Raw genomic sequence first — 42,829 nt, 5'->3', positions numbered from 1 at the left:
CCCTCTCCCCACCCCTAACCCCGCGGATACCGCTCCAACCACCCCGGCGCCGAGTTCCCCGGCCCATGCAGTGCCGGGCCCTGCGTCATCTCCATGGCGAAATCGTCGGCGAGTTGGAGGATCGTGGGGCGGCCTTCCAGCTCGGCCAGCCACAGGGGCGGCAGTGCCGTTTCTCCGTGCAGGGTGCCGAGGAGGTTGCCGCAGATCGCGCCGGTGGAATCGCTGTCGCCGCTGTGGTTGACCGCCAGCAGCAGCCCGTGCCGGACGTCCTCGGCGACCAGCGCGCAGTACACCGCGATGGCCAGGGCTTCTTCCGCGGTCCAGCCCTCGCCCAGCGACTCCACGCGCGCGGCCGTGGGCATTCCCTGCCGTACGGCGCCGAGCGCCTGCTTCAAGGCCTCGGTGGTCTCCTCGTGGCCGGGCCGGGTGGCCAGGTGGGCGAGGGATTTCTGCACGGCGCCGTCCAGGTCCTCGCCCCGGGCCAGGCAGTGGGTGATCACCGCGAACGCGCCGGCCGCGAGGTAGCCGGTCGGGTGCCCGTGTGTCTGGGCCGCGCACTCGACGGCCAGCTGGAAGACCAGCTGCGGTTCCCAGCCCACCAGCAGCCCGAACGGCGCCGACCGCATCACCGCGCCGCAGCCCTTGGATTCCGGGTTCTTCGGCTGCTCCAGCGTCCCCATCGTGTCATCGCCGAGCCCGGACAGGCAGGCCCGGCCGGGCGCCCGCTGCGCGTACAGCCACTCCTCGCGCGCGAGCCACCCGTCGTCCTTCCTGCGCTCGTCGGGGCCCCAGTCGCGCTGGGTGGCGGCCCAGCGCAGGTACGCGCGGTGCACGTCGGTGGGCGGGTGCCAGGCGCCGGTGTCGCGGCGTACCTGGGCACGGATCAGGCCGTCGACGGTGAACAGCGTCATCTGGGTGTCGTCGGTGACGGTGCCGCGCCTCCCGAAGGCGGGCACGTAATCCGTGACTCCCTCCTGGCCGTACGCCTCGCGGATCGCGTCCAGCGAGTCGAACTCGATGCCCGCACCGAGCGCGTCGCCGATCGCCCCGCCCAGCAGGCAGCCCCGCACCCGGGCGCGGAAGTCCTGCTGTTCGGCCCGGCCCCAGATGGCCGCGCCGCCTGCCACTGCGCTCACGTTCGTTCCCTCCCCGTAGCCCGCCCATTCCCTTACGGGGCCCTTACGCTCCCCCTGCCGCAGCACTGTAATCGACCAAGAAAGGCCAAAACCGGGCGAGGAACGGTATGCGAACAGTCACCCTCACGGAGGCTTTTGATCGCTACGGTCCCGATCAGCACAGACGTGCCCCCTGCGTACCGAGGTCATGCGACCGGCGCGCGATGGGCATGCTCCCTGCATGCCCGAGTTCGAATGGGACCGCACCGCCATGGCCGTCGTCGCCTGTGCCCTGGCCGGTGACAGCGACGGCGCCGTGGAACTGCTCCGTCCGCTCTCCCAGCGCGACGTGTGCCAGATCACCGTCCGGCTCGCCGCGATGGCCGCCGACGCGCTCATCTCGGCCGCCGAGGACACCGGCGGCGACCGCGCGGAGGCACTGGCGCAGTGGCAGCAGTGCATCCTTCAGCATGAGGCGGAGTCGGGGGATGGGTGAGGGGCCGGCGGGCCGGTCAGAGTGAAGTGGGCGCGGCTTCGGCCATCCGGTGCAGGAGTACGCGACGGACCGCTTCCAACCGGCCGGTGGTCGTGGCGTCGCGGTCCGGCCACAGCGCTGCGAGGTCGCGCAGCCCGAACTCCACCTCGGCCATCCGTTCCCAGGGGGTGCCGTCGCCGAGCAGGCCGGCGAGCGAGGTCTGCGCGCCCGCCCAGTCGGCCAGGGCGCAACAGCTGACGATCGGGACGACGGCGGGCCCCGTCAGAAGGTCGCCGTCCGGCAGCCCGATCTGCGCATCCCGTAGCGCCTCCCAGGCGGGCGCGGATGCCCGTACCCCGCTCGCTGCGGTGGCCAGCAGTGCCGACTCGTACCGGACCGGCAGTTCGTCAGGAGCGAGGGCCGAGGCCGCCTCAACGGCCTCACGTGCCGCGTCCAGCCACCCCGCCCGGCGCAGGCACCCGGCCCGAGCGGCCAGGAAGACGGCCCGGAGCACCTCCGGTACGGCGGTCCGGTCGGCCTCGGCCAGAGCCCTGTCGTAGTCGGCGAGCGCTTCCGCCTCCGCCCCCCGCAACTGTTGTGCCTTGGCGCGACGGGCGAACAGCCAGGGACTGGGCGTCCCGAGATCGACCACCCGGCCGAAGTCCGACACCGCCTCCGCAAGCCGCCCCGCGAGGAGGGCGCCCCGCCCCCGGGCCCCGGCGGCCCAGGCGTACGCCGGGTTGACGGCCAGCGCCCGGTCGAACTCCGCGAGCGCCTCCTCGTAACGGCCCATGGCGCGGTAGGTCATGCCGCGCTCGGCCATCGCCCAGGCGTAGTCCGGGTGGAGCTCGATGGCGTGTTCCAGCACCACCAGCGCCTCTTCGCAGCGCCCCAGGTGACGCATGCAGACAGCACGGCTCCCGTGGGCGGGGGCATGCCGCGGGTCCAGGTCCAGCGTGCGGTCGAAACTGGTCAGTGCCTCCTCGTACCGGCCCATGAGGCGGTTGGCCTCCCCCAGGTGGAAGGCCGCCGAGACCGAGCGCGGGTCGAGTTCCAGGGCGCGGGTGAAGTCCCGGACAGCGGGTTCGAAGTCACGCATGTACCGGTATGTCAGCCCCCGCCCCACCCACGCACGCGCGTCGTCCGGCGCCATTTCCAGGCACCGGTCGAAGTCGGCGAGCGCCTGAGGCCAGGACTCGGCCTTACGGTGTTCGCGGCCGCGGAGACGGTGGATCAGCGCCTGCTCCGGTACGTCGAGGCCGGGCCGGGCGAGCACCACGGTAAGGGCCTGCGCCAGGCCGTCCGGCCCATCGAGCGCGGCCAGCAGCCGTGCTCCCCAGTCGCGGACCTCCGGCGCGTCCGCGTCCTCCCCCGCCTTCCGTACGGTCTCTGCGGCCAGGCGTACGGCGGGCGGCTCGTACTGAGCCACGGCCGTCACCTCGGACAGCGCCTCGGGCAGAATCTCCCGCGGATCGGCGCACAGCCCGTGATAGATCTCCCCCAGCCGCAGTGCCCGCCACCGAGCGTCCTGGCGGCATGCGCCCGCGTCCCTGCCACCCGCGCACTCCGCCTGCCACCGCCGCGCCGCCTCCGCCAGCCGGTCGTGCCGCTCCGCCCAGGCCCGCGGCGACCGTCGGCGCTGGAGCCGCAGCATCGCCGTACGCACCACCTCGTGGTACCGCCACCGGCCGCCGCGCTCGGAGACGAACGGCAGCCCGCACAGCCACCCGAAATGGTCGGCGGCCTCGGCGTCCACCACTTCCCGGTACACGTCTTCGTCCACATCGCACGGCAGGGCGGCGGCCAGCGCCGCCTCCCGCCGTACCGGATCCGTCTCCCACTTCAGAAAGCGTTCCACGGCCGTGTCACTGGGATCGCCGACGGCTTCCGCCGCCCCCGGCCGGCTCCCGGCGAGGGTGGAGACGAGCACCGGGAGGCCCCCGGAGAGCCGCAGGATGGCGTCGACGGTGTCCGGGTCGGTGATGTCCTTGGCCGCCAGATACTGCCGCGCCTCCGCCTCCGTGAACGCATCCACCGGTACGTCAGTGACATGCTCCAGGTGATCGGCCCAGCACCGCCGGTCCAGCTCGTCGCGCCCGGCCAGGACCACCATGACATTCGGCGCCAGCGGCCCGTAGCGGTCGCTGAAGAGGATGTCGCGCAGCCAGGTGTCCAGGAGCGGCCCGGTCGCCTCGTACGTGTCGAAGAACAGCGCCAGTACGGGTACGGCGTCGGCCGCGTCGCCCAGCTCCCGTACGAAGACCGGCGTCAACACCTCCACCGGGGACAGCACCAGCTGTACCTCGTCGTGGTTGCGCAGCCGCGCGCCGATGCGGCCGCGCAGCCGGTCGGTGCCCCGGGCGAGCTGGGTGGTGTCCACCGCGCCGGCGAAGGGCCCTACGCCGGGGATCAGGCCGATGCCCGTCACCCCCGCCCTGGCGATGAGCATGCTGCCGGGCGACGGCGGTGCCTCGCCACCCGGTTCGTCCGGCCCGGCGAGCGCCGCCTCCGCCTCCTGCCGCCGCTCCCGGTAGGTGGCCAGCAGCTTGTCGAAGGACTTCAGCGGGTGGCCCTGCCGGCCCAGCCGGGCGCTGATCTCGGCCATCGCCTCGGGGACGCCGTGCACCGACTCGTCCGCGTACACGGTGAGCGCGCCCAGCTCGCGCGCCATCTGCTCGAACCGCTGCACCAGGGAGGTCTTTCCGACGCCTCCCTGGCCGTGCAGATGATGCAGGAACCGGAATTCCGGGTCGGCGGGGTCCCGGGCGAGGTTGGCCCGGAACGCGGCCAGTTCGCCCTCGCGGCCGACGAATTCGTCCCCGCGCCGGGCGCGGATCAGCTCCTGCCGCGAAAGCCTCCTGCGGTCCACCGCCCACCTCCCGGCCCGCATCCCCCGGCGGGCTCTGGGCCGTAACCGTAGCGCCACGCGGCACGCCGCGCGGCGCCCCGGCCGCGGCTACTCCACCACCGGCAACAACTCCGGCAGATGCCCGTCCGAAGCCAGCGCCGCCGCCTCCCGCTCCGCCGCCACCGGCCCGTACGTCGTGGTGCGGGCGCGCGACGGGCGCCCCGCCGCGTCCGCGATGGCGACCAGGTCCTGGATGGAGCGGTACGAGCCGTAACTGGAGCCCGCCATACGGGAGATGGTCTCCTCCATCAGCGTGCCGCCGAGGTCGTTGGCGCCGGAGCGGAGCATCTCGGCGGCGCCTTCCGTGCCCAGCTTGACCCAGCTCGTCTGGATGTTGGTGATGTGCGGGTGGAGCAGAACGCGGGCCATGGCCGTGACGGCGCGGTTGTCGCGGGTGGTGGGGCCGGGGCGGGCGATGCCGGCCAGGTAGACGGGCGCGTTGGTGTGGATGAACGGCAGCGTCACGAACTCCGTGAACCCGCCGGTCTCCTGCTGGATCCCGGCCAGCAGCCGCAGGTGGCCGAGCCAGTGCCGGGGCTGGTCCACATGGCCGTACATCATCGTGGAGGACGAGCGGATGCCCAGCTCGTGGGCGGTCTTGATGACCTCGACCCAGGTGGCGGTGGGCAGTTTGCCCTTGGTCAGCACCCAGCGGACCTCGTCGTCGAGGATTTCGGCGGCGGTGCCGGGGATGGTGTCCAGGCCGGCGGCCTTGGCCTCGCTCAGCCACTCGCGGATCGACAGGCCGGTGCGCGTGGCGCCGTTGACGACCTCCATGGGCGAGAAGGCGTGGACGTGCATGCCGGGGACGCGTTCCTTGACGGCGCGCGCGATGTCGAAGTACGCCGTGCCGGGCAGGTCGGGGTGGATGCCGCCCTGCATGCACACCTCGACCGCGCCCACGTCCCACGCCTGCTGGGCGCGGTCGGCGACCTGGGAGAGGGAGAGGGTGTAGGCGTCGGCGTCCGTACGGCGCTGGGCGAAGGCGCAGAAGCGGCAGCCGGTGTAGCAGACGTTGGTGAAGTTGATGTTGCGGGTGACGATGTACGTGACGTCGTCGCCGACCGTGGCGCGGCGCAGGTCGTCCGCGATGCGGCAGAGCGCGTCGAGCGCCGGGCCGTCGGCGTGCAGCAGGGCGAGCGCCTGGTCGTCGCCGAGCTTGGTGGGGTCGTCGGCGGCCTGCGCCAGGGCGGCGCGCACATCGGTGTCGATGCGCTCGGGCGCCATGCCGGGCGCCGCGGCCTCGCGCAGCGCGTCCCAGTCGCCGTACACCTCGTCGAAGTCGTCGCGCCGGTCGGCCGTGCGGCCGTCGGTGTCGATGGTGCGGTGGAGGTCCGTACGGCCCGCGGAACTCATCGAGAAGCCCTCGTCGGGCTCCTGCCAGGGGCGGCCCTCGACCTTCGCGTCCGGGAGGGCGAGGCCGGTCTCCGGGTCGGCCAGGGCGCGGACGTGCGGCAGCAGGCGCGGGTCCAGCCAGGGCTCGCCGCGCTGGACGTACTCCGGGTAGACGGCCAGCCGCTCGCGCAGTTCGAAGCCCGCGGCGGCGGACTTCTCGGCCAGCTCCTCGATCCGGGGCCACGGCCGCTCGGGATTGACGTGGTCGGGCGTCACCGGCGAGACGCCGCCCCAGTCGTCGATGCCGGCCTCGATGAGCAGCGCGTATTCGGAGTCGACCAGGTTGGGCGGCGCTTGGAGGCAGCCGGCCGGGCCCAGGATGTGCCGGGCGACGGCGACGGTGGCGGCCAGGTCCTCCAGCTCCGCGTCCGGCATGCCGCGCATCGCCGTGTCCGGCTTGGCGCGGAAGTTCTGGACGATGACTTCCTGGATGCCGTGGTACGCGCGCTGCACCTTGCGCAGCGCGAACAGCGACTCGGCGCGCTCCTCGTACGTCTCGCCGATGCCGATGAGCAGCCCGGACGTGAAGGGCACGTTGGAGCGCCCGGCGTCCTCCAGGACGCGCAGCCGGACGGCCGGTTCCTTGTCGGGCGAGCCGTAGTGCGGGCCGCCGGGCTCGCTCCACAGGCGCTCGGCGGTGGTCTCCAGCATCATGCCCATGGACGGGGCGACCGGCTTGAGCGTCTGGAAGTCCGTCCAGGACAGCACGCCCGGGTTCAGGTGGGGCAGCAGCCCCGTCTCCTCCAGGATGCGGATGGCGATGGAGCGTACGTACGCGATCGTGGAGTCGTACCCCTCGGCCTCCAGCCACTCGCGCGCCTCCGGCCAGCGCTCCTCCGGCTTGTCGCCGAGCGTGATCAGCGCTTCCTTGCAGCCCAGTTCGGCGCCGCGGCGGGCGATGTCCAGCACCTCGTCCGGCGACATGAACATGCCGTGGCCGGCACGGCGCAGCTTGCCGGGGACGGTGACGAAGGTGCAGTAGTGGCACTTGTCCCGGCACAGGCGGGTGAGCGGGATGAACACGCTTTTGGAGTACGTGATGACACCCGGCCGCCCGGCGGCCTCCAGGCCCGCGTCACGCACCCGGGCCGCGGACGCGCACAGATCCCGCAGATCGTCCCCGCGCGCCTGGAGCAGCACCGCCGCCTCGCCGGCATCGAGCGCGACGCCGTCGCGGGCACGCTTGAGGGCGCGGCGCATGGCGTTGGCGGTGGGGGCGGTGACGGGAGGGGCGGTGTCGGCGGGGACTGCCACCGGGTCCGTCCCCTGCCCGGGTACCTGCGCGCTGCTAGTCATCCAACGAGCATACGAGCGACCACCGACAGCGCCGCCGACCGGTCGCCCCGGGTCGGTGTGCCACTGATCACGTGAGACGGAGGTTCCCTCCGGGGGTGGGGCGGGCAGCCTGGGCGGGAGGAGTGGGGCCGTACGGGCCGCGTCTCAGGAAGACGGACAGACGGACCGTGACCGTGCCGCGAGCCCCCGGAAAAGGGTTTGAGCGGGACGGCGCCCGCCGCTACCGTCGAGGCGGACCGTGAAGTCGTCATATGGAGGTGAGACCCGTGAACACAGTTACCCATGGGTGCTCCCCCACCCCGCCACGGTCCGGCGGCTGACGTTCGGTGTCGCCAGGAGCGCCTGAGATCGAGGCTCTCCTGGAAGGGGACTCCGATGGACACTTTCGCATCCTGCCCGGACGGCAACGCGTTGCTGATCACGCGCGTCGCGGACGGGCAGTGGCATGCACTCGATGACGACCTGGTGGTCGGCCGCGGGCATGCGCAGTACCGGCCCGACGGCCGCCTGTTCGTCAGTATCGACGCCTGGCACGACACCACCTTCGACCGGCTCGCCGAGGCGATGTCGGCGGATCTGCCGGCGCCGCTGCACACGGTGGTCGACGAAGCCGACGCCGAGCTGACGGCCGGCTGGCGGCGGGCCGGTTTCACGGTCCGGCGCCGTGAGTGGGAGTACGCCGTGCCGACCGACCCACGGATCACGGGACTCGGCGAAGTTCGGCCCCCTTCGGGCGTGACGATCGTGCCCGCCGGTCAGGCGGACGAGGACCTGCTGCGGGCGGTGGACCGCGCGATCCGTGACGAGGTCGGGGCCACCGTCGGGTGGCAGTCGATGCCCGCGGAGGTGATCCCCCTCCCCGAAGGGGACACCATCGCCGACCCGTCGAAGTACGCGGTGGCCGCGGCGCCGGACCGCTACCTGGGGCTCATACGGGTGGTGCCGGCGAAGCGGCCGCGCATCGGGCTGATCGCGGTCCGGGCGGGCGAGCGGCGCCGCGGCATCGCGCGGGCGCTGCTGGCCCACGCGCTGGGGACGCTGCACCGCGACGGGTGCGCCTCGGCCTGGGCCGAGGTGCAAGAGTCCGACCAAGCGGCCTCGGCGCTGTTCGAGGGCGTCGGCGCCCGGCCGGTGAGCAGCAACCTGGAGCTGGTGCGATGACGAAGAACAAGAACGTCATCGAGGTCGAGGGCAGGGTCGTCGAGTGCCTGCGCAGCGCCATGTTCACCGTGGAGCTCGAAAACGGCCACCGGGTGCTCGCGCACGTCAGCGGGAAGATCCGCAAGAACTACATCAGGATCATGCTGGAGGACCGGGTGCTGGTGGAGCTCCCGCCGTACGACCTGACGCGCGGGCGGATCGTGTTCCGGTATCGGAACTAGCGGGGGGCGGTACCCGCTGCGGTAGGTGATCCTGGGCCCCGGTCGCGGTGCTTTCGTGACCGGGGTCGATGGCGGCGCTTCCGTGACCGGGGCGCGATGACGGCGCTTCCGTGACCGGTCCTCAATGCCGGCTCACGGACTCCGCCCCTAACCCCCACCCTCACCCTCACAAATACTGCGCAAACTCATCCAACGCCCGCAGCACCTCCGCCTCCCCCTCCGCCGGCAGTTGCACGACGACCTCCTCCAGCCCCAAGTCCCGGAGGCGCGCGAGCTTCCCGGCCGACGGCTGCACCGCGTACGGCACCACGACCGGCTCGCCGTCCCGGCCCGCCTCCGCCCACGCCCGACGCAGTTCCGGCAGCGTCTCCGCAAGCCCGCTGCCGCCGATCGGCAGCCAGCCGTCCGCGAACTCCGCGACACTCGCGAAGAGCCGGGGCCCGGCCGCGCCGCCGAGCAGCGTGCGCGGCGCGCCCTTGGCCGGCTTCGGGTGCGCCAGGCTGGCCCGTACGGACGCGAACCGGCCCTCGTACGCGGTCGGCTCGTCCGCCCACAGCGCGCGCATCGCCAGCATCCGGTCCCGGACCAGCGCGCGCCGCGTCGACCACTCGACCCCGTGGTCGGCGGCCTCCTCCACGTTCCAGCCGTAGCCGACGCCGAGCGTGAAACGCCCGCCGGAGAGGAAGTCCAGCGTGGCGATCTGCTTGGCCAGGACGATCGGGTCGTGCTGGGCGACGAGGGTGACGCCGGTCGCGACCGTCAGCCGCTCGGTGACGGCGGCGGCCTGGCCGAGGGCCACGAACGGGTCGAGGGTGCGCCCGTACTCGCGGGGCAGCGGCTCGCCCATGGGCGCGGGCGTGTCGCGGCTGGCCGGGATGTGCGTGTGCTCGGGCAGGTAGAGCCCGGCGAAGCCGCGCTGCTCCAGTTCCAGGGCCAGCTTGTCGGGCCGGACGGTCTCGTCGGTCAGGAAGATGGTGGTCGAGATCCGCATACTGGGCGTACCTCCGCGTCGGCAGTGTTCCCTTCCTACCCCCGGGAACGGGCAGCGTCCATGAGGCACCGGTGCGGTGGCCGCCCAAGCGCCACACAAGAGCGTTCCCGCCCCGCCCTCTTCCCTTGTCCGCCAGTTCACGCCTCAATACGAAGGTTCACGTTGGCTCACGAAGGTCCTCGTACGCCGGTTCCGCCACGCCTACCCGGGAGCGATGCCCCATGTGCGACGACGACAGAACCAGCGGTCCCCTCGGGCGCCGCGCGCTCCTGGTGACGGGAGCCACCGCGGCGCTTACGTTGAACGGTGTGAGCTTCGCAGCGGCCGACGACGACGGGGCCGCCCGGCGCGGTGCCGGGGCCGACGCCCGGACCGGCTCCGGGTCCAGGTCCCGGACCGGCGAGGAGACCCGCAAGGTCACCGGCCGGCTCCCCACCGGCGCCCCCGACTACATCTACCTCCCGGTCGAAGTCCCGCCCGGCGTCCGCGAGATCGCCGTCTCCTACACCTACGACCGCCCCGCCACCCCACCCGGCACCGCGGGCAACGCCTGCGACATCGGCATCTTCGACGAGCGCGGTACGGGCCTGGGCGGGCGCGGCTTCCGGGGCTGGTCGGGAGGGGCGCGTACGGAGTTCTTCCTCCGCGCCGACGACGCCACGCCCGGCTACCTCCCCGGCCCCCTCAACCCCGGCACCTGGCACATGGTCCTCGGCCCGTACACCGTCGCCCCGCAGGGTCTCGCCTACGAAGTAACCGTCACCCTTCGCTACGGCCCCCAGGGCACCCCCCGCACCCCTGCCTACCCGCCCACCCGCGCCAAGGGCCGAGGCCGGGCCTGGTACCGAGGCGACAGCCACCTCCACTCCGTCTACTCCGACGGCAAGCGCACCCCCGCCCGGATCGCGGCCCTCGCCCGCGCCGCCGGCCTGGACTTCATCACCACCACCGAACACAACACGACGGCCTCGCACCCCGCCTGGGAAGGCCTGTGGGGCGACGACCTCCTCATCCTCACCGGCGAGGAAGTCACCACCCGCAACGGCCACGTAGTGGCGATGGGCACCGACCCCGGCGTCTTCATCGACTGGCGCTACCGCGCCGCCGACGACGCCTTCCCCCGCTTCGCCCGCCGCATCCGCCGCGCGGGCGGCCTGGTCATCCCGGCCCACCCACACGCCACCTGCATCGGCTGCAACTGGAAGTTCGGCTACGAGGAGGCCGACGCGGTCGAGGTCTGGAACGGCCCGTTCACCCTGGACGACGAGGTGGCCATCGCCGAATGGGACAACGCGCTGGTCGCCCACGCCCAAGGCCGAGGCCGGTTCCTCCCCGCGGTGGGCCACAGCGACGCCCACCGCGACCCGGATGTCATCGGCCTCCCCCAAACCGTCGTCCTGGCCGACGACCTGTCCCGCGAAGCGATCCAGGACGGCATCCGCGCGGGCAGGTCCTACATCGCCGAATCCTCCACCGTCACCCTCACCTTCACCGCCACCGGCCCCCGAGGCGAACACGCCACCATCGGCGAGCGCCTCCCCGTACGCGACTCCGCCCCGGTCACCATCCGCCTGGACGTCACCGGGGCGCCTTCCGGCTGCACAGTCCGCTTCGTCACCGACCAGGGCCAGCTCTTCACCACTCCCCTCCCGGTATCCGGCACCACCACCTGGCAGACGACTCCTGCCAACGCCACTTACGTACGGGCGGAGATCCGGCATCCGGCGGCGAGTCCGGGGGTGCCGGGGGCGATGGCGGCCATGACGAATCCGATTTTCTTGGGGCAGGACTGATGCCGAGGGGGCCTCACGGAGTCCTCAAGGAGGTCAGTTGACGGCCGGTACCGGGTTTTCGGGCGAGTCCAGCCACACCCGCTCGCCGTCACTGTCCACGGTGAGCCCGAAGCGGTCAAAGCCGGGTTGTCCCTGCTTCTGCCACCAGCGGTGGGCGGCTTCCGTCTCGTCCCACAACTTGCGGGGGCCGGACTGGACCACCTCGAACTCACTCGCTCCGGGCTCGTAGTCGGCCGACGCCCACGATCTCCTGTCCGTGCCGTAGGTCCACAGGGTGTACGCGCCATCGTCGTACCGCTCCACGGTCCAGAACGCGCCCGGCACCTGAAGTCCGATGGCGAACTGCTCCACCCATCCGCCGACCTCGGCGGGGGAAAGCGCGGTGCTGCTTCTGGCACCGTCGGCGGGCCACTCCTGGCCTTTCAGGTAGGCGGCATGCGGGGCTCGGTCCGGACGCTGCTGGCGCAGTCGCATGAAGGCGCTGGACCGGGTGAACCGGCCGCTCGCCGTGCCGTCATCGCCGACGACCAGACGGGCGATCGCCTCACCTCCGTACTCGGTGCCCCAAGGGGCGACGATGATCCCGCCTGTGCGGGTCTGCTCCACCCATGCCGGCGGCACCGTACCGATGGAACACGTTGCGATCACATGGTCATAGGGCGCGCTTTCTCCGAACCCCCGCCGTCCGTCACCCACGACAACGAGCGGATGCAAACCAGCGGCCCGCAGGCGTGTTTCCGCCTCTCCGGCCACGGCCCCGTCGTATTCGACACTGACCACGCTTCCGCCGCCCAACCGGTGCGAGAGAAGTCCCGCGTTCCACCCCGTGCCGGTGCCGATTTCCAGAACGCGGTGGCCGTCCGCCACGTCGAGATCAGCGAGCATGGAAAACACCATGCGGGGCTGGGAGCTGGAACTACTGGGGGTGGTCCCCAGGCCGTCACCCGAGTGCTGCCCGTCGTCCCATTGCGTGGTCAGTGGGATGTCGGAGTACACCTTCTCGAACCACGCAACAGGGTCCTTGGCGCGGTCCACCAACGGGTTCTGACGCGTGCCGTCCGGAATTCCCGGCCAGATGCGGTCAGGCACGAACAGCTCACGTGGTACCGCCTTGAACGACGGCAACCAGTCGCAGGTCAGCGCGCCAGCAGCAACGAGCGCGGAAGCGAGCCCCGAAGGGCCCGCTTCCTCTGTACGTGTGTCCACGTGCCTACTTCTTCGCGGGGCCGGAGCCGTCGGACGTGTTCCCTCCGCTGGTCTCCTGGCCACCGCCTCCGTGTCCGCGCCCGCCGGAACCGTCGTCCTGTTGACTTCCGCCCTGCCCGGATCCGCTGCCGCCGCCGTGCTTTCCGCTCATCGGATACTCCTTCGTGGCTGAGTTGACTTTCCCGTGCGCCCCGCCCCCGCCTCGGCGATTCCTGTGGACGACTACTCCCCCGACACAACCCCAGCGCACCGTCGCATTTGAATTTCACCCATACCGTCTTACCGACAACATGCCGGGTGACACCGAAGTCATCGGCGAGCACGTGCGACAGAAGGAGCCCTCTTCCAGCACAGTCCACTCGGTCAGCCCCCGCTCCACAAAGCAGCTGCTGACGAAGTCACGCGCCGCACGGACGGATGTACAGCGCCGGGGAGAACGATGATTCCGTGACAGAGGAACGGCTGATCACCACCTTGCACTTGAGGTGCACCCTTACCGAGACGATACTGCCTTTCTCGAAAAGCGGCAAGGTTATCAGCCGCGAAACGCACGCCGACGCACGGCAGTTGGTCGCTTACCGTGTAAAGCAGCAAGGTCGTCCGGACCACCGACCCCCCGAAGGCAGGAGGACAGCATGAGCAGCGGGGACTGGATCTCCACCTCAATGCCCTATGTGGCGCCCGGCGATGGGACGCCATCCGACATGTGGGCAGCCGAAGCCGCAGCCAAGGGCCGTCGCGGCAGTCAGCGCATCGTCCACGCGGGCGAGGTCGCGTCCTCGGCGGAAGTAGCCGAACTACTGGGGGTACCTGCAGGCGAACCGGTCGTCGTACGACGTCGCATCATGTACCTCGATGACCAGCCCTGCGAGCTGACGGATACGTACTACCCGGCGGACATCGCCAGCGGGACAGGACTCGCAGGCGTGGCCAAGATCCCGGGCGGAGCAGTCAGGCTGCTCGCCCAGCTAGGTCACACCGGAGCGCGGATTCGTGAGGACGTACAGGCCCGGATGCCCGACGAGGAGGAGCGGGAGGCCCTCACGACCGGCCCCGGTGAGCCAGTGTTGCGCCTGACCAGGCTGACCCTCAATCACTCGGGCCGGCCGATCCAAGCCGACATCATGACCATGCCTGCCGCACGCCGGCGGCTGCGCTACGAGATAGGGATCGGATGACCGTGCCCAGGACCGCCCCCGACCCCCGTTCGCTGCACGAGCGGATCGCCGCTGACCTGCGTGACGAGATCATGAACGGCGATCTGGCGCCCGACGCCAAGCTGCCTTCGACGGCGCGGCTCAAAGAGCGTTTCGGCGCGTCCAACGCCACTGTGCAGAAGGCGCTGCAGCTCCTCAAGGACGAACAGCTCGTCGTCGGGCGGGCCGGTGCCGCCGTCACCGTACGCAATCACCGTCAGCGGACGCTGCACCCCGCCGCCTACATGGCCCCCGCCGAGCCCGGCCACCCATACCGCTGGCTCACCGAGGTGCCCGGCCCCGGCGAGCGGGCGCACAGCCGGCTGCTGGAGGTGGGGGAAGTGGTGCCACCCACGGACGTGGCCGAGGCGTTGGGATTGGCGGAAGGCGGTACGGCGGTGCTGCGGCGGCAGGTGCTGAGCATTGACGACGAGCCGGTGGAACTGGTCGCCTCGTACTATCCCGTGGAGATCGCGCGCGGTACGCCGATCACGGAGTTCCGCAAGGTCAAGGGCGGCACCCCCACCCTCCTCGCCGATCTCGGCCACCCGCCTGTACGCAGCGTGGACCGGGTCTCCGCGCGCGTCCCCACCCAGGAGCAGTACGCGGTGCTCCGGCTGCCGGGTGACCTGCCCGTGCTGCGCACGCTCCGTGTGGTGTACGGCGCGGGAGAGCGGCCCATCGAGGTCAGCGTCATGGCGAAAGCCGGGCATCTGTATGAGCTGCGGTATGAGTTCGGAGTTGAGCAGGGGACTCAAGGGTTGCCGTAACAGCAAGGGTGCTTGCCAAAGTGGGCTGTCCGGGCGCACTGTCGTCCTCCTACGAAGGAGGTAGTGCGAATGATCGCGAAGGAGATGCAGAGCGCCGGCGACGACCGCTCCTACGACGTCGTCGTGATCGGCGGCGGAGCCGCAGGTTTGTCCGGCGCCCTGGTGCTGGGCCGGTCCCGGCGGTCCGTGCTGGTGGTTGACGCCGGGCGGCCGCGTAACGCCCCGGCGGCGGCCTCGCACAACTACCTGACGCGGGACGGGGTGCCGCCCGGCGCGTTGCTGGCCGACGGGCGGGCCGAGGTCGTCCGGTACGACGGTGAGGTGGTCGAGGACGAGGTCGTGACGGCCGAGGCCGTGGGTGAGGGGCTGTTCCGGGTGGCGCTCGGCAGCGGGGCGGGCGTCACCGCGCGGCGGCTGCTTCTCGCGTCCGGGATGGTGGACGAGCTGCCCGACATCCCGGGACTTGCCGAGCGGTGGGGGCGGGACGTGCTGCACTGCCCGTACTGCCACGGCTACGAGGTGCGCGACCAGGCGATCGGCGTGCTGTCCACCGGGCCGATGGCTGTGCGGCAGGCGCTGTTGTGGCGGCAGTGGAGCGACGATGTGCGCCTCTTCCTGCACACGGGGCCGGAGCCGTCCGATGAGGAGTACGAGAAGCTCGCCGCACGGGGCATTGCCGTGGTGGACGGCGAGGTGACCGGGGTGAAGGTCAGCGGCAAGGGCGACCGGATCTCGGGGGTGGAGCTGGCCGGCGGGACGGTGGTGCCGTGCCGGGCGCTGGTGGTCGCGCCGCGGTTCGACGTGCGGGCCAAGGTGATCGAGAGCCTGGGGCTGGAGACGGCGGAGAGCGTCGCACCGGACGGAACCGTGCTGGGGAACCATGTGGCCGCCGGGCCCGGTGGGGCGACGAGCGTTCCCGGGGTGTGGGCGGCGGGCAACGTCGCCGATCCGATGGCCAAGGTCAGCATCGCCGCCGCCATGGGCGTACACGCGGCGGCGGAGATCAATTTCGACCTGGTCGAGGAGGAGACCCGGGCAGCAGTGCGGGAGCGGAGGGCGGCCTGACCCGGGCCACCCGGCCCCCCGGGCCACCCGGGCCACCCGGCCCCCCGGGGCCGTACGGCCCCGGCTCCCGCCCCCCCGCAGCCCGGGTCAGACAGTGGCCACCAGGAAGTCCTCACCGCTGGACGGCCGGAGGCCGTCCGCCCGGTCGGCGAAGTAGCGGTCGGCGAGTACGGCTCCGGAGACGTGCCGTACGTCCTGGAGGCCACACGTGCGGGCCAGCGCCAGCATGTCCTGCGGGGAGTAGAAGCTCACGAACGGCGTGCCGGACGCTCGTGCTCCTTCCTGGCTCGTGCGGAGGCCGGCCCGGTCCGAGACCTCCAGGAGATCGGCCGGCAGCAGGAAGCTCATGACGAGCGTCGATCCCGGTGCGAGGGCGGCGACCCGGCGCAGGGTGGCCGCGATCGCGTCCTCCGTGAGGTACATGCTGACGCCGGTGGAGGCGATGACCGCCGGGCGGTGCGGATCGAATCCGGCCGCGGTCAACCGCTCCCACCATGACTCGCCCGCTTCGAAGTCGACCGGCACCAGGCGCAGCCGGTCGGGGATGCCGTAGCCGAGTTCGGTCAGGCGGCGGCGCTTGAACGCCTGGGTGCCGGGCTGGTCGACCTCGTAGAGCCGCAGGCGGGCGGCGATCTCCGGCCTGCGCTGGGCGAAGGTGTCCAGGCCCGCCCCCAGGATCACGTACTGGGTGACGCCTTGCCCGGTCCGTTCGACGACCAGGTCCTCGACGAAGCGGGCGCGTGCCACCATGGCCGCCCGGAAGGCACGGGTTGCCTCGGGGTCCATGTCGGGCCTACGCGGCCAGTCGCCGTCGGGGTCGGCCAGCCGGAGCCCGACCTCGTCCTCCAATACGTGCGGCGCCGCATCGACCCGTACGTGCATCGCCCGCCACAGCGCGCAGCGCACCGCGGTGTTGTCGGGCGCCTCGGTGATCTCGTCCGTCATGGTGCCGCCTCCCCCTGGGCCGGTCAGCTCTTGGCGGGGGCCTGGAGGCTCCACAGCCGCCCGTCCGGATCGCGGACGGTCGCCATCCTGGTCCCGAAGTGGGTGTCCTCGAACGGCGCGACCACCTCGACATCCGGGCCGGGGCTGAACGCGTCCTCGTCCGGCACCTTCAGGACGATCCGCGCCTCCGGCTCCCGGTCTTCGGGCACCTCGGCGATGAAGACGTACGGGCTGTCACCGTTGCGGAGTTGGCCGGAGTTGTGGCCGGTCTCGAATTCCAGCTCGTAGCCCAGGGACTGGAAGAACCTCGCCGCCTTTCCCCAGTTGTGCGTCTCCAGGAAGACGGCCTCGACTCCCTCAGTCACCATCTCGGTTCCCCTTTCCCTTCGCGTCCCGGTCCTGCTCACCGTGTTCGTCCAGGTAGGCCCGCAGCGCGTCCGCGACCAGGGCGGACAAGGAGCTGCCCGTGTCGAGGGCGCGGTACTTGACCTGCTTGATCAGCGAGACCGGCAGATAGACGTTGAACTGCTTGACTTCCTCATCACCCACGAGGAGAGGCTAGCACCCTAGCCAACTAGGATGCTAGCAAGCTAGCCACGGAGGAAGGGGAGGACGGAGCCGCCCGGCGAGTGGCCTACTCCTCCACCACCAGCGCCGGCGTCCCCCGCGTCAGCACCTCGCCCCGGAAGAACGCCGGGCTGCGCCGCCCCATCACCAGCATGAGGACGAAGCCGAGCACCAGCAGCCCGACGCCGATGACGAAGACCGAGCCGATGCCGAGGACGGAGCTGCCGGAGCCGTAGGCCGGGTTCCACATGTCGATGAGGGTCTTGGTGAAGACGGCCGTCAGGAGGAGGCCGCCGAACACCGGGAAGACGCCCTTGAAGAGCAGGTCGCGTGCCGAGCGGCGGAGTTCGCGGCGGAAGTACCAGGCACAGGCGAAGGCCGTGATCGCGTAGTAGAAGCAGATCATGAGGCCGAGGGCGTAGATGGTGTCGACGAGGACGTTCTGGGAGAGGAACGTCATTCCGGCGTAGAAGACGCCGGTGGCGACGCCCGCCGCGACGGTGGCGCGGCCCGGCGAGCGGAAGCGCGGGTGGACGCGGGCGAAGGACGGCGGCAGGGCCTCGTACGCGCTCATCGCCAGGACCGTGCGGGCCACCGGGATGAAGGTGGTCTGGAGGCTGGCGGCGGCCGAGGCGAGGACCGCCACGAAGAGGAGTACGCCGAGGACCGGGCCCATGACGGGGTGGGCGAGGGCGGCGAAGACGTTGTCGGCGGTGTCCGGGTTGCCGAGCCCGGGGCCCTTGGCGCCGACCCCCGAGTACATCTGGGCGGCGACGGCGGTCAGCAGGTACGAGCCGATGAGGACGACCATGGCCAGGAGCGCGGCGCGGCCGGGCGTCTTGGCGCTGCCGGCGGTCTCCTCGTTGACGGTCAGGCAGGCGTCCCAGCCCCAGAACATGAAGATGGAGAGGGACAGGCCGGCGGTGAAGGCGGAGAAGGACTGGACGGCGAAGGGGTTCAGCCAGCTCGCCGAGAAGTGGAGGGAGCCGGGGAAGGCGCCGGAGCCGGCCTTCGCGAAGGCCATGACCACGAAGACGGCGAGTACCGCCAGTTGGAGGCCCACCAGCGCGTACTGGACGCCCTTGGTGGCGGTCATGCCGCGGTAGCTGACGGCTGTGGCGAGGGCGATGAAGGCCAGGCACGTCAGGACGTGGGCGGCCTTGTTGCCGTCCAGGGCGGCGATCGCGTCGCTGCCGGTGAGTTCGCCGAGCAGGAGCCAGAAGAAGGATGTCGCGACGCCCGCCAGGTTGGAGAGGACGATGATCGTCGCGATCACCAGGCCCCAGCCGCACATCCAGCCGATACGGGGACCGAACGCCTTCACCGACCAGGTGAAGGAGGTGCCGCAGTCGGGGACGGCCTTGTTGAGCTCGCGGTAGGCGAAGGCGACCAGCAGCATCGGCAGGAAGCCCGCGAGGAAGACGGCCGGCATCTGGAGGCCGACCTCGCCGACGGTGGGACCGAGCGTCGAGGTCAGGCAGTAGACGGGGGCGACGGTCGAGACGCCGATGACGGCGCTGCCGAGCAGGCCGACGGAGTTGCCGCTCAGGCCCTTGCCGCGGGTCCCGCCGGTGCCGCCACCGGCCGTGCCACCAGCCGCGCCGCCGGCCCTCGTTACCGCGTCTCCGGCCGGGAGCCGGGGGTCTACCTGAACCATGAACAGGACGTTAAGTGCTGCTGTTTCCGCATCGCGGGGCTGAAGATCCACCCGTGAACGGCGACATAACCCTCGCAACAGATGCCTCGAAGCGGCTTCCGGCCGACATTTGCAAGGCGCTCCGCCCGTTACGAGCGGTAACTTGAAGGCCGCACCGTCGAGTTCCGGACTGCGGGAACCGCAGCCCCACCCGTTTCGTCCCGTTTCAAAATTTTCCCGTACGGTTTCGCCGCGGCCTCACCCCGGCCACACCACCGCCTGCGTCTCGCTGTACGCGTGCAGTGCGTACGAGCCGACATCGCGCCCCACCCCGCTCCGCTTGAAGCCGCCGAACGGCGCCTCCATGTTGCGGCCGACCGTGTTGACGCCGACGCCGCCCGCGCGCAGCCGCCCCGCCACGCGGAACGCGCGCGCCACGTCGCCGGACCAGACGTAGTCCAGCAGTCCGTAGTCGGTGTCGTTGGCGAGGGCGACGGCCTCTTCCTCGTCGGAGAACGGGAGGACGACGATCACCGGGCCGAAGATCTCCTCGCGGACCACCCGCATGGTGGGGGCGCAGTCGGTGAAGAGGGCGGGGGCCACGTAGAAGCCGTGCGGCAGGGGCGGGCGGTCGCCGCCGGTGACCAGCCGGGCGCCTTCCTTGCGGCCCAGTTCGAGGTAGGACTCGACGCGGTCGCGGTGGGCTGCGGAGATCACCGGGCCGACCACCGTGTCCGGGGCGGCCGGGTCGCCGATCGTCAAGCGGGACGCATGGGACGCCAGGCGCTCCACCAGCCGGTCGTGGACGCCGCGCTGGGCGAGGACGCGCGTCGGCGCCGTACAGATCTGCCCGCTGTAGAAGGAGTACGTGGTGCCGATGCCGGCCACCGCCGCGTCCAGGTCGGCGTCGTCGAAGACCAGCGCGGCGCCCTTGCCGCCCAGCTCCATCAGCTGGCGTTTCATGCCGCGCCCGCACACCTCGGCGATGCGCTGCCCGACGGCCGTGGAGCCGGTGAAGCTGACCATGTCCACGTCCGGGGCGTCCACCGCGGCCTCGCCGACCGCCGGGTCCCTGCCGGTCACGAGGTTGACGACGCCTGGCGGTGCCCCGGCCTCGTGCAGGGCTTCCCGTAGCGCCTCCGCCAGGCGGTGGACGGAGAGCGGGTCCTGCGGGGCAGGCTTGATCACTACGGTGTTGCCCATGGCCAGGGCGGGCGCGATCTTGCCCGCCGGGTTGGCCCAGGGGTTGTTGTACGAGGTGATGCAGGTGACGACGCCGACCGGGCGGCGGACCGCGAGCGCCCCGAGGACGGCGGTCTTCCCGAACGGGCCCGCCTCGTTGATCTGCGGCGGCAGCGCCGTCTCGACGGGCTCCAGTGCGCCGCGCGCGTACCGCTTCAGGCGGGCGATGGCCACGCCGACCTGCATCGCGCGGGCCGTGCCGGTCGTCGCGCCGGTCTCCGCGCGCGCGAGCCGGGTATACGGGTCCAGGTTGCGCGCCAGGATCTCGGCTGCGCGGTCCAGCACCCGCGCCCGGGTCCCGGCCGCCGTGCGCGACCACGGTTCGAACGCCTCGCGCGCCGCGCGGGCCGCCGCGTACACCTGGTCGCGGCTCGCCTCCGCGGCTTGCCCGACGACTTCTTCGGTCGCCGGGTCGATCACCTCGTAGTGCCCGTGGTCGGGCGCGGACCACTCGCCGCCGATCAGCAGCCGCTCGGGGCGGGGCCGGGGCGCATCGGAGAACCCGCTCACCGGGTACGCACCGTCCCGGTGTCGCGCCCCGACCGCAGCACCGTGCCCGGCACCGCCCCGGTCACCTCGCCGTCCCGTACCGTCTCGACGCCGTTGATCCGTACGCTCACGATCCCGGCCGCCCGCGAGTCCAGCCGCGGGCTGTCCCCCGGCAGGTCGTGCACCAGCGTGGCCGGGCCCGCGTCGATCCGTTCCGGGTCGAAGAGCACCAGGTCGGCGTGGTGGCCGACGGCGATCGAGCCGCGGTCGCGCAGCCCGAACAGGCGGGCCGGGTCGCCGGTCAGCATCCGTACGGCCGTCTCCAGGTCCACCAGCTTCCGGCCGCGCAGGCAGTCGCCGAGGAAGCGGGTCGTGTACGGGGCGCCGCACATGCGGTCCAGGTGGGCGCCCGCGTCGGAGCCGCCCAGCAGGACGTCCTCGTGCTGCCAGGTGCGCTGCCGCAGCGCCCAGCTTTCCGGGTCGTTGTCGGTGGGCATCGGCCACAGGACGGTGCGCAGCTCGTCCGCGGCGCAGATCTCCACCAGGCAGTGGAAGGGCTCCTGGCCGCGTTCGGCGGCGATGTCGCCGACCACGCGGCCGGAGAGGCCTGCGTTGGCGGTGGAGTACGTGTCGCCGATGACGTACCGGGCGAAATCCGTCAGCCGCCGGAAGACGCCCGCCTCCTTGCTCGCCGCGCGCCGCAGCATCTCCTCCCGTACGGCCGGTTCGCGGAGCCGGTTGATGCGTTCCGGTACCGGCAGGGCGAGGATGTCGCCCCAGCCGGGGATGAGGTTGAGGGCGCAGAAGGTGCGCAGGGACATGTTCATGGGGGTGAGGATCGGCATGGTGAGGGCGACGATCCGGCCGCCTGCCTTACGGGCGCGCTCGCTCGCCACCAGCTGCCGGGGCACCCGGTCCGGTACGGCGCTGTCGATGGTCAGCACGTTCCAGTTCAGCGGGCGTCCGGCGGCGGCCGTCATCTCCACGAGCAGGTCGATCTCCTCGTCCGCGAACCGGTCGAGGCAGCCGGCGACGATCGCTTCGAGCTGGGTGCCCTCGTGGTCGGCGACCGCGCGGGACAGGGCGAGGAGTTCGGCGGGGCGGGCGTGGCGGGAGGCGACCGGTTCGCCGTCGCCGTCGGCGTGGGTGGAGGACTGGGTGGTGGACAGGCCCCAGGCGCCCGCGTCCATGGCCTCGTGGAAGAGCCGGAGCATGGCGTCCAACTGGGCATCCGTGGGCTGCCCGCCGATCGCGTCCGGGCCCATGACGTGGCGGCGCAGCGCGCAGTGGCCGACCATGAAGCCCGCGTTGACGGCGGTCCGGCCCTCCAGGGCGTCCAGGTACTCGCCGAACGTGGACCAGTTCCACGGCGCGCCCTGCTCCAGCGCCGCCAGCGACATGCCCTCGACGCGGCTCATCATGCGGCGCGTGTAGTCGGCGTCGCCGGGGCGGTCGGGGTTGAGCGGGGCGAGGGTGAAGCCGCAGTTGCCGCCCGCGACGGTGGTGACACCGTGGTGCATGGAGGGGGTCGCGTAAGGGTCCCAGAAGAGCTGGGCGTCGTAGTGGGTGTGCGGGTCCACGAAGCCGGGGGCGAGGACGAGGCCGTGGGCGTCCTCGGTCGTACGGGCGGGGTCGGTGATCCGGCCGATGGCGGCGATACGGCCGTCCTGGACGGCGAGGTCGGCCTGGTACGCGGGGGCGCCGGTGCCGTCGACGACGGTGGCGCCCTTGATCAGGTGGTCGAGCATCCGGGGTCCCTTTCGCTCGGAACGGCCTGGTCGGACGGCGGCCCGGTCGGACGGCGGCCTGGCCGGAGGACGGTGACCTGATCGGACGGCGGCCCGGTCAGGCGGCGGCCTGCCGGAAACGGGCCGTCCGGTGGACCGGGTCCGTGTCGATCTTCGGGATCACGTGCTCGCCGATGAGGCGGATGGTGGTCAGGGTGTCCTCGCGCGAGACACCGATCGGCAGGCCGAAGGAGAGCTGGTCGGCGCCGGCCTGCTCCCAGCGCTTGCACTGCCGGAAGACCTCGTCGGGGTCGCCGCAGATCATCAGCTCCTCGGCGATCAGCAGCTCGATGATCTCCTCGGTGTACTCGGGCAGCAGCTCGGGCCACTCGGGGATGCCCTCGGGGCGCGGGAACGTGTCGTGGTAGCGGAACAGCAGCGACTGGAGGTAGTTGAGCCCGCCGCCGACCGCGATCTCGACGGCCTTCTGGTGCGTCTCGGCGCAGATCGCGGTGGAGGTCACCATGACGTTGTCGTTGACGTACGCGCCGACCGGCTCGGCCTCCTTCACTGCCGTCTTGTACGACTCGACGACCCACTCCATGTCCGCGACCTTCTGCACGCTGAAGCCCAGCACGCCCAGGCCCTTCTTGCCGGCCATGGCGTACGAGGACGGCGAGCCCGCCGCGTACCACATGGGCGGGTGGGCGGGCCCGTACGGCTTGGGCAGCACCTTGCGGGGCGGCAGCTGCCAGTGCTTCCCCTGGAAGCCCTGGTACTCGTCCTGGAGCCACATCCTGGGGAACTCGCCGATGGTCTCTTCCCACAGCTCCTTGGTGTGGTTCATGTCGGTGACGCCCGGCATGAACCCCAGGATCTCGTGGCTGCCCGCGCCCCGTCCGGTGCCGAACTCGAAGCGGCCCCCGGAGAGGTGGTCGAGCATGGCCGCCTTCTCGGCGACCTTGACCGGGTGGTTGACCGGGGCGAGGGGGTTGAAGATGCCGGAGCCGAGGTGGATGCGGTCGGTGGCGTGGGCGAGGTAGCCGAGGTACACGTCGTTGGCCGACAGGTGCGAGTACTCCTCCAGGAAGTGGTGCTCGGAGGCCCACGCGTACTTGAACCCGGACCGGTCGGCCTGGATGACGTACTCGGTCTCCTCCAGCAGTGCGTGGTGCTCCGCCTCGGGGTCCACCTTCGCCCGCGCGGCAGGCACGTATCCCTGTACGAACAGCCCGAATTCCACGGAGGTTCACCGTCCCTCGTCCGCCCTGACGCGCCTAACTGACGGGTCGTCAGCTACGGGCCGACTGTGGCACCGGGCAGGCGGGGCGTCAATACCTGATGGAGCGTCAGCGACTGCGAACGATCGCCGCACTCTCAGCTGTCGAGGTGCGGTGCCACTTCCGCCGCGAACGCCGCCATCTGGTCGATGAGTTCGGCGCGGCTCCGGCTGCGGAACCGTACCTGGATCTGCTGTACGCCCATCGCCCCGTACTCCCGCAGCGAGTGCGCCAGCCGCTCGGGCGGCCCGGCGAGGGTGCGCCGGCCGACCTCCCACGCGGGCGTGCCCACGTACAGCGGCTCGGCGATGGCGCCGGCCTCGGCGGGCGTACGGATGCCGGCCTCCTCGCGCAGCCGCCGCAGCTTCGCCAGCTGCCCCGGCAGCTGGTCCCGGCGGTCGCCCTGCGGCAGCCAGCCGTCGCCCCGGACCGCCGCCCTGCGTACGGCGGCGGGCGACGAGCCGCCCACCCAGACCGGCGGGCGCGGCGCCTGCGCGGGGCGCGGGGACTGCCCCAGCCCCTCGAACGCCAGCCGCTCCCCCTTGTAGGAAGGAAATTCCTCGGGCCCGAGTGCCGCTTTCAGCGCGTCGATCGCCTCGTCCAGCAGGGCGCCGCGCCGCGTGAAGTCCACGCCGAGGGCGTCGAACTCCTCCCGTACGTGCCCGGCGCCGACACCGAGGATCAGCCGCCCGCCGGAGAGGTGGTCCAGCGTCGCGTACTGCTTCGCGCTGATCAGCGGGTGCTTGAGGCCGACCAGGGCGATGTGGCTGAGCAGCCGGACGCGGGTGGTGGCCGCCGCGAGGTACGCGAGGGTGGCGACCGGGTCGTACCAGACCGTGCTCATGGCCGCTGCGAGCCGGCGCGGGACGCCGATGTGCTCGCAGCAGGCGAGGTAGGCGAAGCCGTGGCGGTCGGCGGCGCGGGCGATCTCGACCAGGTCGGCGGGCCCGGCCCCGGCCTCCCAGGGCTCCGCGTACAGGGTGCTCTGCGACTGGACCGGGAGCTGCATGCCGTACGACAGCCGCCCTTCGGGCAGCACCCGTACGCCGGTGCCGTTGCTTTGCCTGCCGTGTTCCGTACCGCTGTCCACATCCACCCCCGCGCCCCCGGCTGACGGCCCGTCCTCGACGGCTGTGGGCCATCGTGTGGGCTGACGGGGCGTCAGGCAAGGGGCCGGGCGGCGCCGGGGGTCAGGGCCTGAGGTGGGAGGGCAGCGAGCAGGCGGCGGTGCCGCCGGGCATCCGGTGCCGGTTGTCGGCCACCAGCCGGTAGACGACGTGCGCGAGCTGCCGGAACGGGGGCAGGGTCAGCAGCGCCCCGGGCACGGCCCAGCCGCCCCGCGCGCTCATCAGCAGCTTGGCGACCGCCTGCGCCCCGCCGTACACCGTCCCGGCCGGGGTGATCCACAGGACCTCGTGCTCGGCCCGCTCCTGGGTGACGCCGAGCGCGTCGAGGTCGGCGAACTGCCAGGGGGTGACGGTGCAGCGGGGGCGGATACGGCGCTCGGCGAACCGCACGGAGGTGGTGCAGAAGCCGCAGTCCCCGTCGTAGACGAGTACGGGTCGGTTGCTCATGGCCCCATCATGCCGGGGCGGCGGAGGCGGGCCGGAGGCGCCCCGGCCGGGCCTACTGGTCAGGTGCGCCGAGGCGCTCCCCCTCGTCCGCCGCCGCCCGCAGCAGCAGGTCGGCCAGCTCGCCGGGGCAGGACAGCATCGGCCAGTGGCCGGTGTCGAGGTCGAAGAAGCCGTACCGGGGGGCGGCGAGCGCCGCGAAGCGCGGGTCGCCGGACGCCACGAGGGCGCGGAGGGCCGCGGTGCTGGTGACGTTCTTCGTGCAGAAGATGCCCGTGGCGGGCAGCGCGGCCGTGGCGCCGGTCAGCCGGATGGGCTGGGTGAGGGTGGGCAGGGGCTGGGGCGCGGCGAAGCGGGCCAGCCGGTCGCGGCCCTCCTCGGAGATGCCGTCCAGGCTGCCCCAGATGTCGGTCTCCTCGAAGGCCGGAGGCGGCAGGCGCCAGCCGTCGCCGTGTTCCTGGGCGCGCCGGTGCAGGCGTTCCCGTACGGCCGGGTCGGGCAGCGCGTCCAGGACGGACGCGCCGTCGGTGGGCAGGCCCGCGTCCACGTATACGAGGCGGGCCAGGCGGCCGGGGTCGCGGTCGGCGGCGCCGAGCGCCGGGTAGGCGCCGTAGCAGTGGGCGACGAGCACCGTCTCCCCCGCCTCGCTCTCCTCACCGGCGCCGACGTGGTCCAGGACCTGCGCCACGTCCTCGATGTGGGTGTTCAGGTCGGTGCCGGGGCCCGAGAGGTGGCGGCGGTCCCCCATGCCGGTCAGCGTCACCGGTTCCGCCCGGTGCCCCACCGCCCGCAGGTGATCCGCCACCTCACGCCAGATCCATCCTCCGGTGTAGCCGCCCGACACCAGCACGAACGTCGTCATCCACGCCACCTCCAGGCCCCCGCCGGCCGCGGACGGCGCCCCCGCGGGCGCGGTCCGCGCGGGCGGCCCGGTCCCGGCCGCCCGTCCCATGGTGACTCAGGACGCGTGCGCCCACAGCCCTTCCGGCGTCAGCCCCAGCAGCTCGATGGCGTTGCCGCGGACGATCCGCTCGACCACATCCGGCGCCAGGTGGCCCATCTGGGCCTCGCCGACCTCCCGCGACCGCGGCCAGGTGGAGTCCGAGTGCGGATAGTCGGTCTCGTACAGGACGTTGCCGACGCCGATCGCGTCCAGGTTGCGCAGGCCGAAGGCGTCGTCGAAGAAGCAGCCGTACACATGCCCGGCGAAGAGCTCGGACGGCGGGCGCAGCACCTTGTCGGCGACGCCGCCCCAGCCGCGGTTCTCCTCCCAGACCACATCCGCGCGCTCCAGGATGTACGGGATCCACCCGATCTGCCCCTCCGCGTACATGACCTTCAGGCCGGGGAAGCGGTCGAAGGCGCCGCTCATCAGCCAGTCGACCATGGAGAAGCAGCAGTTGGCGAAGGTGATCGTGGAGCCGACGGCGGGCGGCGCGTCGGCGGAGGTGGACGGCATCCGGCTGGAGGAGCCGATGTGCATGGCGATGACCGTCCCGGTCTCGTCGCAGGCCCGCAGGAAGGGGTCCCAGTGCCCGGTGTGCATGCTGGGCAGTCCCAGATGTGGCGGAATCTCGCTGAAACAGACCGCCCGTACGCCCCGTTCCGCGTTCCGGCGCACCTCCTCGGCGGCCAGCTCCGGGTCCCACAACGGGATGAGCGTGAGCGGTATGAGGCGTCCGCGCGCGGCCGGGCCGCACCACTCCTCGACCATCCAGTCGTTGTACGCGCGCACGCCCAGCAGCCCCAGCTCGCGGTCCTTGGCCTCCGTGAAGGTTTGCCCGCAAAAGCGCGGGAACGTGGGGAAACACAGGGCGGACTGCACGTGGTTGGCGTCCATGTCGGCCAGCCGCTCCGGCACGCTGAAGGAGCCGGGGCGCATCTGCTCGTAGGTGATGCCTTCGAGTCTGATCTCGTCCCGGGCGTACCCGACGGCGGTGTCGAGGCGGGTCAGCGGGCGGTGCAGGTCCTCGTAGACCCACCAGTCGGCGAGCGGCCCGGGGTCCCCCGGGCGGCCCATTTTCGGCGCGAATCTTCCGCCGGCGAAGGTCATCTCCGCCACCGGAGCGCGGACGATTCGGGGGCCGATGTCGTGATATTTCGAGGGGAGGCGGTCCCGCCAGACATCGGGGGGCTCCACCGTGTGGTCGTCCACCGAGATTATCTTCGGAAAACTCTCCATGTTTTTACCGTAGCGCCGAACTGACGGGCCGTCAGTAATGCTGTGACGGGAGGGATTGGATGCACAGGACACAGGTCGGCGCCGGGCGCGTACGCCGGGCGGCCGTACGGGCGGCTGAGCAGCGACGCTCCCCGGCACGCCCGTGCGCGGACCGCGCACGGGCAGCTGCACGCGCATCCGCACGGGAATGCGCACCCGCTCACAGCCCGCCGTCCCACCCGCCGCACAGCCGAACACCAGCCCGAACACCGGGCGTGGAGAGACCGTGCTGAGACTGGACCCCTACTGACGTAAGGGGCTACGACAAGGCAGACTGGCCGATGCGAACGAAGTGCACAGGGCAGGGGGACACCATGGACGACGGTCCGGGGCAGAGCCAGGAGCGGCTCCGCTTCACCGTGCTCGGTCCCGTACGGGCCTGGCGCGGCGCGACCCCACTGGCGGCCGGCTCCCCGCAGCAGCGCGCGCTGCTGGCCGCCCTTCTGCTGCGGGGCGGCCGCACCGCCACCGCATCCGAACTCGTCGACGCCCTGTGGGGCGACGAACCGCCGCACGCCGCCCTCGCGGCGCTGCGCACGTACGCCTCACGCATCCGCAAGGCGCTGGGCGCCGACGCGGACACCCTGGTCAGCGAGTCCGGCGGCTATGCCATCCGCCCGGTGGACCACCAGCCGCTGGACCTGGACATGGACCACGCCGAGCAGTATGCGGGCGACGCCGAGAAGGCCCGGGCGGCCGGCGACCGCTGCCGGGCCCGCGACCTCCTGGACTCCGCGCTCGCACTGTGGGACGGCGAGCCGCTGGCCAACCTCGCCGGGCCGTACGCGGAGAACCAGCGCACCCGCCTGGTGGAGTGGCGCCTGTCCCTCATGGAGACGCGCCTGGAACTGGATCTGGAACTGGGCTGCCACGCCGAGGCCGTCTCGGAGCTGACCGCGCTGACCGCCTCGCACCCCCTGCGCGAGCGGCTGCGAGAACTCCTCATGCTGGCGCTGTACCGCAGTGGCCGCCAGGCCGAGGCACTCGCCGTATACGCCGACACCCGCCGTCTGCTCGCCGATGAGCTGGGGGTGGACCCCTGCGCGTCGCTGTCCGACCTCCAGCAGCGCATCCTGCGCGCGGACACGGAGCTGGACGCGCCCACCATGCCGCCCGAGGCGCGCGACCCGGCCGAGCCGGTCTTCGTGCGGCCACAGCAACTTCCGGCCACCGTCGCCGACTTCACCGGACGCGCCGCCTTCGTCACGGAGCTGAGCGAGCAGCTGGCCACCGCCGAGGGCAGCGTGATGGCCGTCTCGGCGCTCACCGGCATCGGCGGCGTCGGCAAGACCACCCTCGCCGTCCACGTCGCGCACGCCGCCCACGCGCACTTCCCGGACGGCCAGCTGTACGTGGACCTCCAGGGCGCCGGGCACTCCCCGTCCGACCCGGAAGCGGTACTGGGCGCCTTCCTGCGCGCGCTCGGGACACCGGACGCCTCCATCCCGAACGGCGTCGAGGAGCGGGCCGCCCTCTACCGCTCGGCCCTCGCCGGGCGCCGCGTGCTCGCCCTCCTGGACAACGCCCGCGACGCCGCCCAGGTCCGCCCGCTGCTGCCCGGTACGGACGGCTGCGCCGCGCTGATCACCAGCCGGGTCCGGATGATAGACCTGGCCGGCGCCCACCTGGTCGACCTGGACGTGATGAGCCCCGACGAAGCGTTCACCCTCTTCACGCTCATCGTGGGCGAGGAACGGGTGAACGCCGAGCGCGAGGCGTCCATGGACGTGGTCGGCGCCTGCGGGTTCCTGCCGCTGGCCATCCGTATCGCCGCGTCCCGGCTGGCCGCCCGGCGCACCTGGACCGTCTCCGTACTGGCCCGCAAGCTCGCCGACGAGCGCCGCAGGCTGGACGAGCTGCGCGCCGGCGACCTCGCCGTGAACTCCAGCTTCGAGCTGGGCTACAAGCAGCTGGAGCCCCGCCAGGCGCGCGCCTTCCGGCTGCTCGGGCTGGCCGACGGGCCCGACATCTCGCTCGCCGCCGCGGCCGCCCTGCTCGACATGGACACCGACGCCGCCGAGGAACTCCTCGAATCGCTCGTGGACACCTCCCTCCTGGAGTCCGCGGCCCCCGGCCGCTACCGCTTCCACGACCTGGTGCGGCTGTACGCCCGCTCGTGCGCCGAGCGCGACGAGCAGCCTCCTGAGGAGCGCGAGGCGGCGCTGTCCCGGCTGCTGGACTTCTACCTGGCCACCGCCGCCCACATGTACGCGCTGGAGCGCCCCGGCGACCGGCTGGCCGACCACACCGAGACGCCGCACTACCCCGGCCTGGTCTTCGGCGACCGTCACGAGGCGCTGAGCTGGCTGTTCAGCGAGACCCGGTGCCTGATCGCCTGCGCGCTGCAGAACACCGGCGAGAAGGCGCTGCGGCGCGCCGTCGACCTGCTGCTGCTGACCCGGGACATGGCCGAGTCCGGCGCCAACAACCGGCAGTACGAGCAGGCCAGCCTCACCCTGCTGGCCGCCGCGCGCCGGGCGGGCGACCAGTACGCCGAGGGCCGCGCCCACTGGGCACTGTCCCCGATCTACACCCAGTCGGGACGGCTCAACGAGGCCGACGAGCACGCGAAGCTGGCGACCCTGCTGGGGCTGGCGGCCGGTGACTCCTTCGCCGCCTCCAACGGCCCCAACGACCGCGGCATCATCGCCAGCATCCTGCACCGCTACGAGGAGGCGGAGGGCTATCTGAACCAGGCCCTGCTCGCCTTCCGCGAGAACAACAACAAGCAGTCCGAGGCCAGCGCGCTGAACAATCTCTCGCGCCTGCACCTGGACACCGGACGCGTCGAGAGCGCCATCCGGCTCGCCGAGCAGGGCACCGCCTGCTACCGGGAGGCCGGCGCCTCCCGCCGGCTCGCCAACGGCATGTACGCGCTCGGTATGGCCCTGACCCGCGCCAACAGACTGGACGAGGCCACCGCGCAGCTGACCGAGGCGCTGGCCATCTTCCGCGACAGCCGGCAGCGGTTCTGGGAGGGCATGACCTATCTGCGGCTCGCCGAGGTGGATCTCGCGGCCCGCCGCCCGGCCAGCGCGGCCAACTACGCCGAACAGGCGCTCTCCGCGCTGCGGGGAATCGGCGGGGTCCGCTGGCGCGCCCACGCGCTGACGACGCTGGGCCACGCCCTGAACCAGATCGGCCACACCGGCCGGGCGAAGGTCTGCTGGCAGGAGGTCATGTCCATCCACGAGCAGATGGGCCTGCCCATGGACGGTGAGGTACACAATCTCATCGCCCCTGTCGCGGTGGCATAAAACCGGCCCGGACCTCGGGCTTCGGGCGTTTATCGATCGTTCATCGCGAGGGGCCACTCTCTAATTACCGATCCGCCGCCTCGGGGGGCAAGCGGCTCGGTGACCAGGCCCCACCGCAAGGTGTCCGGCCCTGGTCCACCCGTCCGGCGACCCACGGGGGAGTTGCCGGGCGGGTGGACCGGATTGCGCCCACACAACGGAGTTGATCACCGTGAGCACTCAGAATCAGGCTCGAAAGGACGACGACAAGGACATCGTCAAGCCGCTGGACAGCAACCGTCCTATCCAGCCCATGGACAGTAACCGTCCCATCCAGCCGATGGACAGCAATCGCCCCATCCAGCCGATGGACAGTAACCGTCCCATCCAGCCCATGGACAGCAACCGGCCGATCCAGCCGATGGACAGCAACCGGCCGATTCAGCCCATGGACAGCAACCGTCCCATCGCGCCTCAGGACAGCAACCGTCCGATCATCGACGGCCAGCTGATCACCGAGGACGGCACCCGGCCCGCGCCGGGCAAGGACGGCAACGTGGTCGTGATGGGTGACAGCAACCGCCCCATCGCCGACCCGACGTAAGGAACGGCCCGTAGGGCGGGCCACGGGGGAAGAACCGGCCCGCCCTATGGGACAACACAGACCCACTGCGGGTCGGGCAGTCCGGGGGATCGGGGGATCCAGGGGGGACTGCCGGGCCCGGGGATCGGGGGATCCGGGGGGATCCGGGGGATCGCGGGGGCCGGTTTCGATGGCATCGAGGGGGGAGCCATCGAAGCCGGTCCCCGCGGCATACCCGTAGACGTATGAATTCCCCTTATTTTTATGGCTATTTCCAGTCGGGGGGATCGATCACACGCCTCACCTGCCACTAGCGTCACTCACAAGCGATTCCCCCATGAAGGAGTTGGAATGAGCCGTATCAAGCGCACCGCCGTCACGCTCGCCTTCACCGCCGCCGTCGCGGGCGCGGCCGCGGTTCCGGCCGGTGCCGCCGCCCTGGACAACAACCGCCCGATAGCGGCCGACCGCTCCATCGCCCCGGACAACAACCGGCCGACCCACGGCCAGAATTCCGTGCTCCCGGACAACAACCGGCCTACGAACGGCGACCGCGCCATGCCCATCGACAACAACCGCCCGTAAGTACGCCCACGCAGGGGGCCGGACGTGAGGCCCGGCCCCCTTCGGCACCGTACGGCCGGTTACTCCACCGGCCCCATGTCCGACGACAGCCAGCGCCGGGGCCGCATCCGGATGGTCACGCCGGGGCCGAACGTCGGCTGCACCTCCTTGAGGTACGCCTGCGCCGCCTCCGGCGGGAGGTAGCGCTCGACCATCGCGCGCGTCTCCTCATCGGTCGTCGGCTCGGTCGAGACGACCTCGCCCTCCACCGACACATAGCGGACCGTCGGCGTGACCCGGTCCACCATCAGCGAGAACCGTCCCGCCGCCGCGATCAGCCGCGCCTTGCGCGAGTCCCGCTCGGTGGTGATCCACAGATCGCCGCCCGGCTCGTACGCGTACCAGATGGGCACGGTCAGCGGGGCGCGGTCCGGCTCGCCGGAGTCCACCGACAGCGCTCCGATGTGCGGCTCGGCCAGGAACTCCGCGCGTTCTTCCGTGGTCAGCGGCATGACGTCTCCTCGCTTGTACGTGGGGATGCGGACGCCCGTACCCAACGTCTCCCGCTCCCCCCTTGTTCCGCGCCGCCAAGCTTGCTGACGGAACGTCACCTACTCTGCTAGCGTCGCGCCCCCGCACCCTAGGAGGCGCGTCGTGTTCGAAGCCGATCGTGTGCGTTCGCTCTGGGAGCTGATGGAATACCGGGCCGGGATGTCCCGGCGGGCGCCGATGTTCTTCGACGAGAGCACCCGGGGCTCCGGCCGGGCCCTGGCCTTCGGCCGGGTGCGCGACCGGGCCCTGCGGCTGGCGGCCGGGTTCCGGGGGCTGGGGATCGGCGCCGGGACGCGGGTGCTGTGGCAGCTGCCCACCTGGCCCCTGACGGTCGCGGTGTCGCTCGCGCTGGCCCGGCTCGGCGCCGTACAGATACCGGTGCTGCATCTGCACCGGGAGCGTGAAGTCGGCTTCGCACTGCGGGAGTCGGCGGCGGAGTACGCGATCGTGCCGGGCGAGTGGCGCGGCCACGACTACGCGGGCACGGTGCGCAAAGCGGCGGACGGCGGCGTGCGGGTGCTCTCCGTCGCGGACGGGCTGCCGGAGGCGGCGCCCGAGGGTGTACTCCCGGAGTTCGTCCAGCCGGACCGCGCCACACCGACGTGGATCTACTACACCTCGGGCACGACGGCCGAGCCCAAGGGTGTCGAGCACACCGACGCCTCGCTCATCGCGGGCGGCATCGGACTGGCCACCGCGCTGGGCATGACGGACGCGGACATCGGCTCGATGGCGTTCCCGTACGCGCACATCGCGGGCCCGGACTACGTGATCGCGATGCTGCTCAGCGGCTTTCCCGCGGTGGTGCTGGACACCTTCGACCCCGCGGCGGCGACCGAGGCGTACCGGCGGCACGGGGTGACGATGGCCGGCGGCAGCACCGCCTTCTACCAGGCGTTCCTCGACGAGGCGCGGCGTCGCGGCGGGTCCGGCGGGCCGGGCCCGGCGGACCGGCTGATCCCCTCCCTGCGGCTGCTCTCCGGGGGCGGGGCGCCGCTGCCGCCCGACCTGTACCACGCGGCGGTACGCGAGCTGGGGTGTGCGGTGGTGCACGGGTACGGGATGACGGAGTGCCCGATGATCGCCATGGGGACGCCGTACGACACCGGTGAACAGCTCGCCCACACCGTGGGCAAGCCGGTGACCGGCGCCGAGGTACGGATCGTCCGCGCGGGCGGGACGGGGGCGGCGACCGGCGAGTCGGGCGAGGTCACGGTACGCGGCCCGATGGTCTGCCGCGGCTACACCGACCCGGCGCTGACGGCCGCGGCCTTCGACGCGGACGGCTGGTTCCGTACCGGCGACCTGGGTCTGCTGCGCGCGGACGGACACCTCGTCCTGACCGGACGGCTGAAGGACATCATCATCCGCAAGGGCGAGAACATCTCCGCGCTGGAGGTCGAGGAGCTGGTCCGTGCCCACCCGGCGGTGGCCGAAGCCGCCGTGATCGGGCTGCCCGACCGCGAACGCGGCGAGCGGGTCTGCGCGGTGGTGACCCTCGCCGGAACGGCCGGCGGACCGCTGACGCTCCCGGCGCTGACCGCGCACCTGCGCGACTCCGGCCTGATGCCCCAGAAGCTGCCGGAGCAGCTGGAAGTCCTGCCCGAGCTTCCGCGGGGCGGGCCGCTGAACAAGGTGCTCAAGGCGGTACTGCGGGAGCGGTACGGGGGCGGGGTCTGACCGGCGCGCCTGACCGGCGGGGCTTGCCGCGGCCCGGTGGTCGGGCGAGCGGCCCGGTGGTCAGGCGGGCGGGTCGGTGGTCAGGCGAGCGGTCCCGGTTGCGGGCAGGGTTCGGGGGCCGCGTCCGGGTCCGACGGCCGGGGGATCGGGTCGGGGCCCATCGGGTCGCTGGGGCCTGGAGGCGGCGGATAGGGCGGGCCCGGTTCGGGTCCCGGCCTGGGGTCCGGACCGGGCGGGTCCGGCGGCTCGGGCACGGGGCCGCCGGGCTCGGGCCCGTCGGGATACGGACTGGTCATGCCACCCACACCTCCCACGACAGGGTGCTTGCCAGGCAATCACGCGGGGCCGGGAGGACACGAGGCGGGCGGGGCCATTCAGGTGGGCCCGAGGCCGCCTGCCGCCCCATCGTCCTGCCGCCCGGCCCCCGGCGCTCACGGGTGGTAGCGCTCCACGACCTGCGTCGCGATGCCCTTCCTGACCGTGACGCGGACCTTGACCGTGTTCCTCTTGGCCGCCTTTTCGAGCTGTTCCTCGGTGCAGGAGGTGGTGCCGTAGCTGCCCTTGTCGATGGTGACCGTACCGTCGGGGCCGCCGCAGATGGTCGTCGCGCCGAGGATCCGGGTGTCGGTCGCGGTGAAGAACGCCTGCTCCATGCCGGACTCGGGGGCCACGGTGTACTTGCCCGGGGCGAGGTACTTCAGCGTGCCGTTCACGGTGACGTTGCCGCCCTTGTGGCCGGTGCCCGTACCTGTACCCGTGCCCTTACCGCTGCCGGAGCCGGTGGACCCGGCGGCCCCGGTGCCGCCTCCGGCGGAGCCCGAGCCGCCGGTCGAGCCGGTTCCGCCGGACGAGCCAGAGCCGCCGGTCGCACCAGAGCCGCCGGACGAGCCCGAGCCGCCGGACGTACCGGACGTGTCGTTCCCCGCCGTGCCGTTCCCGGCCGTGCCGTTCCCGGGCGCTTCGCTCGCGGCGCTCTTGCCCGGCTTCGGGTCGTCGCCGCCCGGGGCGTTGCACGCGGTCAGTGAGAACGCCGCGATGGCGACGACCGAGGCGGCGGCGATACGGCGGCCACGGCGGAAGGCGGCGGCGGAGAAGCTGGTCATGCGGGTCCCCCAAGGGCGTGCGGCGGTGTTCGTTGGTACGTACACAAAGGTGCCGGGCACCGCTAACACCGCGCTAACACGCCGGTAATCACCCGCGGGCGCCGCCCCGCAGCTCCCCCTTGACGACCTTGCCGCTCGCGTTGCGCGGCAGCGCCGGGACGAACGCGACCTCCCTGGGCACCTTGTAGTTGGCCATCTCCCGCCGGGCCCACGCGATCAGCTCGTCCGCCGTCAGCGCGGACCGCGGGCGGCGGACCGCGTACGCCTTGCCGACCTCGCCCAGCCGCGCGTCGGGGACGCCGACGACGGCGACCTCGGCCACGTCCGGGTGGCGGGCCAGCAGGTGCTCTATCTCGGCGGGGTAGGCGTTGAAGCCGCCGACGATGAACATGTCCTTGAGGCGGTCGGTGATGCGCAGGTTGCCGTCGCCGTCCAGGACGCCGATGTCCCCCGTGCGCAGCCAGCCGTCCTCGGTGAGCACCTCCGCGGTGGCCCGCGGGTCCTCGAAGTAGCCGGACATCACCTGGTAGCCGCGGACCAGCACCTCCCCCGCGGTACCGGCCGGCACCGCCCGGCCGCCGGTGTCCACGACCCGTATCTCCGTGCCGGGTACGGCCCGTCCGGAGGTGGCCGCGACGACCTCGGGCGGGTCGCCGCGGCGGCACATCGTGACGATGCCGGAGCTTTCCGAGAGGCCGTAGGCGGTCAGTACGGTCGCGACGCCCAGCTCGGCGCGGAGCCGTTCGACCAGGGCGAGCGGCACCACGGCCGCGCCGGTGACGACCAGGCGCAGCGAGCCGAGGTCGTACCGCTCGCGCCCGGGGTGGTCCAGGAGCTGCTGGTGGAGGGCGGGCGGGCCGGGGAGGACCGTGACGCGTTCGGCGGCGATGTTGGCCAGCGCCGTGGCGGCGCCGAACACCGGCTGCGGGATCATCGTCGCCCCGCGCAGCAGGCAGGCGAGGATGCCGGCCTTGTAGCCGAAGGTGTGGAAGAACGGGTTGACGATCAGGTAGCGGTCGCCGGGCGCCAGTCCGGCGAGGGCGCTCCAGACGCCGTACGCGCGCAGGGTCTGCGCGTGTGTGATCACCGCGCCTTTGGGGAGCCCGGTGGTGCCCGAGGTGAAGACGATGTCCGAGGGGTCGTCGGGGCGTATCGCGTCGGCCCGGTCCCGTACGGCTTCCGTGGTCACCGCCTCACCGGCCGCGAGGAAGTCCTGCCACGGGTGGAAGCCGGCCGGGGCGTCGCCGGAGAGGACGACGGCCCGTTCGAGGTGCGGCAGGCCGGGGAGCGGGCCGCGGCCGGTGCCCTCGCCGGTCGCGCGGCGCAGCGAGGCGACGTACGACGTGCCGAGGAAGGTGCCGGTGACGAACAGCAGCCGGGCGCGGGTGCGCCGCAGGACGTAGGCCGCTTCGGCGCCCTTGAAGCGGGTGTTGACCGGGACCAGGACGGCGCCCGCGGTGACGGCGCCGAGCGCGGCGGTGATCCAGTCGGCGGTGTTGGGCGCCCAGACGGCCACCCGGTCGCCGGGCTCGACCCCGGCGGCGAGGCACGCCGCCGCGGCCCGCTCGACCCGCTCCCCCAGCTCCGCGTACGACAGGCGGGTGCGCCCCTCGGCGACCGCCTCGGCCGGGCCGTACCGCTCGGCGGCGGCCCGGACCAGGCGCGGGACGGTGCCGTACTCCAGGTCGGCGCGGGGGTCGGCGGTATCGGTCCCGGGCCGGCCGGCCCGCGGGTCAAAGGCGTCGGGCTGGGGCGGGTCGGCACGCCGCATCGCACAACCTCCCGCGGAAGCGCTGGCTGGACCGAGGAGCTGACTACCCGTCAGGTTAGCGGTAGCCTCCTCGGCTGTCAGCACGGATGTCCGCGCCGGCCGCACGGGGGGCCGTGCGGCCGGCCGACCACGGAGGTGACGATGGGGGCGACGATGGGGGCGGGCCTGAAGGACGCGGCGGTGATAGCCGGGATCGGGCAGACGGCGTTCGCCAAGCGGCTGCCCGAGTCGGAGCGCGCGCTGGCCTGCCGGGCGATCGTGGCCGCCCTGGACGACGCCGGGATCGCCCCGTCCGAGGTGGACGCCTTCGCCTCCTACACCATGGAGGAGACCGACGAGGTCGAGGTCGCCAAGGCCATCGGCGCGGGTGACGTCACGTTCTTCGCCAAGGCCGGTTACGGCGGCGGGGGTTCGTGCGCGACCGTGGCGCACCTGGCGGCGGCCATCGCCACCGGACAGGCGAGCGTCGGGGTCGCCTGGCGCTCGCGCAAGCGCGGTTCCGGGCCCCGCCCGTGGCGGAACACCGCTGTCCAACTGCCCACTCCCGCCCAATGGACCCGTCCCTTCGGTCTGCTGCGCCCCGCCGACGAGATCGGCATCCTCGCCCGGCGCTACATGCACGAATACGGCGCCACCCGCGACCACTTCTTCAACGTCGCCCTCGCCTGCCGCAACCGCGCCAACCAGAACCCCGACGCGGTCATGTACGAGCGACCGCTGACCCGCGAGATGTACATGACCGCCCGCTGGATCAGCGAGCCGCTGTGCCTCTTCGACAACTGCCTGGAGACCGACGGCGCGCTGGCGTGCGTGGTCGTCGCCGCCGAACGCGCCCGCGACCTGCGCCAACGCCCCGTGTATGTGCACTCCGCGGCGCAGGGCCTGCCCGCCCAGCACCACGGCATGGTCAACTACTGGACCGACGACCCGCTCACCGGACCGGCCTGGACCGCCGCCCGGCAGCTGTGGAAACAGGCCGACTTCGGCCCCGAGGACGTCGATGTCGCGCAGATCTACGACGCGTTCACCCCGCTGATCCCGCTCTCCCTGGAGGGCTACGGCTTCTGCGGGCGCGGCGAGGGCGCGGCCTTCACCGAGGGCGGCGCCCTGGAGACCGGCGGCCGGCTGCCCCTGAACACCGCGGGCGGCGGACTCAGCGAGGCGTACGTCCACGGCTTCAACCTCATCACCGAAGGTGTCCGGCAACTGCGCGGCACCGCCACCGCCCAGGTCCCGGACGCCGCCACCTGCCTGGTCACGGCCGGGGAAGGGGTACCCACATCGGCCCTGCTGCTGAGGAGTTGAGTGTCCATGTCCACCAGCATGACGGGGCCCACTGACAACGCCCCCGAACCGCGCCCGTCCCCCCGAACGTGCCCATCCCCCGAACCGCACTCGTCCCCCCGAACGCGCCCGTTCCCCGAGCCTCCCCCACCCGACGCCGACGCCCTTCTCCTCCCCGTCCCCGACGACGACGGCGCCCCCTTCTGGCAGTACGCCGCCCGCGGTGAACTCCGTGTCCAGGGCTGCGCCGCCTGCGGCGAACTCCGCTTCCCGCCCCGCCCCTGCTGCCCGCACTGCCAATCGTTCGACGACCGCTGGCAGCGGATGTCCGGCCGTGGCCGCATCTGGTCGTACGTCCTGCCGCACCCGCCGCTGCTGCCCGCCTACGCCGCGCAGGCCCCGTACAACGTCATCGTGGTGGAGCTGGCCGACGCCCCGCGCATCCGCCTGGTGGGCAATCTGGTCGCGGCCCCGGACGCGCCGCTGGACTCCGTCGATCCGGCGCGTATCCGCATCGGCGCCCCGGTCAAGGTCGTGTTCCACGAGCAGGCGCCGGGCGTGACCGTGCCGCGCTGGCTGCTGGAGCGGCCGTGACGCCGCCTTGCGTACGCGTGGAGACGGGCGCGGACGGCGTCGCGCTGGTCACGCTCGACCGGCCGCAGCGTCACAACGCCATCGACCTGGAGACGGCCGACCGGCTCGCGTCCGTATGGCGCGGGTTCCGCTCCGACGACGACGTGCGCGCCATCGTGCTGACCGGAGCCGGAGGCAGAGCCTTCTGCACCGGTATCGACCGCGCCGCACAGGTCCCGCAGCCGTCCTCCCCGTACTCGCTCGACGACCCCCTGCTCGCCATCGGGCCGAAGGCGAACGACCTGTGGAAGCCGGTCGTCGCGGCCGTCGAGGGGATGGCCTGCGGCGGGGCGTTCTACCTGCTGGGTGAGTGCGAGTTCCTGGTCGCCTCGGAGGAGGCCACGTTCTTCGATCCGCACACGTCGTACGGGATGGTCAGCGCGTACGAGTCGGTGTTCATGGCGCAGCGCATGCCGTACGGCGAGGCCGCGCGGCTGGCCCTGATGGGCACGGCGGAACGGCTCGGCGCCCGCCGCGCCTACGAGACGGGCCTGGTCTCGGAACTGACGCCGCCGGGCGGCGCGGTGGCCGCGGCCCGGCGCGCCGCCGCGGTGCTCGCCGCGCAGCCGACCGGGGCGGTGCAGGGCACCGTACGGGCGCTGTGGGCGTCGCGGGAGGCCGTACGGGCGCAGGCGCTGGCGCACGCCCCACAGCTGATCGCGCTGGGCAGCCTGCCGCCGGAACGGCAGGCCGGCCTCTTCACGTCCCGCTCCCGGGACTTCCGCGTCCGTTGACCCGGCCGCGGCTCACAGCCCCGAAGGCCGCGGCCCACAGCTCCGGCCGGCCGCGGCTCACAGCTCCGACTTGCGGGCCCTGCGGATCTCGCAGGTGTACCACATCTGCTGTGTCGAGGTGTTGGTGTAGTAGTACGTGGCCGTGTACGTCTCGGTCTGCCCCGGCCGGACGATGATGCTGCGCTGGTGCAGCCCGAGCGCCGTGCCGTCGGCGGGCCGGTCCCTCATCCAGTTGACCGCCATCTCGTACTTGAAGGTCTTGGTCAGCGACGGGTTGGTCACCGAGACCGAGTATTCGAGGCGGCGGGCCGACGTGTCGTAGCGGCAGTTGTTGCCGCGCGCGTCCGAGCGGCCGTCCGGGTCGTAGGTCTCCTCCGGCGTGGGCGACGGGGATTCCGAGTACGACGGCGTGTACGAGGCGTACGGCGACGGCGAGGAGCCGTAACCGCTGGGCATCGGCGGCGGTGGCAGCTTGGGGCGGCTGCCGGGCAGCAGCGCCCCGCAGCCGGCCACCCCGAGCCCGGTGGCGGCCACCAGCCCGGCCGCCACGGCGGCCCGGCCGATGCGCCGCCCCTGGAATGCGCGGGCCGTCATCAGGAGAGCGGGGTGCGCTGGACGTCGGTGACCGAGCAGCGGTACGTACCGCTGACGGCGGCGTCGCGCGGCACGTACTGGGTCACGTCGAGCGAGTCGGTGCGGCCCGGCATCACGTACGGGATGCTCGGGTGGCGGGTGCCGAGGTCCTTGCCGCCCGGCGCGGTGAACTTCACCGTCAGCAGGTAGGTGTACTTGGTGGTGGACGAGCTGTTGGTGGCGCTGACCGTGGTCTTCAGGCTGCCGGAGCCGTTGTACTGGCAGCCGTTGATCTTGATGTCGCCCATGGCGCTGCGGCTGCTGCCGCCGCCGCTGGTGTAGCCGGAGGTGCTGCCGCTCGTGGAGCTGCCGCTGGTGGAGCTGCCGCTGGTGCTCGTACCGCCGTCGTAGCCGCCGCTGGTGCTGCCGCTGCTGGTGCTGCTGCCGGTGCTCGCCTCGTAACCGCCGCTGGTGCTGCCGCTCGTGCTGCTGCCGCCGCTGGAGCTGCTGTGGCTGCTGCCGCAGCCGCCGCCGTGCGAGTGCCGGGCACCGGTCAGCGCGACCACCACCACTCCGGCCGCTGCGACCATGCGGACATGACGGAACTTCATGCTGTTGTGCCCCCGTTGACCCCGTTGAAGTACCGCGCCGCACGCGCGGCGCACCCTCGTCCTTATGTGTTCTTGACGAGTGCACGGCAGACTAGCAACCTCCTTGCATTACCCAAAATCTCTTCCTGACCTGGTAAAACGCGCACCTCTGGCGCGCGCGAGCAGTCGGGCGTAGCGTCGTTTACAGAGGGAAACGGGACGAATCAGCGACCGGAGAGGCGACGCCTGTGGTGCGCAACGTACTCGGATCCGTGCTGGCCCTCATCGGAGCGGCGGCCGCCGTCTGGAGCCCCTTCCGTGCCTGGTACGACGGCCGTCACGGACGTGAGATCCGTATCGAGGACCTGTTCCAGGGCATCAGCGGCGAGAAGGCCGAGCTGTTCGGCTCCATCCTGCTGCCGATGCTCTTCGCTGCCGTGGTGACCCTGTTCGGCATCCTGCTGCGCTCCCGCGCGCTCGTCTTCGTGGCGGGCGCGGTGGTGCTCGGCTTCACGATCCTGTGGATGGTCCGCCAGGGGCAGGCCGCGGGCAGCCTGACGGTCGGCGAGAACGAGAACCAGGGCCTGGGCATCGGTGTCGCGAGCGCCCTCGGCGGCGGCGCGGTGCTGTGGCTGGCGGCACTGGTGATGAGCGGGCGCCGGGGTGTGCGCGCCCGGCGCCGTGAGGCCGGGTTCGACGACCGCTACGGCGGGCCGCAGTCGTACCCGGCCGCCGGACCCGAGTGGGAGCCGGGCCCCATCCGGGCGGGTGACACCCCGCCGCAGGGTGTGCCCGCGTACGGTGCGCCGCCGCCCTCGACGCCCCATCACCAGCCGCCCGTACGGTGGCCGGGCGCGGGCCATCCGCCGCCGGAAGCCGGTCAGCAGGCCGCGGACGAGCAGCCCACCCGGGCGGTCCGGATGCCGCCCGCCTCGGACGATCCGGGACAACCGCCGCCCCGGCCCCACGAGGCACAGCCCGACGCCGGGACGCGGCCCGACGACGAGACGCGGCCCATCAAGCCCGTCAAGCGGGACGACATCTGAGAGCGGCGGACCGTCAGGACCGCCGCGCCAGCCCCGTCCCCTTGGCCGCGTCCAGCGCGTACACGCAGCGGTCCTTGCTGCACGCGTAGACCACGCCCCCGGCGGCCACCGGTGTGCCGGTGATCTCGCCGCCGGTGGCGAGCTTCCAGCGCAGCTGGCCGCCCATCGCGTCGAGGGTGTACAGGCAGTGGTCGGCGGAGCCGAAGTGCACCCGGCCGTCCGCCACGACGGGCGCGCCGATCACCTCGCCGCCCGCCTGGAAGCGCCAGCGCGGCGTGCCCGTGACGGCGTCGAGCGTGTAGAGCGCCTTGCCGCTGCCGAGGTGCACGGCGCCGTCCGCGACCAGTACCGGTTCGGTGGACTGCCGCGCCTCGGTGGCGATGCGCCAGCGGTCCCGGCCGTCGGCCGCGTCCAGGGCGTAGACCGTGCCGAGGTAGTCGGCCAGGTAGATGCCGCCGCCGGTGACCGCGGGCCCCGGCGCGTACGCGGGCGGGCTGAGGAAGGCGGCGGGCGCCTCGAAGTGCCAGCGCACCTCGCCGCGCGCGATGTCGATGGCCAGGACGCGGGTGCCGGCGGTGACGTACACCGCGCCGTCCGGGGCGGGCAGCAGCCGTACGGGGACACCGCCGCAGGAGACCGCGTCACCCACCGGGTACGACCAGCGCTCGGCGCCGGTACGGGCCTCCAGGGCCTTCAGCCGCCCGTCGGCCCAGACGAAGACCGTTCCCTCGTGCACGACCGGGCCCAGGTCGGCGGTCTCGAAGTCGGTCTGTACGCCGCCGGTCTCCCACAGCCGCTCGCCGGTGGCCGCTTCCCACGCCTGCACGCCGCCGCCGCGGGTGCCGGTGACGACGGTGCCCCGGTCGGCCTTGAGCGCGTAGATCCAGCCTTCGCTGCCCAGCCGCCAGCGCTCGGTGCCGTCGGCCGCGTCGAGCGCGTACAGGCTGGGGCCGTCCGAGGCGTGGATACGGCCGTCCGCGACGGACATGGTCCAGGCGACGTCGCGGGTCTTGAACTGCCGCCGCCCGCTGGCCACGTCGAGGGCGTGCACCTCGAACGACGTCACGTACAGCAGGTCGCCCGCGACCGTGGGGGTGCCCCACACGTCGTTGGACATGCGGAAACGCCACGGCCGCCAGCGGGCCGGGGCCGCGCCGCCGGACGCCGCGGGGGCCTGTCCGGGGGCGTGCGCCGCCGCGCCGCCCTGCTG

38 protein-coding genes are annotated in these 42,829 nt (G+C 72.4%); 15 read left to right on the top strand and 23 right to left on the bottom strand.

The annotated features are described in order from the left end of the window. Positions 1 to 14: 14 nt before the first annotated feature. Positions 15 to 1,136, bottom strand: coding sequence for an ADP-ribosylglycohydrolase family protein (locus IH45_RS0129610; protein WP_030675233.1), 1,122 nt, complete (start codon positions 1,134 to 1,136; stop codon positions 15 to 17). Positions 1,137 to 1,356: 220 nt separating this feature from the next. On the opposite strand from IH45_RS0129610, the gene IH45_RS0129605 reads away from it, so the two are divergent. Beyond that, positions 1,357 to 1,611, top strand: a complete 255-nt coding sequence (locus tag IH45_RS0129605; RefSeq protein WP_030675231.1) for a hypothetical protein — start codon at positions 1,357 to 1,359, stop codon at positions 1,609 to 1,611. A gap of 16 nt (positions 1,612 to 1,627) precedes the next feature. On the opposite strand, the gene IH45_RS0129600 is transcribed toward IH45_RS0129605, so the two are convergent. Together IH45_RS0129600 and IH45_RS0129595 are read right to left on the bottom strand one after the other, a co-directional pair. Beyond that, a complete protein-coding gene (locus IH45_RS0129600; RefSeq protein ID WP_050515272.1) occupies positions 1,628 to 4,459 on the bottom strand; it encodes a tetratricopeptide repeat protein in 2,832 nt (943 codons plus the stop codon). An 87-nt stretch (positions 4,460 to 4,546) separates the two neighbouring features. Next, on the bottom strand, positions 4,547 to 7,189 hold the full coding sequence (locus IH45_RS0129595) for a bifunctional FO biosynthesis protein CofGH (protein ID WP_267885165.1): 2,643 nt from the start codon (positions 7,187 to 7,189) through the stop codon (positions 4,547 to 4,549). Between the two features lie 375 nt (positions 7,190 to 7,564). Between IH45_RS0129595 and IH45_RS0129590 the strand changes: the two genes are divergently transcribed. Next, positions 7,565 to 8,350 carry a GNAT family N-acetyltransferase gene (locus tag IH45_RS0129590; RefSeq protein WP_030675222.1) on the top strand — a complete coding sequence of 262 codons (786 nt, stop codon included), beginning with the start codon at positions 7,565 to 7,567 and terminating at the stop codon, positions 8,348 to 8,350. Further along, entirely contained in the window at positions 8,347 to 8,571 is a 225-nt protein-coding gene (gene infA / locus IH45_RS0129585; RefSeq protein ID WP_030675219.1) for a translation initiation factor IF-1, read from the top strand. The genes IH45_RS0129590 and infA overlap by 4 nt, the downstream gene beginning before the upstream one ends. A gap of 166 nt (positions 8,572 to 8,737) precedes the next feature. Here the strand turns inward: infA and IH45_RS0129580 are convergent, their stop codons facing one another. After that, on the bottom strand, positions 8,738 to 9,562 hold the full coding sequence (locus IH45_RS0129580; protein WP_030675216.1) for a TIGR03619 family F420-dependent LLM class oxidoreductase: 825 nt from the start codon (positions 9,560 to 9,562) through the stop codon (positions 8,738 to 8,740). Positions 9,563 to 9,783: 221 nt separating this feature from the next. On the opposite strand from IH45_RS0129580, the gene IH45_RS0129575 reads away from it, so the two are divergent. Next, a complete protein-coding gene (locus IH45_RS0129575; protein ID WP_030675213.1) occupies positions 9,784 to 11,355 on the top strand; it encodes a CehA/McbA family metallohydrolase in 1,572 nt (523 codons plus the stop codon). 33 nt (positions 11,356 to 11,388) lie between these two features. Here the strand turns inward: IH45_RS0129575 and IH45_RS0129570 are convergent, their stop codons facing one another. Both IH45_RS0129570 and IH45_RS1000000149495 read right to left on the bottom strand, forming a co-directional pair. Next, positions 11,389 to 12,561 carry a methyltransferase domain-containing protein gene (locus IH45_RS0129570; RefSeq protein ID WP_030675210.1) on the bottom strand — a complete coding sequence of 391 codons (1,173 nt, stop codon included), beginning with the start codon at positions 12,559 to 12,561 and terminating at the stop codon, positions 11,389 to 11,391. 4 nt (positions 12,562 to 12,565) lie between these two features. Then, the gene (locus IH45_RS1000000149495) at positions 12,566 to 12,712 is read right to left on the bottom strand and encodes a hypothetical protein (RefSeq protein WP_199810732.1); all 147 of its coding nucleotides are present in this window, start codon (positions 12,710 to 12,712) and stop codon (positions 12,566 to 12,568) included. A gap of 484 nt (positions 12,713 to 13,196) precedes the next feature. Here IH45_RS1000000149495 and IH45_RS0129560 point away from each other — a divergent pair, with 484 nt between their 5' ends. The 3 genes from IH45_RS0129560 (at position 13,197) to IH45_RS0129550 (ending at position 15,592) form a co-directional block, all read left to right on the top strand. Continuing rightward, positions 13,197 to 13,739: a GntR family transcriptional regulator gene (locus IH45_RS0129560; protein ID WP_030675207.1), complete on the top strand. Its 543-nt coding sequence runs from the start codon at positions 13,197 to 13,199 to the stop codon at positions 13,737 to 13,739. Next, complete coding sequence (locus IH45_RS0129555; RefSeq protein ID WP_030675204.1) at positions 13,736 to 14,527, top strand: GntR family transcriptional regulator; 792 nt, start codon at positions 13,736 to 13,738, stop codon at positions 14,525 to 14,527. Before IH45_RS0129560 ends, IH45_RS0129555 begins: the two co-directional genes overlap by 4 nt. Before the next feature lie 69 nt (positions 14,528 to 14,596). Further along, entirely contained in the window at positions 14,597 to 15,592 is a 996-nt protein-coding gene (locus IH45_RS0129550; RefSeq protein ID WP_050515271.1) for an NAD(P)/FAD-dependent oxidoreductase, read from the top strand. 87 nt (positions 15,593 to 15,679) lie between these two features. Here the strand turns inward: IH45_RS0129550 and IH45_RS0129545 are convergent, their stop codons facing one another. The 11 genes from IH45_RS0129545 to IH45_RS0129495 form a co-directional block, all read right to left on the bottom strand. Then, positions 15,680 to 16,537 carry a class I SAM-dependent methyltransferase gene (locus IH45_RS0129545; RefSeq protein ID WP_030675197.1) on the bottom strand — a complete coding sequence of 286 codons (858 nt, stop codon included), beginning with the start codon at positions 16,535 to 16,537 and terminating at the stop codon, positions 15,680 to 15,682. 23 nt (positions 16,538 to 16,560) lie between these two features. Then, positions 16,561 to 16,905: a VOC family protein gene (locus IH45_RS0129540; RefSeq protein WP_030675194.1), complete on the bottom strand. Its 345-nt coding sequence runs from the start codon at positions 16,903 to 16,905 to the stop codon at positions 16,561 to 16,563. Further along, positions 16,895 to 17,086, bottom strand: a complete 192-nt coding sequence (locus IH45_RS0129535; RefSeq protein ID WP_030675191.1) for a ribbon-helix-helix protein, CopG family — start codon at positions 17,084 to 17,086, stop codon at positions 16,895 to 16,897. The genes IH45_RS0129540 and IH45_RS0129535 overlap by 11 nt, the downstream gene beginning before the upstream one ends. Before the next feature lie 85 nt (positions 17,087 to 17,171). Continuing rightward, positions 17,172 to 18,761, bottom strand: a complete 1,590-nt coding sequence (locus IH45_RS0129530; RefSeq protein WP_030675190.1) for an APC family permease — start codon at positions 18,759 to 18,761, stop codon at positions 17,172 to 17,174. Between the two features lie 237 nt (positions 18,762 to 18,998). After that, positions 18,999 to 20,492, bottom strand: coding sequence for an aldehyde dehydrogenase family protein (locus IH45_RS0129525; RefSeq protein ID WP_032918664.1), 1,494 nt, complete (start codon positions 20,490 to 20,492; stop codon positions 18,999 to 19,001). Further along, a complete protein-coding gene (locus IH45_RS0129520) occupies positions 20,489 to 22,219 on the bottom strand; it encodes an N-acyl-D-amino-acid deacylase family protein (protein WP_030675185.1) in 1,731 nt (576 codons plus the stop codon). The genes IH45_RS0129525 and IH45_RS0129520 overlap by 4 nt, the downstream gene beginning before the upstream one ends. Before the next feature lie 97 nt (positions 22,220 to 22,316). Next, positions 22,317 to 23,441 carry an LLM class flavin-dependent oxidoreductase gene (locus IH45_RS0129515; protein ID WP_030675180.1) on the bottom strand — a complete coding sequence of 375 codons (1,125 nt, stop codon included), beginning with the start codon at positions 23,439 to 23,441 and terminating at the stop codon, positions 22,317 to 22,319. 134 nt (positions 23,442 to 23,575) lie between these two features. Further along, a complete protein-coding gene (locus IH45_RS0129510) occupies positions 23,576 to 24,487 on the bottom strand; it encodes a TIGR03619 family F420-dependent LLM class oxidoreductase (RefSeq protein WP_050515273.1) in 912 nt (303 codons plus the stop codon). A 181-nt stretch (positions 24,488 to 24,668) separates the two neighbouring features. Beyond that, entirely contained in the window at positions 24,669 to 25,052 is a 384-nt protein-coding gene (locus IH45_RS0129505; protein ID WP_030675174.1) for a thiol-disulfide oxidoreductase DCC family protein, read from the bottom strand. A gap of 52 nt (positions 25,053 to 25,104) precedes the next feature. Continuing rightward, the gene (locus IH45_RS0129500) at positions 25,105 to 25,911 is read right to left on the bottom strand and encodes an alpha/beta fold hydrolase (RefSeq protein ID WP_030675171.1); all 807 of its coding nucleotides are present in this window, start codon (positions 25,909 to 25,911) and stop codon (positions 25,105 to 25,107) included. A gap of 96 nt (positions 25,912 to 26,007) precedes the next feature. Continuing rightward, complete coding sequence (locus IH45_RS0129495) at positions 26,008 to 27,231, bottom strand: amidohydrolase family protein (RefSeq protein ID WP_030675168.1); 1,224 nt, start codon at positions 27,229 to 27,231, stop codon at positions 26,008 to 26,010. A gap of 353 nt (positions 27,232 to 27,584) precedes the next feature. On the opposite strand from IH45_RS0129495, the gene IH45_RS0129490 reads away from it, so the two are divergent. From IH45_RS0129490 to IH45_RS0129480, 3 genes are all read left to right on the top strand, one after another. Next, entirely contained in the window at positions 27,585 to 30,527 is a 2,943-nt protein-coding gene (locus IH45_RS0129490) for an AfsR/SARP family transcriptional regulator (protein WP_030675166.1), read from the top strand. A gap of 211 nt (positions 30,528 to 30,738) precedes the next feature. Then, positions 30,739 to 31,110, top strand: a complete 372-nt coding sequence (locus tag IH45_RS0129485; RefSeq protein ID WP_030675162.1) for a hypothetical protein — start codon at positions 30,739 to 30,741, stop codon at positions 31,108 to 31,110. A 330-nt stretch (positions 31,111 to 31,440) separates the two neighbouring features. Then, the gene (locus tag IH45_RS0129480; RefSeq protein WP_030675159.1) at positions 31,441 to 31,674 is read left to right on the top strand and encodes a hypothetical protein; all 234 of its coding nucleotides are present in this window, start codon (positions 31,441 to 31,443) and stop codon (positions 31,672 to 31,674) included. Positions 31,675 to 31,733: 59 nt separating this feature from the next. On the opposite strand, the gene IH45_RS0129475 is transcribed toward IH45_RS0129480, so the two are convergent. Further along, the gene (locus IH45_RS0129475) at positions 31,734 to 32,165 is read right to left on the bottom strand and encodes a pyridoxamine 5'-phosphate oxidase family protein (protein ID WP_030675156.1); all 432 of its coding nucleotides are present in this window, start codon (positions 32,163 to 32,165) and stop codon (positions 31,734 to 31,736) included. A gap of 142 nt (positions 32,166 to 32,307) precedes the next feature. Here IH45_RS0129475 and IH45_RS0129470 point away from each other — a divergent pair, with 142 nt between their 5' ends. Further along, positions 32,308 to 33,885, top strand: coding sequence for a class I adenylate-forming enzyme family protein (locus IH45_RS0129470; RefSeq protein ID WP_030675153.1), 1,578 nt, complete (start codon positions 32,308 to 32,310; stop codon positions 33,883 to 33,885). A 431-nt stretch (positions 33,886 to 34,316) separates the two neighbouring features. Here the strand turns inward: IH45_RS0129470 and IH45_RS1000000148980 are convergent, their stop codons facing one another. Both IH45_RS1000000148980 and IH45_RS0129460 read right to left on the bottom strand, forming a co-directional pair. Further along, positions 34,317 to 34,988, bottom strand: a complete 672-nt coding sequence (locus IH45_RS1000000148980) for a hypothetical protein (protein WP_030675151.1) — start codon at positions 34,986 to 34,988, stop codon at positions 34,317 to 34,319. A gap of 88 nt (positions 34,989 to 35,076) precedes the next feature. After that, positions 35,077 to 36,759 (bottom strand): FadD3 family acyl-CoA ligase, encoded by a 1,683-nt coding sequence (locus tag IH45_RS0129460; RefSeq protein ID WP_234440723.1) that lies wholly within the window; start codon positions 36,757 to 36,759, stop codon positions 35,077 to 35,079. Between the two features lie 153 nt (positions 36,760 to 36,912). On the opposite strand from IH45_RS0129460, the gene IH45_RS0129455 reads away from it, so the two are divergent. From IH45_RS0129455 to IH45_RS0129445, 3 genes are read left to right on the top strand one after another with little or no spacing between them, the layout of a single operon-like run. Beyond that, the gene (locus tag IH45_RS0129455) at positions 36,913 to 38,064 is read left to right on the top strand and encodes a lipid-transfer protein (RefSeq protein ID WP_030675145.1); all 1,152 of its coding nucleotides are present in this window, start codon (positions 36,913 to 36,915) and stop codon (positions 38,062 to 38,064) included. Between the two features lie 6 nt (positions 38,065 to 38,070). Beyond that, entirely contained in the window at positions 38,071 to 38,637 is a 567-nt protein-coding gene (locus IH45_RS0129450) for a Zn-ribbon domain-containing OB-fold protein (RefSeq protein ID WP_030675142.1), read from the top strand. Further along, entirely contained in the window at positions 38,634 to 39,410 is a 777-nt protein-coding gene (locus tag IH45_RS0129445) for an enoyl-CoA hydratase/isomerase family protein (protein ID WP_032918661.1), read from the top strand. The genes IH45_RS0129450 and IH45_RS0129445 overlap by 4 nt, the downstream gene beginning before the upstream one ends. 57 nt (positions 39,411 to 39,467) lie before the next feature. On the opposite strand, the gene IH45_RS0129440 is transcribed toward IH45_RS0129445, so the two are convergent. Continuing rightward, positions 39,468 to 40,004, bottom strand: a complete 537-nt coding sequence (locus tag IH45_RS0129440; protein WP_050515270.1) for a hypothetical protein — start codon at positions 40,002 to 40,004, stop codon at positions 39,468 to 39,470. Next, positions 40,004 to 40,594 (bottom strand): hypothetical protein, encoded by a 591-nt coding sequence (locus tag IH45_RS1000000148150; protein WP_107058744.1) that lies wholly within the window; start codon positions 40,592 to 40,594, stop codon positions 40,004 to 40,006. The genes IH45_RS0129440 and IH45_RS1000000148150 overlap by 1 nt, the downstream gene beginning before the upstream one ends. Before the next feature lie 227 nt (positions 40,595 to 40,821). On the opposite strand from IH45_RS1000000148150, the gene IH45_RS1000000150230 reads away from it, so the two are divergent. Further along, positions 40,822 to 41,619, top strand: coding sequence for an MFS transporter (locus tag IH45_RS1000000150230; protein WP_234440722.1), 798 nt, complete (start codon positions 40,822 to 40,824; stop codon positions 41,617 to 41,619). Between the two features lie 13 nt (positions 41,620 to 41,632). Here the strand turns inward: IH45_RS1000000150230 and IH45_RS0129425 are convergent. After that, a partial coding sequence (locus IH45_RS0129425) for an outer membrane protein assembly factor BamB family protein (RefSeq protein ID WP_030675131.1) occupies positions 41,633 to 42,829 on the bottom strand: 1,197 nt, incomplete at its 5' end.

This window comes from Streptomyces rimosus subsp. rimosus (assembly GCF_000720725.1).
Classification (GTDB): domain Bacteria; phylum Actinomycetota; class Actinomycetes; order Streptomycetales; family Streptomycetaceae; genus Streptomyces; species Streptomyces rimosus_A.
This window is presented reverse-complemented; position numbering and strand designations above follow the sequence as displayed.

Coding starts and splice junctions, on each gene's coding strand:
- IH45_RS0129605 (WP_030675231.1), top strand. CDS start 1,357: ATGCCCGAGTTCGAATGGGACCGCACCGCCATGGCCGTCGTCGCCTGT.
- IH45_RS0129595 (WP_267885165.1), bottom strand. CDS start 7,189: ATGACTAGCAGCGCGCAGGTACCCGGGCAGGGGACGGACCCGGTGGCA.
- IH45_RS0129590 (WP_030675222.1), top strand. CDS start 7,565: ATGGACACTTTCGCATCCTGCCCGGACGGCAACGCGTTGCTGATCACG.
- infA (WP_030675219.1), top strand. CDS start 8,347: ATGACGAAGAACAAGAACGTCATCGAGGTCGAGGGCAGGGTCGTCGAG.
- IH45_RS0129580 (WP_030675216.1), bottom strand. CDS start 9,562: ATGCGGATCTCGACCACCATCTTCCTGACCGACGAGACCGTCCGGCCC.
- IH45_RS0129575 (WP_030675213.1), top strand. CDS start 9,784: ATGTGCGACGACGACAGAACCAGCGGTCCCCTCGGGCGCCGCGCGCTC.
- IH45_RS1000000149495 (WP_199810732.1), bottom strand. CDS start 12,712: ATGAGCGGAAAGCACGGCGGCGGCAGCGGATCCGGGCAGGGCGGAAGT.
- IH45_RS0129560 (WP_030675207.1), top strand. CDS start 13,197: ATGAGCAGCGGGGACTGGATCTCCACCTCAATGCCCTATGTGGCGCCC.
- IH45_RS0129555 (WP_030675204.1), top strand. CDS start 13,736: ATGACCGTGCCCAGGACCGCCCCCGACCCCCGTTCGCTGCACGAGCGG.
- IH45_RS0129550 (WP_050515271.1), top strand. CDS start 14,597: ATGATCGCGAAGGAGATGCAGAGCGCCGGCGACGACCGCTCCTACGAC.
- IH45_RS0129545 (WP_030675197.1), bottom strand. CDS start 16,537: ATGACGGACGAGATCACCGAGGCGCCCGACAACACCGCGGTGCGCTGC.
- IH45_RS0129540 (WP_030675194.1), bottom strand. CDS start 16,905: ATGGTGACTGAGGGAGTCGAGGCCGTCTTCCTGGAGACGCACAACTGG.
- IH45_RS0129530 (WP_030675190.1), bottom strand. CDS start 18,761: ATGGTTCAGGTAGACCCCCGGCTCCCGGCCGGAGACGCGGTAACGAGG.
- IH45_RS0129520 (WP_030675185.1), bottom strand. CDS start 22,219: ATGCTCGACCACCTGATCAAGGGCGCCACCGTCGTCGACGGCACCGGC.
- IH45_RS0129510 (WP_050515273.1), bottom strand. CDS start 24,487: ATGCAGCTCCCGGTCCAGTCGCAGAGCACCCTGTACGCGGAGCCCTGG.
- IH45_RS0129505 (WP_030675174.1), bottom strand. CDS start 25,052: ATGAGCAACCGACCCGTACTCGTCTACGACGGGGACTGCGGCTTCTGC.
- IH45_RS0129500 (WP_030675171.1), bottom strand. CDS start 25,911: ATGACGACGTTCGTGCTGGTGTCGGGCGGCTACACCGGAGGATGGATC.
- IH45_RS0129495 (WP_030675168.1), bottom strand. CDS start 27,231: ATGGAGAGTTTTCCGAAGATAATCTCGGTGGACGACCACACGGTGGAG.
- IH45_RS0129490 (WP_030675166.1), top strand. CDS start 27,585: ATGGACGACGGTCCGGGGCAGAGCCAGGAGCGGCTCCGCTTCACCGTG.
- IH45_RS0129480 (WP_030675159.1), top strand. CDS start 31,441: ATGAGCCGTATCAAGCGCACCGCCGTCACGCTCGCCTTCACCGCCGCC.
- IH45_RS0129475 (WP_030675156.1), bottom strand. CDS start 32,165: ATGCCGCTGACCACGGAAGAACGCGCGGAGTTCCTGGCCGAGCCGCAC.
- IH45_RS1000000148980 (WP_030675151.1), bottom strand. CDS start 34,988: ATGACCAGCTTCTCCGCCGCCGCCTTCCGCCGTGGCCGCCGTATCGCC.
- IH45_RS0129460 (WP_234440723.1), bottom strand. CDS start 36,759: ATGCGGCGTGCCGACCCGCCCCAGCCCGACGCCTTTGACCCGCGGGCC.
- IH45_RS0129455 (WP_030675145.1), top strand. CDS start 36,913: ATGGGGGCGGGCCTGAAGGACGCGGCGGTGATAGCCGGGATCGGGCAG.
- IH45_RS0129450 (WP_030675142.1), top strand. CDS start 38,071: ATGTCCACCAGCATGACGGGGCCCACTGACAACGCCCCCGAACCGCGC.
- IH45_RS0129440 (WP_050515270.1), bottom strand. CDS start 40,004: ATGACGGCCCGCGCATTCCAGGGGCGGCGCATCGGCCGGGCCGCCGTG.
- IH45_RS1000000148150 (WP_107058744.1), bottom strand. CDS start 40,594: ATGAAGTTCCGTCATGTCCGCATGGTCGCAGCGGCCGGAGTGGTGGTG.